The sequence below is a fragment of the Pseudomonas sp. S3_A03 genome (genome assembly GCF_054668275.1).
The window spans coordinates 346,029-403,699 of sequence record NZ_CP162753.1 but is presented as its reverse complement, the minus strand read 5'-3'; the positions used below and the strand labels follow the sequence as shown (position 1 = coordinate 403,699).

Genomic DNA, 57,671 nt, shown 5'->3' with positions numbered 1-57,671 from the left:
ATCGAAACTGGCCTGGGCCATGGAGCCGGCCAGTACGCTGTCCACCGCCTGCGCTTCGATGCCGGCGCGCGCCAGCACCTCGCGGCCGACCTTGATGCCCAGGTCGATCGGCGACACTTGCGACAGCGCCCCGCCAAGGTCGACCCAGGGCGTGCGCACCGCGTCGAAAATCGCTACATCGGCAAACGCCGCGTACTGCCCGGCGCCGCTCACGCCTTGGGCTCGGCGCGCAGGATCGTCGGGTCTTCACCGCGATACAACGCCTCGACCTTGGCCGCGCGCCATTGCAGCACTGCGCGCTGGTTGATCGAGCCTTTGTCGGTGATTTCGCCACGGTCGATGGACGCCGGTTCGTCGAGCACGGCAATCCACTCCAGGCGGCTGGCATTGCCGGTGGCTTCGCGGTTGAGGCGCTGCAACCAGTCGCCGAACCACTGGCGCACCGGCGCGCTGGCCAGTACCTCGGCGTCACTGGCATCAACGCTCAAGCCCGCCAGGCGACGGCATTCGTAGGGCCTGGGAAAAACCAGGGCCCCCAGGCATTCACGGTCCGGCGCGGCGATCACCAGGTCCTGCACGTACGGCGAGCCTTCGAGCACCGCGCGATTGCGCAACGGGCCGACGCTGACAAACACCCCGGAAGACAGCTTGAAGTCCTCGGCCATGCGCCCGTCGAACATCAGCCCCAGTTGCGGCCGCTCAGGGTCGGCGAGCTTGATCGCATCGCCCGAACAGTAAAAACCCTGCTCATCGAATACTTCGGCGGTTTGCTCGGGCGCCCGCCAGTAGCCCGGCATGATGTGCGGCCCGCGAAAGCGCCCTTCGAACTTACCGTCCAGCGGCACCAGGCGCACCTCGCACCCCGGTGCCGGCAAACCGATGTAACCGGCCATCGACAATGGCCCGGTGGTGAAGGTGCAGGACGGCGCGGCTTCGGTCATGCCCAGCCCGGCCATCATGCGGATGCGCTCGCCACAGTGCTGCTCGGCCACTCGGTCGAGGCGGTCCCAGACCCGTTGCGAGAGACCGGCGGCCGCAAAAAAGAACAGCTTCATTCGCGCAAAAAGCGCTCGCGCAACTCGGCGTCCTGTTCCAGGGCCGTGACCAGCTCTTCCCAGCCCTTGGGCACGGTCAGGTAGGCGGTGGGCGAAATCTCCTTGAGATTGCGCAGGGTCTCGGCAATGCCCTGGGCGGTGGGTTTGCCATTGTCCAGGTAAAACGTGCCGCCGTTGTAGAGCACGATGCCGACGTTGTGGCTGCCGCCAAAGGTGTGATTCCACGGCAGCCAGTCCACCAGCACCGGCGGTTCCTCGCCAAACACCGGAAACGTCTGCAACAGCATCTGCTGGTTGGCACAGAGCATGCGTTGGGTGGTGACCACCGCCTTGGGCAACTTGGTCGAGCCGGAGGTGAAGAGAAATTTGGCGATGCTGTCCGGCCCGGTGGCGTCAAACGCCGCCTCGGCCTCGGCGCCACCCGGCGTTTGCAGCAGGCTCGCAAAGCTTGCCTGGCTGCGCCCCGACACTTGGCCGCGCACGCAGATCAGCGGGGTGTCGGCCGGCAACACGGCGTCGATCGCGCGCTGGTATGCCAGCGCATCACTGACGAACACCAGCCCCGGCTGCAGCAGGTCGCACACATGCCGCAGCTTGGCGAAATCCTGGGACAACAATGAGTACGCGGGCGACACCGGGCAATAGGGAATACCGGCATACATGGCGCCGAGCGCGAGCTGCAGATGCTCGATATCGTTGCCCGACAGCAGCGCCAACGGCTTGTGCGCCGACAGCCCATAACCCAGCAAACCCTGGGCAATGGCGCGCACGCTGTCGAGCATTTCCCGGTAGCTGACGCGGCGCCACGCGCCGTCGGCCTGGCGTGCGGCGATAAAGGTTTGCTCGGGCCGCACCTGCGCCCAATGCACCAGCCGGTCGAGTAAGCGCGGCGGCAACTCGGCCAGGGGTTCCAGGGAACGCATATGCAGCACGCCCTGTTCTTCAGTGACCTCGACCGGCGCATGGCCGATGGACACCGCGCGGTATCGCGGCGGGTGCTGCTCGGGCTGGGGTTGCGCTCTGAATTCGGAACTCACAAGGATGTCCTCCGTCAAGGCGGGCCAACGCCGCCTTGTTATTGTTAGGTCGCGATGCCTGCTCAGATCGGATAGTGCCGTGGCCCGTTCTGCAAGGTCACCCAGCGCAGTTGCGTAAAGTGTTCAATCGCAGCCTTGCCGCCGAAACTGCCGTAGCCGCTGGACTTGACCCCGCCGAAGGGCATCTGCGCTTCGTCATGCACGGTCGGGCCGTTGATGTGGCAAATGCCCGACTCCACCCGTTGCGCCAGCGCCAGGGCACGCCCGGTGTCGCGGCTGAAGATCGCCGCCGACAGGCCAAATTCGGAGTCATTGGCCAGGCGCAGCAGCGCTTCATCACCCTCACCACGCAGCAGCACCGCCACCGGGCCGAAGGACTCTTCGCGGTACAGGCGCATGTGTTCGGTGACGCCATCGATCAGCGTCGGTTGCAGAATGCTGCCGTCCAGTTGCCCACCCGTCACCAAGCGTGCGCCTTTGCTCAGCGCGTCGTCGATCAGCGCCTTGATGCGCGTTCCGGCGCTGGCATCCACCAGGGAACCCAGCACAGAATCCGGCGCAGCGGGATCGCCCGCGTGCAGGGTCGCGACCTTGGCCGCCAGCTTGGCGACAAACGCATCAGCGACCTTGGCGTCGACAATCAGGCGTTCGGTGGACATGCAGATCTGCCCCTGATTGAAATAGGCGCCAAAGGCCGCCGCCGCTACCGCCGCATCCAGGTCAGCGTCGTCGAGCACCAGCAACGGCGCTTTACCGCCCAGTTCCAGCAACGCCGGCTTGAGGTGACGTGCCGCTAGCTCGCCGACAATCCGTCCGACATGGGTGGAGCCGGTGAAGTTGACCCGCCGCACCGCCGGGTTGGCGATCAGCCGTTCGACGATGGCGGCGGCATCCGCCGGGGCATTGCTGATCACATTGACCACGCCATCGCCAAGGCCGGCGTCTTGCAACACCTGGCCGATCAGACGGTGCACCGCCGGGCTCAACTCCGACGCCTTGAGCACCACGGTGTTGCCGCAGGCCAGCGGCATGGCGATGGCGCGGGTGGCGAGGATGACCGGGGCATTCCACGGCGCGATGCCCAGCACCACGCCGCACGGCTGACGCAAGGCCATGGCGAAACTGCCGGGCACATCGGAGGGGATCACGTCGCCCGTGATCTGGGTGGTCATCGACGCGGCTTCGCGCAGGATGTTGGCCGCCAGGCGCACGTTAAAGCCATACCAGTTGGCCATGGCGCCGGTCTCGCCGGCAGCGGCGATAAATTCGGCGCTGCGCGCCTGCAAGTGTTCGGCGGCAATGAGCAAACGCGTGCGGCGCTCGTTGGGCGCCAGCGCCGCCCATGTGGGGAACGCGGCCTGGGCAGCGGCCACGGCGGCGTCGGCGTCGTCCAGGGTGGCGGCGGCCACCCGCGAGACCACGTCACCGGTCACCGGGTTGCGACGCTCAAAGGTTCGACCGTCGCGGGCAGGGCACGACTGGCCGCCAATCAGTAGGGGCACGTCCAGCATGGTGATTCCTCTTTATTATCTTTATCGGGAATACGTTCAGCTTCGGTCACAGCAGCGCGGCCCGAGGGCCGCGTGTCTCAGCGTTTATACGCCTGCAGGCCAGGCTTGATGCTCTTGTCGTCGAGGAACTGCTTCATACCCTGCTCGCGACCGCCCTCGGTGTCGAGCAAGCGCGACTGATCGAGCTTGGCGTAGAGGTAATCCTCGTTCTGCTCCCAGGTCAGTTCGCGGCAACGTTTGAAGCCATGTTTGGCCGCACGCAGCACCACCGGGTTTTTCTCCAGCAGGTTACGCGCCAGCTCAATGGTGACTTCGCGCAGCTGGGCCAGCGGTACGCTCTCGTTGACCAGGCCCATTTCGGCGGCTTTGCGCCCGTCGAAGGTCTTGCCGGTCATGATGTAGTACAGCGACTGGCGATGGCCCACGGTGTCGGCCATGGCCTTGCTTACCAGGTTGCCCGGCGGGATGCCCCAGTTGATTTCCGAGAGGCCGAAGGTGGCTTCGTCGGCGCAGATCGCCAGGTCGCATGCCACCAGCGGGCTGAAGCCGCCACCGAAGCACCAGCCATTGACCATGGCGATGGTCGGCTTGGCGTACATGCGCAGCAACTTCCATTGCCATTGCGAGGCTTCGCGGCGGATTTTTTCCTGGAGGATTTCCGGGCCGGCGTCCACTTCGCGAAAGTATTCCTTGAGGTCCATGCCCGCGGTCCAGGCTTCACCGGCGCCGGTCAGCACCAGAACACCGGCGGCCGGGTCCTGCTCGAGGGTCTCCAGCACGTCGATCATTTCCCGGTTGAGGGTCGGGCTCATGGCGTTGCGTTTTTCCGGACGATTGAGAATGACCCAGGCAATGCCTTCCTCGATCTCGACTTTGACGGTGGTCCAACGGCCTTCGTAATTGCTCATGGCGGTACGCTCTTGTTCTGGTGTGAAGATGATTCGAAATTAAACCGCAAATATAGTTATGTCAATTAACTATTAATCCAGATAACCACTATTTTTCGCGCCGGCACCCAGGTTTTTTCGGGCGGCGTAAAAAGCCGGCATAGCCATTGCTCGCCAACCCCGGCAAACTAGATAGCCTTCTTAACCGCCACCTTCTGAGGACTGCACTGCCCATGGCCAAGCCTTCCAACATCGCCGCCAGCCAGGCCCTACCCGACCACGACGAGGGGCGGCCGCCGCTGGATTCAGCCCTGGACGATCTGATCGGTTATGCCATGCGCCGCGCCCAGCTCAAGCTGTTCCAGAACCTGATCAGCCGGCTGGCGGACCACGACCTGCGCCCCGCGCAGTTCTCGGCCCTGGCGATCATCGAGCAAAACCCAGGGCTGATGCAGGCCGACCTGGCGCGCGCCCTGGCCATCGAGCCGCCCCAGGTGGTGCCGTTGCTGAACAAACTGGAAAGCCGCGCCCTCGCCGTGCGCGTGCGTTGCAAACCGGACAAGCGCTCCTACGGGATCTTCCTCAGCAAACCCGGTGAAGCGCTGCTCAAGCAACTCAAGGACATCGCCACGCAAAGCGACCTGGACGCCACCGCAGCCCTGGACGTCGAGGAACGTGCAGAGCTGCTGCGCTTGCTCAAGAAGGTCTACCAGGACGGATGACCTACCACAGCGCCACGGTGTAGAGCACCAGGAAGCGGGTCTGGTTTTCATCGCGAAACGCCGCGCCACCAGGGAAGTCGTTACGGTAGATCGACTTGCGCGCCATCAGCCCGAGGTTTTTCAGCGGGCCACTCTGGATCACGTAGCCCAGTTCCATCTGGAACTCGCGCTCCTTGCGCTCCTCGGCATTGAAGGCTGCCAGCTCAATGTTGTCACCCCGCACATAGCGCAGCCGGGTCTTCAGGCCCGGCACGCCCGACGCGGCGAAATCATAGTCATAGATGGCCTGCCAGGTGCGCTCCTTGGCGTTGAGAAAGTCCGAACTCATGGTCAGTTCGCTCATGCCCATCAATTCGGTGCCGGAGATATAGGGCGTGGCCGTCTCCCCACTGGAATGCATGTAGCCCAGGCTGACCCGGTGGCCGCCCAGGCGGTAGCCGAACAGCGCCGAGAGGTTGCGGTTGTCGACCTTGCCGGCCTTGGCGCTGCCGTCCTCGCGGCTGAAGAAACTGCGCAGGTCGCTGGTGAACACGCCATCGCCCACCGGCAGGTTATGCAGCAACGCCAGGGTGTCCTGCTGGTACAGGTCCGCCACTTCGGCGTGGTACGCGCGCAGGCTGAGGTCCTTGTTGACCTGGTAATCGCCGCCCACATACGCCAGGTGCGAGGTGGTGGCCGTGGCATTGAAACGCCGGTTGGGCGAGGCAATGGTCATGGCCTGGTAGTCGGTGGAGTCGCGCTTGTTGATGCGGTCGATGTAACCGGTGTTAAGCGTCAGGCCGTCGATGTCCTTGGAGCTCAAGGTGGTGCCGCGAAAGGTTTGCGGCAGCAGGCGCGACGGGCTGGCAAACGCGAACGGCAGGAAGATCGACACGTCGCCGGCCTTCACCGTGGTTTGCGCAAACCGCAGTTTGGCCGTCGGCGCCAGGCGCGAATATTCATCGGCGGCACGCTTGTCGCCGGCCGACACCGGCAATAATTCGGTGCCGCTGCGGTCCGGCGACGAGTCCAGCTTGACCCCCATCAACCCACGCACATCCAGGCCAAAGCCCAGCGGGCCAGGGGTATACCCCGATTCCAGGTTGAGGATGAACGCCTGCGCCCATTCCCGCGCGGCGGTCTTGGCGCCGTCGTCCTTGTAGTCACGGTCCAGGTAGTAATTGCGCAGCGTGAGGGTGCCATGGCTGTCGTCGATAAAGCCCGCCGCCCAGGACGGCGCTGGCAGGGCACTCAACATCAGCAACGCGCTGATCAGGCGTGGAGCGCTGTGAGGCACACAGCAGGCGGCCGCAACGGCGCCGGTGGGAAGTTTCGGCATGTTCGATGTCCATTTTTTGTTGTTGTTTTCGGGGCGGCACGCGCTTGGTCCAAGCGGCTTCGCGAATAGAGAATGGAAACAGCAGGCGGCACTCGTCAACAGCCACTGACCGATAATCGAACATTAATAAACGTATCTATTTGGCATTTTCCTACCCGCGCTAATCTCAAACGGCCGGGGTAGACGGCTCTTTTCATGATGACGTGCGCAGATCCGCCGCCCTTCTTTTTATAGTTATATTTGTTATCTTAATTGCCAGCGGCAGGCCAGGCTCGCCACAACAAAAACAACAATGAGGTTTGCCCATGAACAGTCCATCGCGTCGTTCGACGCTGACGATCGCTCTGTGTTTTATCGTTGCGCTGATCGAAGGCTTCGACCTGCAAGCGGCCGGCACCACCGCCGCAGGGTTGCGCCACAGCTTTGCCCTCGACCCGAAAATGCTTGGCTGGGTGTTCAGCGTCGGGATCATCGGCCTGCTGCCGGGCGCGTTCTTTGGCGGCTGGATCGCCGACCGTATCGGCCGCAAGAAAATCCTGGTGATGGCGGTGCTGCTGTTCGGGCTGTTCTCCCTGAGCACCGCGTTTGTCGACAGCTACGGCAGCCTGTTGCTGGTGCGCTTCCTTACCGGCCTGGGCCTGGGTGCTGCGCTGCCCAACCTGATCGCCCTGTGCGCCGAAGCGGTGAGCGAGCGTAACCGTGGCACCGCCATCAGCGTGATGTACTGCGGCGTACCGCTGGGCGGCGCATTGGCGGCGGTGGTGGCGATGTTTTCCAGTGAACACTGGCAAACCACGTTTATCATCGGTGGCCTCGCGCCCTTGCTGGCCGTGCCATTGATGATCCTGCTGCTGCCTGAATCCAGCGCCTTTCGCCAACAGTCGCCCACCACGCCCGGCGCCCGCGCCTCTACCCGCCAGGCCCTGTTCGGCGAAGGTCGCGCGCGCACCACACTGGCGTTGTGGCTCAGTTATTTCTTCACCCTGACCGTGATGTACATGCTGCTCAATTGGCTGCCGTCGTTGTTGCTGGAACAAGGCTTCAGCAAACCCCAGGCGGGCATGGTGCAGATGCTGTTCAATATCGGCGGCGCCCTGGGCTCGCTGCTCGGCGGCGTGCTGCTGGACCGCTGCAATGCGCTCAAGGTGGTGGCGTTCGTATACGTCGGTTTGCTGGGCGCGCTGGCGGGTGTCGGCCTGTCGGTGGGCATCGTGCCCATGGCCATCGCGGGCTTCGCCGCCGGTTTGTTCGTGATGGCCGCGCAACTGGTGCTATACGCCAGCGCCCCGCCCTCCTACCCCACTGCCGTGCGCGCCACGGGTGTCGGGGCGGCCGTGGCCATCGGGCGATTGGGCTCGGTGGCCGGGCCGCTGGCAGCCGGGCAATTACTGGCGGCGGGCGCCGGTACCACCGGCGTGCTGCTGGCGACTTCGCCAGGAGTGGTCATTGCCGCACTCACCATCATCAGCGTGATGGTGCGTACGGCGCCCCTGAACCTGCCCGATACCTCGACCTCTAGAACTGATGCAGCCAGTTGAGCACCAGTTTGTTGCCCTGGGTACGGTTTTGCGCCTGCTGCTCAAAGTAGGCGTTCACTGACAGCACGTTTTCCTTGTTGAACGCGTAGACCAGGCCTGGGCCGATGGCCCAGACCTTTTCGCGACGCCCGCTCACCGCGTCCCCATCAACCTTGGTGTCGGTGATCTGCTTCAACCAGTAGCCGTTCAACCCCACGCTCAGCTGTTGGCTCACGGCGTATTGCAACGTCAGGTTGGCGTGCAACGCCTGGCCGGCCTGGGTGCTGGAGACATCGCCAAAGCCGGCCGCCGGCTCATCGTTCTTGCCATTCCACAGGTACATGAAGCGCCCACTGGCCGACCACGTGGGGTTGAACCAGTAGGTGGCTGCGTAGTACGGGTTGAATGACCAGAAGTTACTGCCGGGGTTGATCGAGCGCTTGCGATCATAGGCGCCCACCGGCACCGAGATGTCGGCCTCGACACGCTGGGTCAGCAGCGGGCTGCCGTCAGCGCGGCTCATGGTCGGCAGTTGCAGGAAAGGCCCGATCACCACATCGCCAAACCCCGCGCGGGAACTGAGCGCAGCATTGTCCAGACCGTCATCGACATCCACATGGGCCAGCGACGTATTGATCAGGGTAAGGCCCGGCATCGCGCCGTTGGCCAGGGGTTGGCCGACGTAAATGATCTGCGTGGTCGGCGCCACCACTTCGACGTCCTGGCGGGGCAGCGCCAGCTTGTTACCGTGGGCATCGTTGAATCGGCTGGCCCGGGAGTACGTCAGGTACTCCTCAAGGTACCAACCGGGCCCGGCGGGTGCCGGCGAGCCATCATAGAAACTGGTGCTGCCCAGGTTAAGTCCTGGCAGGTCGTAGGCGTATGCGGTCGACGACAGCGCGACAAACGTGGTGGCCGCAACCGTCCGCAAGATAGGCTTGAGCATCTTGTATGTCCTGTATTTTTGTTGTTGTTCAAGACCCCCGGCGCGTTGGCTGCGCACCGGGGCTTAACGGGGTGGCAAGGCCTACACGTAGGTGGCCGCCAAGCCGCCATCCACCGGCAGGTTGACGCCGTTGACCCAGCGCGCCGCGTCCGAGCAGAGGAAGGCAATCACCGCCGCCACCTCGTCGGCCATGGCCGGGCGAGTCATGCGCCGGCTGTCCTGGGCCACCCGCTCCGGGCCGAGCATGCTGACGAAGTCACCGAGGATCGGCGTGAACACCGGCCCCGGCGCGACGCAGTTGATGCGCACCCCGTGATCGCGGAACCAGGCCTGGGACTGCGCAAAGCTCCAGACAATCAGCGCCTCCTTGAAGTACTGGTAACAGCTAGCCTGCTCGACCGGATGGTCGTTGAGCCATTGCTGCCCGGCGCGGTAGCTTGCAGTCGCCGCCAACGCCTTGTGCTGCGCCAGCCGTTGCGGCCACTGCGCGCCGAGGACCGAGGCGACATTGACGATGCTGCCGCCCACCGGCAGGCGGGGCAACAACGCTTGGGTGAGATGGCGCAGCCCCAGGTAATTGACCTTGGCCACCGCTTGCACCGGTGCCGTGCCGGGCACGCCGGCAATGTTGCAAAGCGCGTCGACCCGCGCCGGCAGGCGCGTCACCAAGGCATCAATGCTGGCAGGGTCGCCCAGGTCGGCCTTAAAAAAACCATCCAGGGTCAACTGCGGTTCATGGCGATCGACACCAATGACCGTGGCGCCCTGGAAGCGCGCAAGCCGTGCCAACTCGGCGCCAATGCCTGAGGCGACGCCGGTGACGACCAGGGTTTTGTTGTGCAGGTTCATAGTCAAGCCCTCTTGTTTTTGTATAGGCGTGGGTGCATCAAAACCGCGAGCCGGGGCTCAGAAAGGGTAAGTCGGCGCAGTGTTTTTCACGGTGACCCACTGCCACTGGGTGTACTCGTCCCAGTCGGCCGGCCCGCCGACACTGCCGCCATTGCCGGACGCACCGCGCCCACCGAAGGGGTTGATGCATTCGTCTGCCACGGTCTGGTCGTTGATGTGCAGCAAGCCGACGTCAAGCCGCTCGCCGATGGCCATGGCACGCCCCACCGACGGCGAGATGATGCCGGCCGAGAGGCCGTATTCCGTGCGGTTGGCCAGCTCGATGGCCTCCTCGTCCGTGGCAAAACTGACCAGCGTGGCCACCGGGCCGAATATTTCATCTTCAAAGGCGCGCATGCCCGGCCGCACGCCGCTGAGCACGGTGGGCTGGTAAAACAACTGGTCGTATTCGCCGCCGGCTTCCAGCCGCGCACCGGCTTGCAGGCTGTCGCTGACGATCTCGTGTACACGCTGCAATTGGCGCGCGTTGATCAACGGGCCGAGCGCGGCTTCACCACGGGCGGCATTGCCCACGGTCAGGGCGCGAGCCTTGTCCACCAGCTTGCGCGTGAAGCTGGCGGCAATCGATTCATGCACCAGGATCAACCCGGTGGCCATGCAGATTTGCCCTTGGTGCAGCCAGGCGCCCCAGGCGGCGTTGCTCGCGGCCAGGTCGAGGTCGGCGTCTTCGAGGATGATCAACGGGTTCTTGCCGCCCAATTCCAGCGCGACTTTTTTCAGGTGTCGTCCGGCCACCTCGGCGACTTTGCGCCCCGCCGCCGTGGAGCCGGTGAACGCGATCATCCGCACATTGGGGTCGCGGCACAGTGCCTCGCCCGCCGGCGCGGCACCGGGCAACACGTGCAGCAGGCCCTTGGGCAGGCCTGCCTCCTCGAACAGCCGGGCGATGAGGAACCCGCCGCTGACCGGGGTTTGCGGGTCCGGCTTGAGCACCACTGCATTGCCCGCGGCCAGGGCCGGCGCCACCGAACGCATCGACAGCACCAACGGGAAGTTGAACGGGGAAATCACCCCGACCACGCCATGGGGTTGGCGCCGCGCATACGACAAGCGTCCCGCCGCACTGGGCAGCACCAGCCCATGGGGTTGGGACAACAGCCCCGCCGCCTGATGCAGCAGCACAATCGCCTCGCGCACTTCGTGTTCGCCCTTGAACAGCGCCGCCCCGGTTTCCCGCGCGACATACAGCGCCAGTTCGGCAAAGGACTGCTGGGCCAGATCGGCCGCCCTGCGAAACACTTCGGCGCGCTCCCGTGGGCCGAGGGCGGCCCATGCCGGTTGGGCCAGGGCCGCGCTGCGGCTGGCAATGGCGACGTCGGCGGGGCTGGCCATGGCGCAACGCATCAAGGGTTCGCCGGTGGCCGGCTCGATAACAGGGACCGCAGCCCCCGAGGCGGGTATCCAAGCGCCGTTGAACAGGCACTCGGACTCAATGGCCCGCTGTAGCAGGTGGGTGGTTTCAGACACTGACATGGCAACTCCGGTTCTTGTAATTGTCATCGTCCGCACAGGGTGCAAACGCCGCCTCAAGCCTTGAGCAAAGGCTGTGCCGTTTGCACGCGCCGGCCGGAGCATCCGCCGGCGAAGGCTCTAGGCCGCGGCCTGCCGCACACTGCCCAGGCACGCCGCGCCCAGCGCCGAGAAAAACCGCAGCCCTGCCACTTGTTCAATTGATAAGGTTATGTTTAATAACTATCTCAGCGGTTACTCATATCGATCATTCGCTTTGCAGGGGCATAACAATGACTAATCCCCACGGCGCTGTGCCTGAACACCCGACGGCCACTGCGCCCTATCATCCGCGTGGCGACAGCCGCCAACTCAGCGACAACAGTTCGCCGACGCCGGCGGAACTGACCGACTGCCTGTTTTTTCGCCCGAAGACGGACGCATCTGGCTCAACGACCAACGCATGCTGCTGCTGCACAGTTCCGCCTTCGGCACCCTGCGCGGGGAGGTCATCGAAAGACTCGGGCTGGAGCAGGCGCGCGGCCTGTTCACACGCACCGGTTACGCCTCGGGCTTGCGCGATGCGCGCCTGATCCGTGAACGCTGGCCCCAGGCCGATGCCGCTGCGGTGTTTCGCGCCGGCACGCACCTGCATACCCTGGAAGGCATGACCAAGGTAGAGCCGCTGCACTTCAAATTCGACGCTGACTCGGGGTTCTATGAAGGCGAGTTTCTGTGGCACCACTCGTGCGAGGCCGACGAACATGTCAGCGCCTATGGCATCGGCCAGGACCCGGTGTGCTGGACGGAAACAGGCTATGCCATCGGTTTCGTCAGCGGCCTCTTCGGGCAAATGGTGATTTTTCGCGAAGTGCAATGCCGTGGCATGGGCCACAGCAGTTGCCGGGTGATCGGCAAGACGGCCGAACAATGGGGCGACGTGGAACAGGACCTGCGCTACCTGAATGTATCCCAACCCATCACCAGCCCCGCCGTTACCACGCCCACCCCACCGCTCAATGAGGGCAGCAGGCTTGATGCGCCCCCACCGCTGATTGGCGCCAGCGCCGCCTTCAACGCCGCGACCCAAGCCCTGCAACGTGTCGCGCTGACCCCGGCGACGGTACTGATCAGCGGTGAGTCCGGCGTGGGCAAGGAGATGTTTGCGCGCCAGTTGCACCAACTCAGCGCCCGCCGCGACAACCCATTCGTGGCCCTCAATTGCGCGGCCATCCCCGACAACCTGATCGAGGCCGAACTCTTCGGTGTGGAGCGCGGCGCGTATACCGGCGCCACGCATTCGCGTCCCGGGCGTTTCGAGCGCGCCCAGGGCGGTACGTTGTTCCTGGATGAAATCACCAGCCTCAGCCTGGCCGGGCAAAGCAAACTGCTGCGGGCCTTGCAGGAACGCGAGATCGAACGCGTCGGCGGCGTGCGCGGCATCAAGGTAGACGTGCGGGTGGTGGCCGCCACCAATATTGATCTGCGTAAAGCGGTGGCGGACGGCACGTTTCGCGAAGACCTGTTCTACCGGCTGAATGTCTACCCCATCGCCCTGCCGCCACTGCGCGAACGCCGGGATGACATCCCCCTGTTGATTAATGCGTTCCTCACACGGTTCTGCCAGGAATATGCACGCACGCCCGCAGGCTTGACCATGCGCGCCCTGAAAGTCCTGCTGCGCTACGACTTCGCGGGCAATGTGCGCGAACTGCAAAACCTGATCGAGCGCGGCTTGATCGCCAGCGATGAGGGCCAAGCCATCGACTTGGTGCACCTGTTTCGCAACGAAGCCCTGCCCGCCGCTGCGTACAGCCTGGACGATCACGGCAGCCTGTCGAACAGCGGCCCGGTTGCGTGCCCCGCACTGCTGGACACCCTTGGCCAACTGGACCAGGGGTTTTCCATCGAAGGCCTTGAATCTCGCCTGATCAACGAAGCCCTGCAACGCAACGCCGGCAACCTGGCCGCCGCCGCCCGGCTGGTGGGGCTGAGCCGCGCCCAATTTGCCTACCGTTTGAAGAAACATCAGCGCCAAACCCGCTGAGTTTGCGCAGGCAAGCGCGCTGCCCGGCAATCAGTGCTTTAAAAGCTTTACCCATTTAAGTATTTTGCTGGGGTAACGGGCGACCAGCGCCCTCTTTTTCCTCGTGACAAGGACCTCCCGTGAGCGGACTGCGTGAACGTCAGAAAGCCGAACGACGGCAAGCCATCAGCCAGGCAGCCATCGAACTGTTCGAGCGCCAGGGTTTCCAGAACACCACCATCGAACAGATCGCCAGCCAGGCCGGCGTGTCGCCGCCCACGGTGTTCAAGTACTTCGGCAACAAGCAGGAAATCATCCTCGAAATCCTGCACAACGCCGACCAGCGCGCCATCAGCGACACCCGCAGCCTGATCCAGGACATCCAGGACCCGGTCGATGCGATGTGCCATTTGGAGCGGCTGTTGACCGGTTACGCCTTGGAGGTCATGCACCCCAGCCTCTGGCGCGAACTGCTGCCGCTGATCCTGTTCGGTGGCAGCAATGAATTGCCCGCAGGCTACAGGGCCATGAACGATGCGCTCAGGGCCGAAATCAGCCAATTGCTCCGGGAATTGCAGCAAGCCGGCAAACTGCGCCCGCAACTGGATGTGGAACTGGCCGCGTTCCTGTTGAACGACTACTCACACCTGCAACTGTTCAGGCTGGTCAACCAGGAACAGCCGGATATCGAGGCGCACTCCTTGCAGGTCAGGCGCATCACCGAGTTGCTGTTTTATGGCATGCAGGCCTGATACCGGTAGCGGTAGGTCAGTGACCCATGTACTGACTGACCCATTGCTATCGGGAGCAAGCCCCCTCCTACATGAATCCACCACCCACCCCGTCAGCCGCGCTGCTCAGCGGTTGGTCTTGATGGCGGTCCAGGTACGGTTGCGGATGCGCTCCACCGCGGAGGGCACCGGCTCCAGGGCGAACAGGGTCTTGCGGGCCTCTTGCGGCACGTACATGTTGGGATTGTTGCGAATGCCGGCATCCACCAACGCGGTGGCGTCCTTGTTCGGGTTGGGGTAGCCGATCTGGTTGCTGATGCGCGCAATCACGTCCGGGCGCAGGATGTAATTGATGAACACGTGGGCCTCGGCAGTGTCGGGCGCATTGGCCGGGATCATCATCACGTCCGACCACATCGGCGCGCCTTCCTTGGGCAGCGCCATCGCGACCTTGACGCCCTTGCCGGCGGCATCGGCCAAGCGCGTGGCCAGGGCCACACCGCCGGACCAGCCCACGCCGATACAGATATCGCCATTGGCCAGGTCCATGCCGTAGCGCGACGAGTTGAAGTAGGTCACGTAGGGCCGGATCTTCATCATCAAGGCCTGGGCCTGGGGGTAGTCCTCACGTTTCTGGCTGTTGGGGTCCAGGCCTTTGTAGTGCAGGGCAATCGGCAGGATTTCATTACCGGCATCGAGAAAGCCCACGCCGCAACTGGCGAGCTTGGCGAGGTTTTCTTCCTTGAAAATGATGTCCCAGCTGTTCATCTGCACGTCCGGCCCCAACGCCTTGCGCACTTTGTCGACGTTGTAGCCGATCAGCGTGGTGCCCCACAGGTAGGGCGCGGCATAACGATTGCCGGTGTCGCCCACCACCTCCAGGGATTGCATGAACTGCGGGTCCAGATGCTGCCAGTTCGGCAACTGCCGGCGGTCCAGCGGTTGCACGGCACCGGCCTTGATCAAGTGCCCCAGGTTGGCGGTGCCAGGGAACACCACGTCATATCCCGAGTTGCCCGTCAGCAGCTTGGACTCCATGGTTTCGGCACTGTCGAACACGTCATAAATCGGGCGAATACCGGTTTCTTCCTGGAAGCTCTTGAGTACGTCAGGCGGCAGGTATTCGATCCAGTTGTAGATGCGCACGGTTCGTTCTTCGGCCAGGCAAAAACCGCTGATCAACAGCGAAGCAAGCGTGCCCAGCAAGGTGTTACGCAAAAAACCATTCATGATGAAAACACTCCAGCGCGGCCGCGATGGCTCGCAGCACTTAATAGCGATAGGTGAAATACAGCTCCAACGCACTGAACTTCTGGTCGTTGCCGAATACCTGCCTGGCAGCGGCCAGTGGCTTGACCCAGTTATACGACAGCGACGTATAGAACGACGGCGTGGGCGTCCAGTCGAGGAATATCACGCTCTCGTCGGCAAAGCGCCGGTCACTGACCGCCGCGCCCATGTAGTTTTTTTCATCCAGCCAGAACTGGTAGTGAATCGCGCCGAGGGTCAGGGTTTCGTTGAGGTGGGTCTTGAGCGAGAACTGCTGGACATTTTCGTTGCTGTTGAACAGCAAGTAGTTGCCGACCACGTCACCGACCAGCCACGTGCTCCAATCGACGAAGCCTTTGCTCAGCGGGTCCCAGGCTTTCTGGCGGTTATCGTCCAGGTTGTCGTCCCCGGAAAAACTCGCGTAGCGATAGCCGATCACCGGCGTCAACGGCAACGTGTTGAAGGCATAGTCGGCCTGGCCGTACCAGGCGTTGGCAGCGTAATCGACACCCTCGCCGCTGCCGCGCTCAAGGGCGTATTCGGCATTCAACGTCAATGCCTGAACACCGGGCACCTTGGCATTGAGCGCCCGCAGGTTGTACACCTGCATCCCGTCGCGACGACGCGGCAGCGTGCTGCCTTTGGGCCCCAGGGCGTTGACCTTCATGGCCATGGCGCCCAGCGTAACCTGGTCAGCGAGGTTGTAATCGAGGTTGACGCCGGTCATGCGGAAATCGCCCAGGTCATCATCGGTGCGCAAGGTGAACACCTGCGACTTCAGCGCGCCGTGGGTCCAGGCCAGGATCGCCGAATCCTGGAAGGCCGTGCGCGGGCCCAGCCAGTAGGCGGCGTCCTTGAACTGGTCGAGGTTGCCATCCATGACGATGAACCCCGTACCGATCATGTAGTTCTGGCGCCCGGCGGTGAAGGTCCATTCGCCGGCGCGCACGCCTGCATAGAGTTCTTCGGCGGCGACCTTGCCGTCGGAGCTGCGGGTGAAGCCGCCTGCATCGCCGTCGCCGAAGGTGGTGGCCGCCACCAGGGAACCGCCGGCCAGCAGGCTGAAATCGGGTTGCAACGCATACTCGAGCTTCACCCCCGGCTTTACGTAGAACTCTTGCCAGTTGATCCGGGTGCCGCCATTTTTGCCGTTGCGCCCATCGACACGGCCACTGCCGAAGTTGACGCCACGGGTAGACAACGTCGCGCCGCCCGCCGTGAGATTGACTTCACCCTTGAGGTTACCGTCCTCAAAGGTGTAGCCCGCCCACGCGACATGGGTGGTCAAGGGTAAGCCGAACGCTAAGAGCGCTCGAGAGAAACGCTGGGTGAAAACCATAAGAAGCTCCTGTGGAATTATTGTTGTTACAGGGCAGTCAATGGCGACGCAGCGCGCCGCCAACACCTGGCCAAGCCAGGTGAATAGAACGCAAGACTCTTATTGTTTGGCGTGTATCAGTGGCTCAGGTGGGCGGCGATGCTGCGCAGCATGCGCACGCTGTCGCCATCGAACGGGCTGACCGCCTCGGTCAGCGAGGATTGCTTGACGATCACCACGCCGGACGGTTTGTCGATGAACAGGTATTGGCCGTGGATCCCACCGGCCATCAAGGCCTGGCTGTGGTCGTTGAATACGTACCACTGGCTTCGATAGGACGCACCCGGCGTCCAGCGGGAGAACTCGGTATTTTGCGCGTAGATCGCCGGATCGGCCCCGGCGGCGATACGTGCCACGGTGTGTGGCGAGAGCAGCTCAACCCCTTCATGACGCCCGTCATTGGCCAGCAGACGGCCGAAACGCGCCATGTCTCTCAAGGTCGCGCTGAACCCCGCCCCGGCGACATTGCGCCCCCACGGGTCGGCCATGAAATAGCCGTCGCGCTCGCAACCCAGGCGCTCCCAGATCTGTTCCAGCATCTGGCTGCACGCCTGGCCCGAAGCGCGCTCCATGACCCAGGCCAAGGCCTCGGTGGTCGCGGTCACGTAATGGAAAAAGCCCCCATGAGCGCCGCGCTTTTGCAACGACGGCAGGTACTGATACAAGGACTCGTACCGCGTGTATTGCGCCGGTGCCGGTTGGAAGCCGCAGGCATAGCCGTATTGCGAGCTCTCTGAAGCGGGATCGTCATACACCTCGCTGTAGTCGATGCCCACCGCCATATCAAACAGCTGACGCACCGTGGCATCGCCAAACGCGCTGCCCGCCAATTCAGGCACGTAGTACGCGGCAGGCAAGTGGGGCTTGAGCGCGCCCTGGGTGACCAGTTGCTCACCCAGGGTACCGATCAGCGACTTGGTCACCGAGAACATGATGTGCCGGTCACCTGCGCGCTGGCCATTGAAGTAACGCTCGAACAACACCGTATCGCCCTGCATCACCAAGAAAGCGTCGGTCTGGCTGGCCAGCAAATGATCGATGACACGGATGCTCAACCCGCATTCACTGTCGAAGTACAACGCATCCAGTGCCGTGGGCGCGTCCTTGAGTGGACCGGCAGGCGCCGCGCCGGCCTGCACATCAATGGTGGGGCGCAGGCGCGCCAGGTTGCGAAACCCCCATTGGCTGTAGGGCGAGCGCATCCAGTTGCCCCACGTTACCCGCTGATTCGGCTCTGCCGGGAAGCCCTGCATCAGTAATGGTGCCAAGCGAGGCTCGGCTAAGGATTGCGCAGCCTGGGCATACAGGCTGACGAGTGACGGCGTGATTTTCTGACCCATGGCATAACCCTGGAAATGACTCTGCGTTTGAGCAGATGCGCCGCAATCATTAACCAGGTATTATTCTTTAGTCAATAAATTATTTTACCGACACTCACAACTTTCAGCCTTCGAACAATGCCGTCAGCAGGCCTTCGACGCGTGGCCCAGACGGTGGTAGGCACGGTTGAAATACACCAGCCCCTCGTCGGCGCCGCTCTGGCGAATGGTCTGGATCTGGCAGTAAAAAATACTGTGAGACCCCACCTCGTGTACCTGCACGATACGGCAGTCGAAATTCACCAGCGCTTGGAGCATCACCGGCGCGCCGCTTTCCAGCGTGGTCCACTCGGTGACGGCAAACCGTTCATCCATTGTCAGCGTGCGGTCGGCAAACGCGCCGGACAGGTGCTGATGATCACCACACAAGGTGTTCACGCACACCGAACCGTTACGCTTGAAATGCTCGTTGGAATGCGAGGAACGGTTCATGCACACCAACAGCGTGGGCGGTGAATCGGTCACGCTGCACACCGCCGAGGCGGTAAAGCCGAACCGACCCGCCACGCCGTCGGTGGTGATCACCGACACGGCACCGCCCAGCATGGCCATTGCATTGCGAAAGCTGCCTACGTCTACCATGGTCGTTCCCCTTAGATATCCAGCACGAGTTTTTTGGATTTGGCGCGTGAACAGCACACTAGAATTTGATCATTCCCGGCCTTCTCCTCGTCCGTGAGGTACACGTCCCGATGGTCCGGCTCGCCTTCAAGCACATCGCACAGGCAGGTACCGCACACGCCCTGCTCGCAGGAAATCTCGATCTTGATGCCGACCTGCGCCAGCGCGGCGAGAATGCTCTGCCCTTGCGCCACCTGTACGGTCTTGCCACTGCGGGCGGCCACCACTTCGAAACTGCCGCCCGAGCTGTCCACGTCCACCTGGAAATACTCCCTGTGGATGTGCGCCTCGGTGTAGCCCCGGTCGCGCGCGCCCTGGATCACCCAGTCCATGAAACCGGCGGGGCCGCAGGTGTACAGGTGCACGCCGGCCTCGCCACGGCCCAGCACCTTGGCCAGGTCGAGCTTCTGTTCGGCGCCTTCATCATCGAAGTGAGTGAACACCTGCGCAGCAAACGGCGCGCCGGCCAACTCTGCGAGAAAGGCACTGCGGCCGCGCTCACGCCCGCAGTAATGCAGTTCGAATGACTTGCCGGCCGCGTGCAGGGCGTAGGCCATGGCGATCATCGGCGTGATGCCTATGCCGCCGCCCAGCAGCAGCGAACGCCGCGCCTGCGCCGCCAGCGGGAACAGGTTGCGCGGTGTGCTGATCTGCACTTCGCGGCCTTCGAACAGAGTGTCGTGCACCCCCACCGAACCGCCGCGCGAGGCCGGGTCTTTGAGCACGCCCAGGCGATACAGGCTCGGGTCGGCGGGGTCGCTGCACAGCGAATACTGGCGCACCAGCCCCGGGCCGATATGGATGTCGACATGCGCACCGGCATCGAACAGCGGCAGCGGCGCGCCGTCACGACGGGTCAGGTCCAGGACGACAACGCCGTCCCCTTGCAGCTCGCGCTTGCGCACGACTACGTCCAACAGTTGTTCAGTCATGGCCGTTATTCCATGGAGTTCGCAAAGGCCGCCGTGGCGGCCGTTATCAGTCAGCGCATGAACAGGCCGCCATTCACGTCCCAGGTGGCCCCGGTGGTGAAATAGGCTTCGGGCCGTGCCAACTGCACAATCAGGTCACCCAGAAAATCCGCATCGCCAAGACGCTGCACCGGAATATTGGCCAGCAGGCCCGGCAGGCGTTCGGGCGGGATCGCCGCGCGCACCGCCGCCGACTCGATCGGCCCCGGAGCGATCGCGTTCACGGTCACCCCGCGCGCGGCAAATTCCTTGGCGAAGATCTTGGTCAACGTGACGATGCCGCCCTTGCTCGCGGCGTAATGCGCGCCGGTCGCGGTACCGCCGTTCTGCCCGGCCAGGGACGCCATGTTGATGATGCGTCCGTAGCCGGCCTCGGCCATGTACGCGCCCAACACCTGGCAGCCGAGGAACACGCTGCGCAGGTTCAGGCCCACCACGGCGTCGAACTCCTCGGGGCTGATCTGCAGCAACGGCGTGGTCTTGGTCACCGCGGCGTTATTGACCACCACGTGCAGCGTGCCGAAGCGCACCAGCACCTGGTCCAGGGCCGCTTCGAAATCGGCCTTGCTGCCGGCGTCCAGTTGCAACGCAAGCGTGCGCTCTGCGCCGGGGTCCAACTGCCTGGCGCAGGCTTGTGCGGCCTCAAGGTTGAGATCGCTGATTACCACCGAGTACCCGGCCCGCAGCAGGCTGGCACAGAAATGCTGCCCCAGGCCCTGCCCCGCGCCCGTCACCAACGCAATCTGGTTCATGTCGGCGCGCCTCAGAGGATGTAGCCGATACCAGCGAGGGCATCGTCACTGTTAATCAGGCTGACCACCTTGCGGTGGATCTTGAAACCGCTGTCGCTGCGGATCAGGTCGTAGGTCAGGTCGGCGCTGTAGAATTTCAGGCTTTCCTTGCGAAACTCGCGCACGTTCTGCGCACAGCGCACGCTGACCTGGTTGCCGTCGTCGGCCAGCACGCGGAACCGCGATTGCAGGCGCACCGTGCGCGGTTGCGGGCTGGTGGAGATCGACTCGCCGCCGGTCAGGCGCTGCACCCGCAGCTCACGCATGGCGTGGTCGTCGTAGGCGTAGTTAAGGCTGTTCTCGAAGTCGGTTTCCTTCGGGTTGATCGGAATGATGTAGGTGCCCTTTTCGGTCCACATCTTCAACCAGCCGTCGTATTCACCGTGGTCGAGCATGTCGCCTTCCTGCCAGATGAAAGCGGTGACTTCTTGCAGTAATTGCAGGTTCATAAGGTTCTCCACAGGTCAGGCCGACATCATCTTCTTCCACTGCTGGTACCCGGCGCGCATGCCGGTCTCGGCACTCACGTCGGACACTCGCCCGTCCTCACTGGCCTGCTCGCCGGGCAGGCCGCGATTGAGCATGATCCACAGGTCTTCACCGGCGCCGGCGCCTTTTTGAACCCGTTCCCAGGCTTCGGAGTCGTCGGGAGTGCCGAAGCCCATCGGGCCCTGGAAGTGCTCGTGCAGGCGCAGGCGGTAACGGTTGGCCACGGCCGGGCCGCCGTCCATGGTGATCACCGCGTGGTGGATTTCGGTCTCGGTCACCGAGATCGGTTGCAGTACACGAAAGAACGCCATCGAACAGGCGACGTTGGGAAACAGGTTGAGGTTGAAGCCAGTACCACCGACCGCACGCACGATCCGGCGGACTTGTTGCTCGTCGATGCCTTCGTCGCGCAGCTCGGCCGCCAGCCCTTCGAAACGCTCGGGGATCGGTTTGTCCAGGTCGGCCTCGAGGTCGATCAGGTCGGGAATCATCACCATCACGCTGTGGCCGTTGCCCAGGTCTTCGACGTAGCCGGGACCTTTGACGAAGTCGAACAGCGCCATGGTCTGTTCGTCCACCGATGACAAAAAGCTCTTGTGCACCAACGGGAAGTGGTAGGCGTCGGTGGTGTTTTCCAGTTGGATCTTCCAGTTGCCGGGGAAGCGGAAGCGGTGTTCGCCCGGCACCTTGATGCCGTAGCCGGCGCCCTGTTTCATGAACAGGTCCATCCATTTTTTCGCCGCGCCAAGGTAGTCTTCCAGCGGCTCGATATCGTCCTTGAACGTGGCGAAAATCATGCCGGCATAGCTTTCGGTGCGCAGGCTGACCAGCGGCAGCTCGGCCTTGTCGATGCAGTCGCCGTAGCTTTCCGGGTGCGGAATGCCGCGCAGCGATCCATCCAGTGCGTAGCCCCAGCCGTGGTAGGGGCAGACGAAGCTGTTGGTCTTGCCCTTCTTGTGTTCGCACACCGTGGCGCCACGGTGGCGACAGCGATTGAGCAGCACACGTACGTCTTTCTTGCGATCACGCACCACAATCACCGGCTGCTTGCCGACGTAGGTGGTCTTGTAGCTGCCGTTGTCGGGTATCTCGCTGTCGTGGGCGACCCAGATCCAGGTGCTGTAGAAAATCTTCTCAAGCTCGGCGTCGAACAGTTGCGCGTCGGTGTACATCGAGGTGTGGACGCGGTCGGCCTGCACCAGGTCGGCGGGGTCTACGGCGAGGTTTACAGCGGGAATCAACTTGCTCATGGAAGTGTCCTCGTCGGCATCAAGTACGCTGGATGATCAGCTCGCGCCCAACCCGGGCTTCAACCTTGGTGTAGCGCCACAACTTGTAGGGCCGTCGCCCACCGGCGTGCTGCGAAACAGGTTGCACGCGGTATGCACGGTCTCGATGTCCGGCACGTCGGCCAGCAGGTAGGTGGTCCAGGGGAAGCCATCGGACGGCCCGACCATGCTCTGGTCGTCATCCATGTTGCCCAGCACCTTGACCCCAGCGAGGTCGTGGATACCGTTCCACATGGCGCTGAACGCTGCCCACACCTGCAATTGCTCATCGCGCGGGGCGTCGAAAAAGTTCTGGTTGATGCCCATGCAGAACAGCACGCGCAAGGTCTTTTTATCGCTCATTTTTTTGTTCTCGACGGTTAGAGGTAGCCAGGCAGAGGCTGTTTGCCGAAGAACATGGCTCCGGCGTTCTGATAGGTGATGTCGCCCATGAAGGCGTGCTGGGTGACCACTTGGGCATCGTTGACGCAGCGCGCCAGCGGGCTGTCGTTGTACACACCGCTCATGCCCGAGAGCATTTGCGCGGTACGCGCCACGTCAGCGGCGACGCGGGTGGCATGGGTCGACGACAGCCGCAACAGGTTGGTCGCGGCCACGGGGACCGCGTCGCCGGCCAGCACGTAGTCCCAGGCGCGGTCGATGGATTCGTAGAAAAACGCACGCGCGGCGCGCAGTTCGGCTTCGGCGCGGGCAATGTCGACCTGGGCCAGTGGCCGATCGGCAATCGCCGGGGCGCCGGTGACCGACACGCGACCGCTGGCCATGTCCGCCAGCGCATCGAGTGCCGCACGCGCCACACCCAGGCCGACCACCGAGAGCACCTGGGTGGCGAATGACAGCGATGGGTAGCGGAAAAACGCCTCGTCCAGATTCGGCAGGCCACCGCGCACGAACGTCCATTGCTCGTCGACCCGCACGTTGTCGGCGACCAGATCATGGCTGCCGGTGCCGAGCAGGCCGACGGTGTCCCAGGTCTGCTCGACGCGAATCGCGCTGCGCGGCATCACCGCAATGCGCGGTAGGCCGAAGGTATCGCCACTTTTCGGGGCGATGCCGACACCGACGATGTCCGCGCCCAGGGAGCCGCTGGAGTACTTCCAACGGCCATTGACCACAAAGCCGCCCGCGACCGTTTCAGCCGGTTGCGGCGGGAAGATGCCGCCGGCGAACACCACGTCAGGGCCGTCGGCATACACCTGGGCAATGCTGGCGGGCGGCAGTGCCGCGAGGTAGACCGGGCTCATGCCGAAACTGGCGACCCAGCCAGCAGATCCATCAGCCTGGGCAATACGCTCGATCAGTTGGCAGAACTCGGCCGGCGAACACTCCAGGCCACCAAAGCGCTTGGGCACCAGCGCCCGGTAGACACCGTGATGCTTGAAGGCTTCGATCACATCCGGCGAGATATGGCGCTGGCGGTCGAATTCACCGGTACGGGCCCGTTCACGCACATCGACGAGCAACGCTTCGAAAGCGGGGCCACTGGCAAGCGGACTCACCGCACCCACCGCTGGTTTTTTTAGCGAATGCATACATTTACTCCGTTGTCAGGAACGGTATTGGGCTGGGCAGGAAATCAGGGTCGAGATGGGGCGAGACGCGCAACGAGCGGGATGGATCGGCATAGTGATTACCTTTGTTTTTGTGGGTGCCGTTGGCGGTGAATCTGGTCCTTAATACGTGAATTGTCAATTGATTTATCATGCTAAACAACACCACTAATCACGTAATTAAAAGCGGGAATTACTGGAACAAACAACTATATCTATTTGTTTTTAATCAATAAAAAACACACAAAACACCCCCGTATAAAACCTGAAACCCGCGAAAAATTATTTATTTTTTACACACAAAAATATGGGAGCGGGCTTTCTCCCGAAGGCGGTGTATCACGTCAACATGAGTCGACTGATACACCGCCTTCGCGAGCAAGCCCGCTCCCACAGGGGGTCTGCGTTGTTTTGGGGTACGGGGTTATGCGTCAGCGCTTGAGGGCACCGGTAGCTCGGCGTCGCTGTTCCATGCCTGCACCGGGCGGCCGAACAGGTTTTCGGTCTGGAAATGCGCCATGCGCCAGTGCCCATCTTCCTCGGCGAAGCGCACCGTCAGGCGCGCCGCATTGAGATGGGAGGCACCGCTGGCGAAGGTCGACGTCTGCAACATCACCCAACTGCCGATGACCGCATCGTCGCGCACCTCGATCAGCTCACTGGTGAGGAAGTGCACGTTGAGGGCAAAGTGTGCCGGAGTTTTCATGTAGCCGGCGAACATTGCCGCAATGGCCTCGCGCCCACGGTAGCCACCAAAACTCTTGGCGTACCTGGCGCCCTTGCCCTCCCACACCGCGTCCCGGGTGAACAGGCCGGCCAGCTCATCGAGCGGGGTGTGGGCGTCGAGGGCATCACACAACACCATGTAGCGGTTCATGCAGGCGCGGGCGCTGTCCTGGGTTTCAAAACGGCGCAGGCGTTGTTCCAGATCGGCGCGTGGGGCGGCTGTGTTCATGTCAATCCTCCTGCCCGGCGTAAAGGCGTTCAAGCAAGCGCCCGGCGATGGCCAGCAGTTGTTCATCGGCGCCCTTGGCCCCGACCAGTTGCAAGCCGACCGGCAGGCCCTCGGCACTGGCCAGCGGAATGCTCAGCGCCGGGTGCCCCGACAGGTTGAACGGGCGCACGAAGGCGGTCATGCCCAGCACCGCCTGGGTGTCGCCCGCCTCGGCCAGGGTCAGGGGTAAGTCCGGCATAGTCGGCAGCACCAGCACGTCGACCAACTGCAAGGCGGCGTCGACTTCGGCACTGAACTGCACGCGCACCTGCTCGGCCTGCGCCAGTGCCGCAGCCGTGGTGTGGCCGGCGGCGGCCAGGCGCGCGGCGATATCGGCGCCCACTTTGCCGGTTGCCAGCAAGTGCCCGCAGGCATCGAAGGTCTCGCGGTTGATCACCACCATGCCGGCCTCATAAGCCGCCTGGAGGCTGGGCAGTGCAAGGGTTTGGCCCGGCAACCGGCTGCCGGCGATGGCCGCGTCGATCACGCGCTGTACGGCTGCACTCGCCTGCACGGCCACGATGCCCAGGCGCGGCGAAGCCGGCGCCGAGACAGGTTTGAAGGTGACGTCGATGGCTTGCATGGCGGTAACCAGCATCGGCAGGCTCGCGGCAAACGGGCCAACGCAATCGAGGCTGCTGTGCGCCGGCATCACCCCGCGCCGGCTGACCCGCCCGAACGTTGGTTTAAAACCGAACACGCCACAGCAACACGCCGGGATGCGCACCGAACCGCCTGTGTCGGTCCCCAGGGAAAAATCCGCCAACCCGGCCGCCACGGCCGCCGCCGAACCACTGGAGGAACCACCCGGAATACGCCCAGGGAAACGCGGGTTCGGCGCGGTGCCGGTCCAGTGATTGATGCCCGTGGTGCCGAACGCCAGTTCATGCAGGCTGGTCTTCGCCACTATGCGGCAGCCTTGGTCCAGCAGCGCCTGTACCACATCGGCGTGGGCGGCTGCCGGTGCGGCATCTGCCAGGGCCTGGCTGGATGCGCGGGTCGGCGAGCCGGCGATATCGATGGTGTCCTTGACCATGACGGTCGGCCCATCGCCGCCAAGGGAAAGCTGTTCAATCACCAGGGTCATGTCACGTCACCTTCAGTGCAAAATGCGCAATCAGGGCGCCCGATGCGCCCTTTGCTTTTTTCACACTCACCGAATATTACGTGAATTGTCAATTATATTTCCGCGCACAATGGCGTCTGTAGGGCGGTCAAAACCCGTGTCGGATTCACGAGAAAAGTCTATGATTGCTCGCCTCCTTCGACATGAGCAGACCATGAGCCCACCCAAGAAACACGCAGGCCGCTACGACCCCGGCAGTGAAGACTTTCACAAGGAAGATTTCCCGTTCTACTGGCTCGCCATGGTGCATGGCCGCTACAGCCAGTACATGGAAAAGGCCCTGAAAAAAATCGGCCTGGACATCCCGCGCTGGCGGGTGCTGTTCATCCTCAAGGAGAACGGCCAGTCGAGTATTTCGGAAATTTCCACGCATGCTATCGCCAAGCTGTCGACCATCACCAAGACGGTTTACCGCATGAAGGAAGACGGCCTGGTGGATACCGCACCGTGCGAGGACGACGGCCGGGTCACCCAGGTGCGCATCACCGCGCAGGGGCGCGAGGCGATTGAACGCATCCAGGCGGCCACCGGTGACGTGTTCAAGCGCAGTTTCACCGGCATGACCGAAGCGCAGATCCAGCGCCTGAACCGCATGCTCGAAACGGTGTTCGATAACCTCGGCGAACCCTAGGCCGGCGCGGCACTGCCTGTCAGGCATAACCAAGTTCCAGGCGGGCTCGCACAAGCCGGCAAACGCGCATCCGTTTTTAATGCAAAGGTCTTTCGAGCGCGCTTCGGGCGCGACGAACCTTTCATTGGAGCGCCGCCATGCACATTGCCTTACTGCCTTCAGTCGTTGCCTTCCTGGGCCGCGACCACTCCAACTTCATCGACGGCGCCGCGCACACCAGCGCGTCCACCCAGCGCATCGGCGTGGTCGACCCCGGCACCGGCGAAACAATCGCCCATCTGCGCGACGCCCAGGCCGAAGACGTAAACCTGGCCGTCAACAATGCGAACGCAGCCTTCAAGGGCGCGTGGGCGCAGGTCACGCCCTACCAGCGCGGTGTCCTGCTCAACCGCCTGGCCGACCTGATCGAGGCCCATGGCGAAGAACTGGCGCAGTTGGAAACCCTGAGTTCCGGCAAGTCGATCAACCTGTCGCGCCATATCGAAGTGGGCCAGAGCGCGGTGTTCCTGCGTTATTTCGCCGGCTGGGCGACCAAGATCGGCGGCCAGACCATGAGCCCCTCGTTTCCCAGCCTGGACGGCGAGCAGTACAGCGCCTATACCCTGCGCGAACCGGTAGGCGTGGTAGCGGCCATCGTGCCGTGGAATTTCTCGCTGATGATCGGCGTGTGGAAACTCGGCGCCGCGCTGACCACCGGCTGTACCGTGGTGCTCAAACCCAGCGAGTACACCCCGCTGTCCCTGTTGCGCCTGGCGGAACTGGCAATCGAGGCCGGGATTCCGGCGGGCGTGATCAATGTGGTCAATGGCCGTGGCCAGGTCGGCCAACAGTTGATCGAACACCCTGGCGTGCGCAAGGTGTCGTTCACCGGCTCGGTACCCACCGGTATCGCCGTGGGCAAGGCCGCCATGGCCGCCGACCTGACCCGTGTCACCCTGGAACTGGGCGGCAAGAACGCCGCCGCGCTGCTGGCCGACGCCAATGTGGATGACGCCGTGGCGCGCTTCGTGCAGTCAGCCTATGTGCATCAGGGCCAGGTGTGTGCATCGCCCGAGCGTTTGTTCGTGCACCGCTCTCTCATCGGGCACGTCACCCAGAAAATGGTCGCGACGTTGTCGCAGCTGGTCATCGGTTCGCCCCTGGATGAACATGCCCAGTTCGGCCCGCTGTCGAACAAGGCGCACCTGGACAAGATCCTCGGCTTTTTCGACCGAGCCCTGCAAGGCAACCAGGTGGTATACGGCGCGCGCGCCGTGGACCGCGCCGGCTACTACGTGGAGCCGACGCTGATCGTGGCCACCGGCAGGGACGACCCGCTGCTGCACGAGGAAACCTTCGGCCCGGTGGTGTGTGTGCTTGCGTTCGACGACGAAGAGGAACTGGTCGAACTGATGAACGACAGCCCGTTCGGCCTTACGGCGAGTATCTGGACCAACGACTTGTCCAAGGCCCTGCGCCTGATCCCGCAAATCGAAGCGGGCACGGTGTGGGTCAACATGCATACGTTTGTCGACCCCAGTGTGCCGTTTGGCGGCGTGAAGGCTTCGGGCATTGGTCGTGAATTCGGCAGTGCGTTTATCGATGATTACACTGAGCTGAAATCGGTGATTATTCGTTACTGAGATGGGTGGGGGTGCTTGTTTGCGTGGCGGCCTTAGGGCCGACCAGGTTCTTTGGGTGTGAGTACATATCCGTTGCTGCGGTCACGGCGGCTATGGGTTCCGCCCTTACGGCGGGTCACTTTTGGAAAAGAGCCCCAAAAGTAACCAAAAGGGCTCTTGCCCCAACACTCGGCACCTCGCTTAGGCTCGGTGTGCCCGAACGTAGGCTTGAATACGTGGGCCGCCGCCACGCGCCATCCATGGCGCGGGGCGGCTAACCCGGCGTCCTGCCGGGTTACCCACGGATTCAAGCCTGCGTTCGGCCAGCGTGTTTAACGGGGCGCCTAAGATCAAAAGCAAAAGCAAAAGCCAGATCAAAAGATTGCTGACTTCGTCAGCGGCTGAGGAAGTAGAAGCGGCACCGCGTACGCTTCACTGATCAGGTCGGCTCTAAGGCCGCCTCGCTTTGTTTTTGATCTGGAGCGCCCCGTTAACCACGCTGGCCGGAATTCGACAGTGATTTGGGGGGTAAACCGGCAGGGATGCCGGTTTAGCCGCCCCGCGCCATGGATGGCGCGTGGCGGCGGCCCCCCAAATCACTGTCGGATTACGGGCACACCGAGCCTAGGCGAGGTGCCGAGTGGTGGGGCAAGAGCCTTTTGGTTACTTTTGGGCTCTTTCCAAAAGTGACCCGCCGTAAGGGCGGAACCCATAGCCGCCGTGACCGCAGCAACGGATATGCACACACTAAACCCCAAAAAAAGCGTTCACCCCGAAGCCCCCAGCAACCCAGCCTCAGTACCCACGATGTCTATAACTGCTCGGTGTCAGCCCCGTCTGCCTCTTGAACGCCTTGGAAAAATGCGCCGAATCGGCAAACCCCCAGTAGCTGCCAATATCAGTGATCGAACGATGCGCGCAAACGGGGTCGCGCAGGTCTTGCGCGGCCTTCGACAACCGCTCCCGCAGGATGTAGCGGCAGACACTGTCGCCACTTGCCTCAAACAACCTGTAGAGCTGACGGCTGGAGATGCCCAGCTCTTCGGCCAGCAACGCCGGAGACAGCCGGGGTGATTCAAGCCGTTGCTGAATGAGCGATTGCACCTCATGCAACTGCCATCCCGGCGAGTGGTCGCTCGCACGGTACTCCAGCACCGAGGCCAGCAAGGCCACCAGCGCCCTTGGCACACCCTCGCCATCCTGCGCGCACGACCACTGCGCCAGCTCGCCCGCAGCGAGCTGACGGACCAGCGTGCCCAGCAGTTGGCCGCACACCCCGGTGGTCGACAGCTTGCCGAAGCGGTTGCGGTCCAGGCCCTTGAGCAACTCGCTCGGCAGCGGAATCGACACATGGGCGAACAACCCCATGGGGGTCATTTTCACCGCGCCGCAAAAGTCCAGCAAAGCCAGGTCACCCGCGCGCAGGTCAAGCACCTTGTCGCCCAGCTCGATACTCATCGAGCCCTGCTGCTGCAACACCAGAAAACACCGCGCCGATGAGTCGCGCCCGCTTGAGCCGGCGGCCTTGGCAATCACACTGGCATTGCTGCGAATATGGGCGACCGCCGTGGTGCCCACCAGCGTCTGTTGCATGTCGCCGATGAACAGGCTCTGGCAATGGTCATAGCGCGTATCGAAACGGCCACAGGCCGCGTGCACACGTTCGTTCCACGCCGACAACGCTTGACCGCGCATGGGTATTCCCCTTGTTACTCGCTCACACCCCGGACATAACGGCGCTGCCCGCAGCCTGGGTACGCTGGAATGCCAGTTGGGCTCTCAACACCGCCGCACCATAGATGGCCAGCACCGCCACCGAACAGGCACCCGAGAACACCAACACCGCCGAGTAGCCGAATGCCTCGATCAGAAACCCACCGATGGCCGGCCCGAACGCCGCGCCGAGGGACAGGCAGAGTGCGCCCAGCGCGACGAGCTTGCCCGAGAGGTCGAACTCGGCCATGACGCCAAAGGTATAGGCCAGCACGAAGCCGATCGAAAACAGAAAACAGATCACGCCTATCACGTAGCTCGTCAGGGAAGCGAACTGCGCCAGTGCCACCAGGCCCAGCAACTCTGCAAGGATAACCACGGCCACCGGCATGAAACGCCCCACCTTCAGGCCGATCGCCGACGCGATGAAGCCACCGCCCGCATTGATCAAAAACCCCAGCGCCAGCACCATGCCGATGGTGTCGGAAGCCAGGCCGGTCTTTTTGCCCATGAGCTCGAGGAACGCCCATACCGACATAATGCCGGTCAGGAACACCAGGCTGGCCACCAGGCTCAACCACACGATGCTGCGACTCTCGGCGCTGGCAATCCGCACCTGGGCACCGGCCGCATCCCGTTGCCGCTCGCTGCGACGTGGCACCCAGGGCAGCGGCAGGATCCCCATCACCACCATGGCAATCGCGATGGTGATCAACATACCTTCAAACCCCCACACCGGCGCCACCGCCACCGGCAGCACGATGAGCAGCAAGGCGCCCGGCACGGTCTCGATACCCAGCTTGAAACCAAACGCACGTTCGGGCTGCGAGCTGTCACCGAAAATCGTCATCGCCAGGGCATACAAGGCACCTGTGCCGGCGCCCGCCAGGGCCATGATCACCAGCAGCGCTTGATAGGACGGGTTGCGCAGCACAAACAGGATCGCCCCCACCACCAGCGCCGACGACAACGCCGAAATGACCCGCCAACTGAGCCGGTGAATCCACAGCAAAGACGCCAGCCCGAACGCGCCAAACCCCAGGTTCATGGCCATCGCCAGGTTGCCCAGTTGGTGCTCGCCAAGCCCAAAACGCTCGGCAAACGCGCCAAACAGCAAGGGCAGCACGTTCAACAACAGCGCACCTGCGCCCGAGACCAGCCCTGCACACACATAGACGGAGGTTTTATCGATCGGATTTATTTTTGTAGTTTTCATTCCAATATCCTGGTTTTTTTAACAGCGGCTCACGTTTGCTCGACAACATCCTGCACCGCGACCGCGCGGGCAGGCATACGCAGGCTGACTGCATAGGCAACAAGGCAACCCAGCCCACAACATCCCACCACCAGGCACATCGGCCAGGCGCTGCCATCAGCCAAGTGGCTGACCCACAGGCTGGCCAGCGCTCCAATAGCGAATTGCACCGAAACCCCCAAGGCCACGCTTGCACCGGCCTGGCGCGGGAACAGCGCCATCAGGCTGGCCGTGCAATTGGCGCCGAGCAAGCCGGTCACACCCATATAGAGCACCATGCAACCCACGATGCTCGCCAGCCCGCCCCAGCCGGTAAACCCCACGATCAGCAGCGCCAGCCCTGCCCCGCACGCCAGCATGGCGCCCACCCCGAGCATGCGTTGCGGCCCATAACGGCCCACCCAGCGTGCGTTGATAAAGGTCACCAGGATGATGCCGAGGATATTCAGGGCGAACAGCGCGCTGAACATGCGTGGCGACACCCCGAAGTACACGACATACACAAACGGCGAGGCGGTGATAAAGGCGAACATGCCGCCGAACGCCAATGACATGCACAAGATCAGCGCCACCGCCCTGGGTTGCCGGGCAATGGCCAGGTAAGCCGCGAACGCCGCCTGCACCGACGCCCCCCGCTCCTGCGGCGGCAGGCTTTCTTTCAAGGTCACCGCAACCAGCAACAGGCACAGGCTGGACAGGATGAACAAGGCCGCGAAGATCGTGCGCCAGCCTTGGATCAATACCAGCCAGGTGCCGATCATCGGCGCGACCAGTGTCGCCATCATGGTCAGCACGTGCATCCACGACAGCACTTTGGCCGCCTGCACCAGGCCCACCAGGTCCCTGGCGACCGTGCGGGCCAGCACCAACGCACCCGCCCCGCCCAACGCCTGGACAAAGCGCCAGGCAATCAACTGCTCGACGCTGCCGGCAAACAGGCAACCCAGGGTCGCCACGACATACAACGCCAGGCTGCCCAACAACAGCGGACGACGGCCATAACGGTCCGACAACGGGCCGTAGCACAACATGCCCAGGCACAACCCGGCGAGAAAGGCGCTGATGGTGTGTTGCACCTGCGCGGTGCTGGTCGACAGGTCCTCGGCGATCTGCGGGAAGCTGGGCAGGTAAGTATCAATCGAAAACGGCCCGAAGGCCGTCAGCGATGACAACAGTGCGATCAGGCGTGCTTGCGTCTTCATTGACCCGCAATCGCAAGGCTATCCAGGAACTCGATGACCAGCCGGTTGAAGATTTCGCCCTGGTCGTCATGCACATAGTGACTGGCATCCGCCACCTGCGCCGTGCGCACCCACGCATTGCTGTCACGCAGGGCTTGCAGCGTCGCCGCCGGCAGAAAGTCCGAGCGCATACCGCGAATGAACAAGGTCGGGCAATCCAGGGCGCGTACCGCCGGCCACAGGTCGGTCGGCTCAATGCTCAGGCGCGCCTCGGCGATACCTTGTTGGTCGTGGCGCCAGGTAATCGCGCCCGCGCTTTCCTTCATCGAATGCGCCAGCCGCGACGTCAGGCCCGCTGCCGACAAGCCCGGCCGCGACGCCTGCCAGAAGGCGCGGGCGGCGTCCCAAGTGTCGAAACGCAACGGGGTCTGGGCCATCTCGCGACGAATGCGCGCCGCACCGTCGCCCTGGCTTGAGGAACCGGGCCCGATGTCTTCGATGATCAGGCCAATCAAGCGCCCCGGATGCTGGCGTGCATACTCCAGCGCGTTGGCGCCCCCCAGCGAGTGCCCCAACAACACGAAGCGCTGCAAGCCGACATGGGCGACGAAGTCCTCCAGGTCGTGCACATAGGATTGGGTGTGGTAGCTGGCGGCCGGCGCCCAGTCACTCAGCCCGCGACCGCGCTGGTCCAGGGCATAGATGCAATAGCCATCGCCCAGTGCATCGACCAGTGACTCCCAGGTCTGGGCGTACGCGCGCAAGCCGTGCAGCAAGACCAAAGGCACGCCGCTCGGGTTGCCCCAGCGCAGCACATGCAGGTTCAGGCCTGAACGATTGGTGAAAAAACGGCTGTCCGGGTGCATAGGGTGGCTCCGCTAATCCGGGTAAAAGCGAGGGGCGTGGGGGGTGGACCTCGTTAGAAACGCTCAAACCGATAGGGGCTCGGGTCGATGATCGGGGTATGCCCGCTGACGATATCGGCGGCCAAATGGCCTGCCGCCGGCGAGGTGCCGAAGCCGTGCCCGGAGAAACCGGTGGCCACGGTCAGGCCGGGGATTTGCGCAACCGGCCCGATCACCGGGTTGGAGTCCGGCGTCACATCGATCGTGCCCGCCCAGGCCTCGGCTATCCGCGCTTGCTCGAACACCGGCCAGGCGGCCTTGAGGTTGTTCATCGCATCGTTATTGAGCCGGGGGTTGGCCGCCGGGTCCTGTACGCGCACGCGTTCGAACGGGCTGACACTGTCAGCCGACCAGCGCCGCGCAAGTGCCAGGTCGTTAAAGAAATATTTGCCCAGCGACACGTTCAACACACTGCGCTGCGCGCGAAATTGCGGCATGTATTGCTTGGCCAGCAACAGGTGATCGAGGGTCAGGAACGCGTCCAGCTTGCCGCGCTGGGTAATGATGAAGCCGCCATCCTTGTGCTTGCGAAAGGAAAAGTCCGGCGCGCCCACGGCAATTTCGGTGGGGCCCTGCATCGGATGGGTGCGCAACACCGAACAGGTCAAGGCCAGGGTCGGCAACGACACCCCCAGGTTACCCAGGAAGCGCCGCGACCACATGCCGCCGGCGAGTAACACCTGGTCGCAACGAATCTCGCCTTTTTCGGTGACCACGCCACTGACCTTGCCGGCCGACATCTGCAGCGTACGCACCGCGCACTGTTCGATGATCACCACGCCCAGCGCCATGGCGGCCTTGGCGATCGCGCTGCTGGCCAGGGTCGGTTCGGCACGCGCATCGGACGGCGTGTAGATCCCGCCGGCCCAGGCCCCCTCGCCGCCCGGCACCAGCGCTTCGATCTCGCGCTTGCTCAGCAACCGCGAGTCAAGCGACAACTGCTCGACCGATTTAAGCCAGCCTTCATGCATTGCCATTTGCGCCTCGTTATGGGCGACAAACATGATGCCTTCCTGGCGGTAGCCCACGTCCGCACCGACCCGCTCGGGCATTTGCGCCCACAAGCGGTCAGCGGCCAGGGCCAGTGGAATATCGTGCGCGTGGCGGCTGGTCTTGCGCACCCAGCCCAGGTTGCGCGAGGACTGCTCGCCGGCGATACGGCCTTTTTCCAAAACCACCACCGGGATATTGCGTTCGGCCAGTGTCAGTGCAGCGCTCAAGCCGATAATGCCGCCGCCGATGATGACAACGGCGGTGGCGGTGGGAAACTCGGTGGACGTATTCACGGGCGCAATAGTCGGGGCCATGATCAGGACTCGCAAAACAATTGAGGTCGGCCGCGCGAGGGCGCGGCCGCGGGACGGGTTATTGCGCCAGGCGAATCACTTCGACCTGGGCCTTGGAGGCGTTGCGATACGCCGTCACTTCCAGCTCCACCTTGTACACCGTCGAACCCAACGGCGGGCAGGTCACGGTGCTCGCCGGATCGACACCGCGGAATTTCTCGCCGATCAGGCCCATCACCGCCGGCACGTCCTTGGGGTCCTGGATAAATACCCGCGAGCACACCACATCGGCCAGGCTTGCATCGACGGCGGCCAGCGCGGTTTCGATGTTGGCGAACACTTGGTGCGTCTGCTCGAGGATGTCTTCAGGGATCAGTTTGGTCTGCGGGTTGCGCCCGGCGGTATTGGACACATAGATCCAGTTATCCACCACCACCAGGCGCGAATAGCTGGCCTGGTCTTCAAAGGGGGAACCGGTTTTGAGCTTGATGATTTTAGTCATGTCACAGGTCTCGTCAGTGGGGTAAAGGTTGGCTTAGCGCAGGACGGGGGTTTCCCACAGGTTGAGCTTCACGCCGATGCCTTTTTCCACGGCATTGCGGTACACCACGGTGCCCCAGGCGACGTCTTCCACCGGCATGCCGCCCACCGACATGATGATGATCTCTTCATCGTTGCGACGGCCCTGGGCATCACCGGCGACGATCTTGCCGATGTCTTCAAGCTCTGCGTGCTGCATCTTGCCTTCGGCGATCATGTCCATGAACCGCACACCAATCACCGGCACGCAGTGGTGCGCAGGCTTGGGCAGCTCTTCGAACCAGGCTTCGTAGAGGCCGGTGTTGTCGAGTACCTTGCGCACGTCGGCGCGCTCCATGCCTTCATCCAGCGAGCACGATGCCGGCATCGCCATGAAGCACCCCGGCTTGACCCACTCGCGCTTCACAATTGGGTAGATCGAGGGGTCGCCTGTCTCGCCGGAGCTACAATAAGTAACAAGGTCGGAACCACGCACCACCTCTTCGAGGCTGTCGACCACCTTGATCGTGGTCACCTGCGGGTAAGTGTTTTTCACCCAGGCAATAAAATCGTTCAGGCTTTTCTCGCCACGGCCTTTGATCTTCAAGGTGTCGATGTGCGGGCAAACGGCGATGAATGCGGCGAGCGTGGTCTTGCCCATCACCCCGGGGCCGAGCAGGCCGACTACCTTCGAATCCTTGCGCGCCAGGTGCCGCGCGCCCACGCCGGGGATGGCGCCGGTGCGGTAGGCCGACAGTAGGTTGGCGGACATATGCGCCAGCGGTGCGCCGGTGTCGGGGTCGTTGAGGGTGAACATCAGGATCGAGCGGGGCAGGCCTTTTTCGCGGTTGGCGATATTGGAGCCGTACCATTTGACGCCCGCGGTGCAGAAGCTGCCGCCCAGGTAGGCCGGCATCGCCATCATGCGGCGGTCGGCGGTGGGCTTGGGCATGTTCGGGAACGGCGAATCCTTGGGGAATACCACCATCGCGCCATGGGAATCATTGTTCGGCCCGGCCATGCGATAGTCGCCGCTATAGAGCAGGCCGAACATCTCTTCCATGGTATTCACACAGGCGAGCATATCGGTTACGCCAGCACGGATCATGTCCTGCTCGGACAGGTAGATGAAGTCTATTTTTGTAGTAGTGGACATAGTTATTCTCGGGCTGAAGGTGATATCGCTGCGGTAGGCGCTGCTCCCACGCTATCGAGGTCGAGTATCACGGCGCGTTTTGCGCCGGTATTGTAAATTTCGGACATCAAGGCCCGGCCCGCTCGTCTGAGTTGGCGCGAAAAATGCGTGAATATTCCCGCTTTTAGCCAACCCGAGTCCGCTCATGATCAACCCGAGTACGCCAACGCTGCGGCACCACACCGCGTACGAACAACCCTGGTTCGTGCTCAACTCATCGCGCTATTCGGTCATGCCTTCCCAACACCCGGCGATCTCGCATTTCTACGCCTTCGATGTGGCCCACTCGGCGGACCTGCTGGCGGTGCCGGACGGCTGCGTGGACATCGTGTTCGACTGCGACGCCACGCGCCCCAGCGTGAGGATCCGTGGCACACCGCTGCAAGCGCAACGGGTCGAGCTGCTGCAGGATCACCACTACTTCGGCGTGCGCTTCGCGCCGGGGGTGATTCCAGGCTTCATCAATGTGGTGGCCGAAGACCTGACCGAACAGGAATGGGACCTGCTGGAAGTGTCGGCCTTTGCCCAGCGCATTTTCGAGAGCATCGTGCAGGCCCCACAGCTGCACGAGCAGATGAAATTATTCAGTGACTACCTGGCCCCGCGCCTGATGGGCAGGACCTCAAAGCTCACGGCCATGGTCATTCAACAAGCGCTGGCCCATCGGGGCGACCTGCGCATTCAGCAACTGGAAGACCTGAGTGGCTACACCAGCCGCACGATTCATCGCCAGTTCAGCCAGGACACCGGCGTGTCGCCCAAGACGTTCTGCCGGATCATTCGCTGCCAGGCGGCGCTGGAAACCCTGAACACCCGCAACGACGTATCGTTTTCGGACCTGGCCCTGGACCTGGGTTTTTCCGATCAGTCGCACTTTTTGCGCGACTTCAAGAAGCTGGTCAGCACGACCCCCTGCGACTACCAACGCAAAATGCTGCAGAGCGCCTGCAACGAGCGCATCCGTTTCGCCTGAGCGGCCCCTCCTCCCAGCTCGACGAATATTTATTCGCCTCTCCATCATTTCTCCATAAAACCTTCGCTGAACGTGCATGCTTGCGGTGCATCATCCAACCCGTTGCTGAAAAACCGTGCACCGAACGAGCAGACCATGACTGAATCACTCCCTGCATCACCCGCCCACCAGGCGCTGGTGCTGATCGCCGAAGACGAACCGGAAATCGCCGACATCCTCACGGCCTACCTCAAGCGCGCGGGTTTTCGTACGGCGCATGCGCCGGATGGGCGTCGCGCGCTCGAACTGCATCAGCAGCTCAAACCGGACCTGGTGCTGCTCGATGTGATGATGCCCAAGCTGGACGGCTGGAAGGTGCTGGCAGAGCTGCGCCATCGCGGCAACACGGCGGTGATCATGCTGACCGCGCACGACCAGGATATGGACAAGCTCATGGGCCTGCGCATCGGCGCGGACGACTACGTCGTCAAACCTTTCAACCCGGCGGAAGTCATCGCCAGAACCCAGGCCGTGCTGCGCCGCTGCGGCGAACAGGGCCATGGCGCCGACCGCCGTGTACTGCGCGTCGACGCCTTTGAAATCGACATCGACAGCCATGAGGTGAACGTCCACATCGGCACGCAAAAACAGCCGTTGCACCTGACGGTCACCGAGTTCAAGTTGCTCGCCCAGTTAGCCAAGGCGCCGCGTCGAGTGTTCAGCCGTGCCGAACTGCTGGTGCTCTGCTCGCCGGAAAGCGACAGCCTGGAGCGTACCGTCGACAGCCATATCAGCAAGCTGCGCCGCAAGATCGAAGACCTCGGCCTGCAGGGCGTGCCCGCCAGCATCCGTGGCGTCGGCTACCGGTTCGGGAGCCAGGCATGAACGTGGCCAACAGTCTGAGCCGGCAGATCATCGTGTCGATGTCGGCCGTGGTCCTGTGCGTGATTGCGCTCGCGGTGGTGGGTTCCTATGTGTTCTACGCAGTGCTCTGGACAATCGCGCCACCCACGGAGTTGGAAATGGAAGCGAACGAATGGCTGCCCACAGGCGTGGAATGGGTGTGGATGGGCCTGATCACCTGCGTCAGCCTGGGGGTCGGCGCGGCGGTGGCCGTCAAGTTGTCCAAACGCATTCTGGCGCCGCTCAATTCGGTGGCGGCGAGCCTGCGCAGCCTGGCTGACGGTGACCTGGATGCCCGCGCCGTGGCGCCCGATCTTTCCCTGGTTGAAGCCGCCCTGTTGGTCAATGACTTCAACAGCATGGCCAACCGACTCAAACGCATGGCCGAGGAACAAGCCTTCTGGAACGCTGCCATTGCCCACGAACTGCGCACCCCGCTGACTATCCTGCGCGGCCGTCTGCAGGGGCTGGCCGAGGGCGTTTTCGAGCCGGATACCGCGCAGTTCTACAGCCTCCTGGGCCAGGTCGAGGGCTTGACCCGACTGGTCGAAGACCTTCGCGTGGTGGGCATGAGCGACAACGGCCATTTGGAGCTGGCACTTCAGGAGGTGGAACTGGCCGACGCACTGGAGGCTGAAGCTCGCTTGTTCGAACCCAGCCTGAACGGTGCCGGTTTTGCCTTGCAATTAAACCTGCGCAAGGGCCCCGTGCACTGCGACGCCGATCGCATCCGCCAGGCCTTGCTGGCGCTGCTGGACAATATTCGTCGGCATGCCACGCCGGGCATCGTCAGCATCGAACTGGGCAGTGACGAGCGCGGCCATTTCCTGAGGGTCGCGGATGAGGGCCCGGGGGTCGACGCGGCGTTCGCCGAGCACATTTTCGAGGCGTTCCAGCGCGGCGAACGTTCACGCTCGCGCGCCCAGGGCGGCAGCGGCCTGGGCCTGACCGTAGTACGCGCGATTGCCATCGCCCATGGCGGCGCAGTGACCTGTCGAACCGCGCTCAACAGCGGCACGTTATTTGAACTCAGCTGGCCTGGCGCCGCGCTGTTTAAGACTCAACCCTGACAACTTATCCGTACTAAATCGCACCAAGGTGATGGCATGCATTGCTCTATTGGCCTGTTCAAAAGAGTCAAAAAATACCGCCACTTTGCCTTACTGGACACACACGGACGTTGTATTGCTTTTATGAGTTGCCAAGGGATTCCCGCCAGGGGTGAATGGGTGGAAGTCAACGCAGTCAATGTCGCCTGGCTCGGCCAAACGCTGCCAGGCCGTGGGCACCCGGGCCAACAATAGCCGCATCGTCGATGGCCCGGCTCCGATGTTTAACGTTGTTACTTGGATAACTGTTATGCCTACACAGCATTCAGCTCGGCACTCTATCGACCTTAAACAACTGGAAACGTCATTGACGCTCTATGCGTTTAAGTTGAGAAAGTTGCAACGCGTGTGGATCCCCCTGCAGCAGTACGCGCCGCAATGTGTATTGGCGCTGTGGTTGATCGGCGTGTGCGTTTCATTAGTCACGCTGTCGTATTACCACTGGCTGGTCATTGCCCCGGCTATTGGCCTGTTGATCACGCTGGAAATCATTATCGAGGAAGTCCAGATCGACCTGTTGTTGATGACTGACGAAGCGCGTTATCTGCTCGACGTCACCCGTGACATCTATCACCGCTCGACGCACTCCACAGGTGCCCCATGCCGTCCGTAACGCCGCCGAGGCTGCTCGAAGAACGTAAAAAAACGGGGCTGCAATCGGCCAGCGATTTACGCCGAGCTGATTTTTTAGAAGTGTGAACGCAGCCAAATGTGGGAGGGGGCTTGCCCCCGATGGCGGCCTGACAGGCGACTCGGCACCTCGCTTAGGCTCGGTGTGCCCGGCGTGTTTCGGACGGCGATTCGCCGAACAGCTCACGATAGTGCGTGGCGAAATGGCTCAGGTGGAAAAACCCCATGGCCACAGCAATCTCACCCACGTTTTTCTCGCACGCGGGGGTGGCGATCAACTGTCGCCGGACCGCGTTGAGGCGCAGGTTGCGCAGGTATTCGACCGGCCGCATATCAGTCACGGCCTGGAAGCTGTTCTGCAGGGTCCTGCGACTGACGCGCAGTTGCTCACACAGGTCAAGAATGCTTAACGGCGCATCACCACTGGCAATAAGCAGTTCCTGGCTGCGCCGGACCAGGTAGGCACTCACCGCGAAATTGCCACGTCGGCAACGCACCTCATCGCCGGCGTGGCTGAACAGATCGAGGAACGCACCGAGCAGTTCGTCCTCGAGCATTTTTTCCGACGCCGGGCTGATCGCGTGCGCATGTTCCAAAAAGTGACGAAACAACGGGTGGATGCGCTGGCGAATACGCAACAGTAACGTTTCATCCACGCTGAGCGCCGACACGCTGGTGAGGCGCTTGAGCTGATCATTGGATAATTCCACCGCAGCCAGTTTGGCAAAACGTACGGCGTCGACGTTGAGCGCAAAAAAGTGCGTGCCTTGCGGCGCATGTAACACGAACTCTTCGCCGTCGCGCAGCAACACCACACTTTGCGCATTGACCTGCTGCCCCTGAACCACCGGCGGGCTGCCCAGGGACATGGCCGCGCACAAGCGTCCCTTGGGCGAGCGGCCGTGCTGCACCACGCGCTTGTCCAGCACCTCCTGGAAGATCTGAAAGCGATCGCCGGACAACTGCCACAGCTCGCTGGTCAGGCAACCACGGCCGAGCTGGTCATACACCTGCTGCCAGCCCTGGATCGAAACGGCGTGCTGTTGAGAGTCATTGAAGGTGCGGACTTGCGCGAGCATATTCGTCGTTCCTCGGCGGCCGGTTGCGTGGCTTGGGCCTGAAGGGGGCTTTGTCATCCCTGACGGCAGCTGGCGTTTACGCGGACGCGATGCCCGCGTGAAAAACCAAAGCCAGTTCCGTGCCAAGCATGTGCAGACGATACGTGCCCGGCTGAATATCCAGCGGTGCCAGCAGCGCACCGGACAGCACAACCTGCCCGGCCTCAACGCCCTGCCCGGCTGCCAACAGGCGCCGCACCAGCCAACACAGGTTCAACAGCGGGCTGTCTTCACGCTGCTGAGTGTCGCCGCTCCCCAATGGCGCACCGTCGTGTTCCAGGCGATAGGGCACGCAGCCATGCAGTGCCGGATCGAACGGCGTACGCGGGCCAACGCAATACAGCCCGGCGGCGGCGTTATCGGCAAGGAAGGCACCAAGCCCGAAACGCCAGCCCTGCCAGCGGCAGTCGGCGATCTCGAACGCCGGCGCCACTTCGGCCACGGCCGCCAGAATCGCCTCGTCGCTGTAGGCGCCCGGCGCCAGCGTGCGCCCGAATACCAGCGCCAGTTCGATCTCGAGCTTAGGCTGGATCAGCCGCGTAAACGGCACCGTGCTGCCCGGTTCAACTTCCATCGCAGGTGTAAGGGCGCCATACACCGGTTCATCCAGGCCAAAACGCGCTTGCGCCGCACGGCCGGCGAGGGCCACTTTCCAGCCACTCACACGCTCGCCCGCCGCCTGGCGGCGCGCCACGCCCTGATGCAGCAGCGCGTAGCCCTGCTGCCGGTCCAGCGCCTCTAGCGCAAGGGGTGCGAGCGCCCGAGCGCGGCGCCCGGCCTGGTGCAATTGTTCAAGCAGGTCATGGTCGTGGCTCATGACAGTTGCTCCGCCAGTTTGCGCAGCACGCCATCCAGGCGTTCAGGGGTGGTGATGGCGGCGACAAAGCGGTCCGGACGCACCACGACGATGCAGTCGCGCACCTTGGAGAACCATTCGCCCAGGCGGTTATCCACGTCCTCCACGCTCAGGGCGTCGGTGGCCGTCAACGGCTGGTTGCGCCCCACACCGCTGCGCGACCGGTTGACTTGAATGAACCGCGTGCCCCAACGCGCCCAATACTCGGCCATGGGTTGGCTGAGCTGGTCACGCGGGTTCACCCGGTAGCCAAGCACGGCATAGCCACTGCCCAGCATCTCGTCCAGGCGGCGGCGCTGGCCCTGGGCGTCTTCGATGTTCGGCTGGATGAACAACTGGCCCACCAAGTCGTCTTCACGCAGCTCGGCGCGCTCGTGATAAACCAGGCCCTTGGTGATGGTGGCCTTGGGTTTGAACTTGAACTCCAGCAAGTGCGAGCGCAGGTTGTCGACGCTATTCACCGCCTGGAACAACCAGTCGCGCACGCCGGCCATCAGCGGGTTGGTCAGGCCCAGTACCGCCCCCATGTTGTCGGCCAGCGCCACCAGCTCGGTGGCGTGGCCACGGCGTTCCTGGTCGTAGCTGGCCAGAATCGACGGCGCCGCGCGGCCCTGAATGATCGCCGCCAGTTTCCAGGCCACGTTGGCCACGTCGCGAAGGCCGGAGTTGAGGCCCTGCCCGGCCCAGGGTGGCGAAATGTGCGCCGCATCACCCACCAGTGCCACTCGCCCTTGGACAAACCGCGCCGCGACCCGCGAATGGTGGGTATAGGCACGAATGCGGATGATATTGAGCTGGTCGACAGCGTCGCCGATATGCCCATGGATCAGTTGGCGAATCGTCGCCTCTTCGCACATTTTGGCTTCGTCTTCGCCCTCCATCAGCATGAATTCCCAGCGCCGCTGCTGATAAGGCAGGTAGATGCACACAAACGGCCGCTGCGGATCGGCATGCAGCGCGGTATAGGGCGCATCCAGGGTGTCGTTGGCCGTATCGACCACCACCCATTTGCGCGGATGGGTCAGCCCGAGCAGCTCGATACCCAGTTGTTTGCGCACGGTGGAACGGCCACCGTCGGCGCCGATCACGTAGTCGGCCTGCAGTGCATAGACCTCGCCAGCGGCGTCGCGTACCTGCAGGGTCACGCCGTGCTCGTCCTGCTCCAGCTCAAGCAGTTCATGGCCCTGGCGCAATTGGACACTGGCATGCTGCCCGAGCCGTTCGCGCAAGGTGCCTTCGAGCAGCTGCTGCATGAAAATATTGCGCATCGGCCAGCCGTACTGCGCGGCACTTGGCTTGACCTCGGCGAAACACACGCCGCGCGCGTTGTAATAGCGCAGCGGTACATCGTAAATCATGTCGCGCACCGCCAGCTCGGCAATGCCGATGCCCTGCAGCACGCGCAACGCCTCGTCGTCCATGCCCACCGCACGCGGGTAAGGCAGGATGCCGTCGGCCAGCTCAAGGACGACGCAGTCGATACCGTACATGCCCATAAAGTGCGCGGCCGTGATCCCGTTGGGGCCACCGCCCACGATGACAACCTGGGTTTTCTCCTGCTTCATCGCTATTCACCGCTTTCTTGTTGTGGTTTTTGTTCCAGCATCGCTCAAGCACGGGCGCGTATCAGTGCAGCCCGTCGATACCTTTTACATCCTCGGCGCGCAGGCCGCCCAGCCGCGCATGCAAACGCCCGCGCGTGGCGAAGGCCCAGATCACCACCACCTCATCCGGCGACGGGCCGTCACCGAAGGTCAGGGAAATACTGTCGTAATGCGAGCGCACGTACAGCGCGTCTTTATGGGCCAGCGGCACGTCCATGGTGGTGCCGGGGCCGCCACGCTTGCCGGTGGACGGCACCCACGACTTGCCGCCGCCCAGCGCCACGCGAATCGGATCGGCCGCCGGGTTGGTCAGGAACGCGTTGCCGTGCTCGTACTCGCCCGCGCTGCCCACCAGGATCGCCTTGCCATAACTGACAATCGGCTGCGCGCCGGCCAGGGCCTGGATGCGTCGACCAAACTCTTCGCCCAGCAGCGGCGACGGCTCGACCAATTGCCCGAGGTCTTCGCTGTAGCGTCCGGCATAGGGGTTGGCGATCACGGCGGCCACGGCGTATTTGAACAACGGCTCGCCATCGGCCAGTTGGCCGGTCTCATTGGCCAGGGTTTCTTCAACGAAGCTGTACCATTTGCGGATGTGATAGCTGGCGAAATTTGCGCTTTTCATGCTGTTTACCTTTGTTCAAATAGGGTCGAGGGGGTCGAGCGTGTAGTTGCGACTCGGCGCGCCGGCCGCCTTGAAGCGAGCCTTGCCGCGCGCATCGTCGTGCTCGGTCTCAAGGAAGAATTCCATGCGGTTGCAATCGGGGTCGTTGAAGTACAGGCCATGGCCGATTTCGTGGTCGGTGATCTTCACCACCTCCACGCCCTTTTTCAGCAACATGCCGTAGAGCTGGCGCAAGGTGGTCATGTCACCGGCGATTTCCAACCCGTAGTGCTGCAGCCCCAGCCCGCCCTGGTGAGCGCCGGGTTCTGCGCGAATCAACGCGATGTCGTGATGCTTGGTGCCAAACGCCATCATCACCCAGCTCTCGCCACGGGCGCTTTCATGCATGCCCAGGATGTCGGCGTACCAGCGCGCCGACACATCAGGATCACTCACCCATAGCGATAAGTGAGTGCGAAGGATTTCGACTTTCATCGCTCGCTACCTCAATGCTGTTTGACGATGGATTGGTGCCCGGCCTTGATCTGCGCCACCGCGGGCGTCCAGAGCACATCGGCGATTTCACTGAACTCGCGCCAGTGTTTCTGCCAGCCGTCACCGCCATTGTCGGAGGTGAACAGGTGACCGTACTTGGTACCGGCGACGATTTGCCGAGGGTTGGCCGGGTTGAACGCCAGCGCCCACACACACGAGTTAGGCTGTTGCGGCAGCGGCAGCACTTGCCAACTGAGCGCGGCGTCACGCGACACCAGCACCTTGCTGGTGGTGCCGGGGGTGCCGTCGGAAATGCTCAGGTACACGGTGTCTTGCGAGCCCGGCGGTGCGTTCATCGCACGCAGGTAATACAGGCCGAAGGCTTCACGGCCGATGATGCCGGTCCAGGTCAGCCCCTCGTCGAGGCTGCGATAGACCGCGTTGACGCACACCACCACGATGACTTTCTGGCCATGGTTGGGCAGCACGACGATGTTGTGAACGTCCGAGTTGAAGTCCCACAGCAGGCGGTCATCGACGCGGGTCCAGCTGTCGCCACCGTCGCGGGAATGGAACAGCCCACCCTCCTCCAGGCCGAACCACAGCTGGTTGCGGTCGCAGGGGTCATAGGCGAAGGCCAGCAAACGCGGACGACTGACGCCATCGCAGAATTCAGGAATCTCCACCGGCGCGCGGTCCCAGCTTGCGCCGCCGTCCAGGGTGCGCCACAGCACCGCGCGCGAGGGCGCCCCGGTGCCGACGAAAATCCGCCGGGCATCCTGCGGGTCCACCGCCACCTTCCACACGGTCTGGCCGTTGAACGGCGAGTCGACCTGTTGCCAGCGCCCACCGGTGTCATGGCTGACGCACAAACCGATATCGGTGCCGGCATAGATCACCTCCGGCGTGCCGGGGTGCAGGCTCAGCGAACGGGTGATCGCGTCGAATTCCAGGTCTTGCCCCAGGCCCAGGCGATGCCAGGTCTTGCCGTCGTCGGCGCTGCGGATAACCGCCTGGCCGACGGTGGCGACTAACAGGGTTCCGTTACTCATCGCAGTTGCTCCTCAGATGAAGATGCCACGGGTCAGGCCGCCGTCGATGCCGATGGATTCGCCGGTCACCGCGCCCGCCTTGGGGGATGCGAGGAAGCCGATCAGCCAGCCCATTTCGATCGGCGCCAGCGTGCGGCGGATCGGCGTGGCGTCGATATAGCCCTGTTCGACCTGCTCCGGGGTCTTGCCCTGCTTGATCCCTTCGCGCTCGTACAGCTCACGGATGTGCGGGGTGTCCACGACGCCGGGGTGGATCAGGTTGACCGTAATGCCGCTGGCGCCCAACTGGTCGGACAGGGTCTTGGTCATGTGCGCGATGGCCAGGTTGCGCATGCCCGACAGCACTTTGCTGCTGCGCCCGGTGAGGCCACCGATATTGATGATGCGCCCGAAGCCGGCGGCCTTCATGTGTGGGGTCACGGCCTTGGCGCAACGGAAATAGCCGATCACCTTGGTATTGAGGTCCGACAGCAGTTCGTCGTCGCCGGCATGTTCGATGTCATTGCGCACCACGCCGGATGGCGCCGCCGCACCGTTGACCAGAATGTCGATGCGCCCGAAGTGCTTGTGCGCCGCTTCGACCATGTCCGACACGGCCTTCATGTCATTGGTGTCGCAGAACAGCGGCAGCACTTCATTGCCGGTCTGTGCGCTGATCTCTTCGGCGGCCTGGGTCAGGAACGCCATGCGCCGTGCGCAGATCACCACCTTGCAGCCTTCCTCGGACAGAAAACGTGCGACTTCCTTGCCGATGCCCATCCCACCGCCGGTGACGATGGCCACGCGGCCTTTCAATTCCAGATCCATAGCAACTACCTCGTAGTGATGATTCAGTTCAGGCCAGATCGACGAATACGCTTTTGGTCTCGGTATAAGCGTCGATCACGTTCTTGCCCATTTCCCGGCCCCAGCCGGATTGCTTGTAGCCACCGAACGGCGAAGCCGCATCGACGACGTTCCAACAGTTGACCCACACCGAACCGGCCTTGAGCTGCGCCGCCAGGCGGTGCGCCGAGCGCAGGTCGCGGGTCCACAGGCCGGCGGCCAGGCCGTACGGCGAATCGTTGGCGCGCAGTACCAGTTCGTCGACTTCGGTCCAGCTCATCACGGTGAGCACCGGGCCGAAGATTTCTTCGCGGGCCACGCAGGCGCGCTCGGCACGGTCGAGAAAGACGCTGGGCTCAATGAAATGACCGCGCTCCAGGTGCGCCGGACGCTCGCCGCCGCAGATCAGTTCGGCGCCCTCTTCCCGACCACGCTGCAGGTAGCCCTTGACCGTCTCCAGTTGGCGCCCCGATACCAGCGGGCCCATGCTGCTCGCCGGGTCCAGGCCGTTGCCGAGCACATGCGCGGCGGCATGGCGTTGCAGCTCTTCAAGCACCTGGTCGAGCACGCTGGCGTGTACATACAGACGCGAAGCGGCGGTGCACACCTGGCCCTGGTTGTAGAAAATGCCATCGGCGGCACCCTTGGCGGCACGCACGATGTCGGCGTCGGGCAAGATGATGTTGGGCGACTTGCCCCCCAGCTCCAGCGAGACCTTTTTCATGTTGCGCGTGGCCGCCTGGGCGATCAGCCGGCCGACCTGGGTGGAGCCGGTGAAGGCGATCTTGTCCACATCCGCATGCTGCGCCAACGGCGCGCCGGTTTCGGCGCCCAGGCCGGTGATCAGGTTGACCACGCCCGCCGGAAACCCCGCGGCCTCGATCAACTGCACCAGCCGGATCGCCACCAGCGGCGTCTGCTCCGCCGGCTTGAGCACCGCCACGCAGCCGGTCGCCAGCGCCGGGCCGAGCTTCCACACGCACATGTTCAGCGGGAAATTCCACGGCACGATCAAGGCACATACGCCCACCGGCTCGCGCAGGGTGTAGTTGAGCATCGGCGCGCCGCTGGCCGGCGAAACCGGTAAGGTGCTGCCTTCGATCTTGGTCGGCCAGCCGGCGAAGTAACGAATGATGGTGGCGGCGCTGGCCGCTTCACCGCGAGCGGTGGCGATGGTCTTGCCGTTCTCCAGGGTGATCAGTTGGGCCAGCTCCTCGCGGTGCTGGTCGATAAGGTCCGCCAGGCGAAACAGCAACAGACCGCGCTGGGCCGGCGACTGCATGGCCCAGGTGCCGGTAAAGGCGGCGCGGGCGGCCGCGACGGCGGCATCCACGTCGCGCTCGTCGCTCTGCGCAACCTCCGTCAGGGTCTCCTGGGTAGCCGGGTTTTCCACGGCAAATCGACGACCGCCGGCGGCGTCCTGCCAGGTTCCGCCGATGAACAGGCGACCGGGTTGCGCCAGGAACGCGCGCACTTGGGGTAACACATCAAGCTGCTTCATCATCGACTCCTTCACAGTGCCATTTCGATCAGGCAAGGCCCCGCATCGGCGGCGGCGTTGGCCAGTGCGCGTTGCAGTTCGGCGTTGGTGTGTACGGTGCAGGACGGCACGCCGTAGCCTTTGGCCAGGGCTTTCCAATCGATGCGCGGACGGTCGAGCACGGTCAGCTTGAGGGCCTGGGGGTCGAGTTCGGTCATGCCGAAACGGCGCAATTCGTTTTGCAGGATCGCGTAGCGGTGGTTGGCGGCGATCAGGATCACCACCGGCAATTGCTCGCGGGCGATGCTCCACAGGGTTTGGATCGTGTACTGCGCGCTGCCGTCCGATTGCAGGCAGAACACCCGATTGCCACGCTCGGCCAGCGCGGCGCCGAAGCCCACCGGAATGCCCTGGCCGATTGCGCCGCCGGTGTTGGTCATGACCCGATGCCGTTTGGCGCGCGCCGAGGCGGTAAAAAACGGATAGCCGCAGGTGCCGCCCTCCACCGAGACAATGCAGTCGTCCGGCAGCGCGGCGGCCAAAAGCTGGCCGACCGACTGCGCGCTCAACGCCGCTTCGCCCGGCGGCAGCTGGATGTCCTGCGGCGTGGGCACATAGGCCGGGGCATCCAGCGCATCGGCCAGCGCGGTCAGCGCCCCGGCCACGTCGTCGCCGACCTCGGCCAGCGACAACAGGCGCTCACGCTCGGCCAGCCGCGACGGGATACCTTCATAACCGAAGTAACTGATGGGCTCGGGTACACCGGCACACACCACTTTGTCGTATTGCTCAAGGATTTCGATGGCCACTTCCGGGAAATACGGCAGGCGATCCAGGTCGGGCAAACCGCCGCCGCGGTAGCTCAGGCGCGGGAACGTTTCGGCGAACAGCCGCACGCCGGGCAGTTGCGCCAGGCGCCCCGCCGCTTCCAGCCCGGCCACCGACAAGCCATGGTCACCGACGATGAACACCAGGCGCTGGCCATCGCGCACCGCCTGAGCCACGGCTTCAATGCGGTCGCCGGCAAAGCGCCGCACCGGCGCCCGCAGTGGGCTGAACCGGCCGGTGTGGGTCACGGCGTTGGCTTGCAGGTCCATCGGCAAAATCAAGCTGGCAATCTGGCCCTTGGCTTGCCAAGCGGCACGCATGGCTTCTTGCAGGTCTTCGCCGACTCCCGAGGCGGTGCGCGAGGTGCGCACCCAACTGGACACGCTGCCGGCCAGGGCCTGGATATCGCTGGCCAGGGGCGGATCGTAATTGACGTGCCACGAGGCGTGATCACCGATCACATTGACGATGGGCGTGTTGGCGCGCCGTGCGTTGTGCAGGTTGGCGATGCCATTGGCAAAGCCCGGGCCCAGGTGCGTGAGGGTCATCGCCGGTTTGCCGGCGATACGGCCATAGCCGTCCGCGGCGCCGGTGCACACCCCTTCGAACAACGACAACACCGGTTTAAGGGCCGGCGCGCTGGCCATGGCCGCCACCAGTGGAATCTCGGTGGTTCCCGGGTTGGCGAAGCAGTACTCGATACCGCTTGCCGCCGCCGCATTCACTATCAGTTGCGCGCCATTCATGCTCTGCCCTCTCGCTTGAGCGTTTTATGTGGTGAGATTTATCACATACAAAAACACACCAAACAAGCATTTTTTATTAGTTTGTCTCTTATTTTGAGATTTATGAATATTTAATGCCTGTCGAAATTGCATTTATCGCGAGCTGATGTAATGTGGCGCAACCCCGCAGGCCGTCTGTGGACGCGGGCTTGGATCTGCGCTGTTTTCGCCTATAGTGCTTAGCCGCGTGCCACCCCCCCTTTCTAGGAACGAAATGAGCAGCCTGAGCAAATTGCTGAGTGTCCTGGACCTGTTCGGTCCAGCGACGTTGAGGATCGACCCGGACACCATCGCCGAACGCATGGGCCTGTCGCGCGCCACGGCGTATCGCTACGTCAAGGATCTGTGCGACGCCGGCCTGCTGACCCGTGTGGATGCCGGCAGCTATGGCCTGGGGCCGCGTGTGATCGAACTGGACTGGATGATGCGCCAGTACGACCCTATCCTGCTGGCGGGGCGCGAGCTGATGCACGAGCTGTCGGCGCAGACTGGCCTGGCGGTGTTCGCCAGCGTTTTTTATGACGGGCGCATCATCAATACCTACATCGCCGAACCCACCGATACCTACCACTTCTCCTTCGGGCGCGGGCACCCGTTGCCGTTTTTTCGCGGGGCGCAATCCAAGGTATTGATCGCCTTTCAGAAGGGCCGACGCCTGCAACGCCTGTTCGACGAACACATGGCCGGCGACCCGGACAGCCCCTACGACTGGGCAAGCTTCGCCAAGGCCACGAAAAAGATCCGCAAGGATGGCTATTGCCTGACCCACGACGAACTCAACCTGGGCCTGACCGGCATCGCCGCGCCGATCATCCAGCCGGATATCGACGAGGTGATCGGCAGCCTGTCCGCCGTCGGCAGCACCCAGAGCTTCAAGTTGCTGCGCCAGGAAACCGTGATCGAAATGGTGATGGACACCACGCGGCGCATCGCCGAGAACATGCGCAATCACCCCCGCACCGCCGCGCCCTGAAACGCGACGGTGATGGCGGGTCAGAACGGTACGGCGACGGTCAGTTGGCTGTACAGGTTGGTGCCGTTGCCGACGGCCTGGTTGCCGCCGCTGGTGGCGTCTTCCTTGGGTTTGTAGAGGCCGATCAGCGGCGTGATGATCAAGTGCGGGTTGACCGCCCACTCGGCATACAGGTCCAGCTCCTGCGCATTGAGGTTCAGCGCATTGCTTTTGCGCACCGTGTCGAAGTCGAAGTACAGCGCGCCCAGCGTCAGGTTTTCCAGCGGCATGGCCTTGAGGCTCACATGCTGGATGCGCGTGTTGCTGTTGAACGGCCCGGCATAGTTGCCGGCCACTTCACCCTGCAACCAGGTGCCGTAGCCGGTGCTCAGGCCGGTGAACAGCGAATCCCACTTTTGTGAATAACGGGCATAGCGATAGGTGACCTTCGGCGTCCAGGCGACATCGGCGAAGGTGTAGCCGGCTTCGCCGTACCAGGCTTTTTCGGGCCCGCTGTCCTTGTCCTGCCAGGCATATTCGAACGCCAGGTTCACGTTCGGCAGGCCGGCGTCGCCTTCACCGCGCACACTGTAGACGTTCATGCCCTTGCGCTGGCGCTGAAAATCGCTGGCCCAGCGCTCGTTCACATCGATGCCATGCACCCAGGTCAACCCCAGGGTGCCGGGCTTGGTGGTGTAATCCAGCGTGCCGGCGGCCACTTCGCTTTCAGCCTGGGCGCGGTTGTCGGATTTAAGCCACAGCAGGCTGCCGTGCAGGCCGTCTTTGCCGCCCAGGCGCAGGAACGCGGTTTGATCGAAGGCATGCCGCGCGGCCAGGTAATACGCACCGCCACGGTTCATCGCGCCATCGGCCGGGCCCTTGCCCAGGTTCGGGCCGTCATCGTTGATCAAAAAGCCACTGCCGAGCTTGACCACCTGGCGCCCACCGGAAATCTCCACGCCGTCCTGGCCCAGGGCCGGAAACAGATCTCCGGAGCGCCACCCCAAGTAGGCGTCTTCGATCTTGGTGGTGCGTTCGCTGCCGAGGGTATTGCCGGCCGGGTCGCCATCGCCCCAGGTGGCGGAACTGACCAACGCAAAGGCGCCATAGGCAGTACCGTTACCGGCCAGGGACTGGTCGCCGCTCACGCCATACTTGATGAAGCCTTCGCGCCAGGTAGAACCGCCCGCCGTGCCGTCGTAGTTTTTGCGGCTGTTGAACATGCCGAATACGGCGGTCATGTCGGCGTTGAGATGACGGCTTTCATCGCTGTACAGCTCGTAGGCCTGGACCTGGCTGATGGCACCGAGCGACAAGGCGCAAGCCAATGTGCCGCCCAGCATTGAAGTGGATGGATACCGCATGATCGAAGCTCCTCAGGGTGCGCCTTTAAAGGCTGTCTTAGCTATTGGCATGAGAGCGGCGCAGCTTTGCTGCGCCAGGTGGGCAAGGCTTACTCGGCCGCGCGCTTATTGACGAACAGCAGCTGTTGACCGGTGAATTCGAGCAACCCTTCCAGGCCGAACTCGACGCCGAAACCAGACATTTTGCTGCCGCCGAACGGGGTATTGGGCTGGATGCGCGCGTGGCAGTTGACCCACGCCACACCGCTTTCCAAACGGCTGGCCAGCGCCTGGGCCTGCGCCACATCCGGGCCCCATACCGAGCCGCCCAAGCCCATGTCGCCGGCGTTGGCGCGGCTCAGTACGTCTTCGACGTCGCGGTAGGCGATCAGCGGCAAGACCGGCCCGAACTGCTCTTCATCGACCAGGCGCTGGCCGTCGGTCACATCGGCGACCAGCGTGGGCGGGTAAAAGAAGCCTGGGTGATCCAGGCGCGCGCCGCCGCACAACACGCGCGCGCCTTGGGCCCGCGCATCGTCGACCAATGCCTCGACCAGCTTGAGTTGATCCAGGTTCTGCACCGGGCCGAAGTTGACGCCGGGCTCCAAGCCATCGCCCACCACTTGGCGCCCCGCGATCAGCGTCAATGCATCGGCAAATGCCTGGTACTGGGATTCGTGGATATACAAACGCTTGAGCGCCGCGCAGGTCTGGCCCATGTTGAGAAACGCCGCCTGGAATATCTCCTCGGCCACCTCAACCGGCGTGCCGGGCAGGACGATGGCGGCGTCGTTGCCGCCCAGTTCCAGGGTGAGGCGCTTGAGGTTACTGGCGGCGCCGCGCATGACGCTCTGGCCGGTGGCGGTAGAACCGGTGAAGACGATTTTCTGGATACCCGGGTGCGACGTTATCGCACTGCCGAACCCCTGCTCGCCAGTCACGCAGTTGATCACCCCCTTGGGCACATGCCGCGCAATGATGTCGACCAGGCGCAGGGTACTCAGCGGCGTCAGGCTCGACGGTTTGCTGATCACGCAGTTACCGGCCCTCAGCGCCGGCATGATGTGCCACACGGCGATCATGAACGGCCAGTTCCACGGTGTGATGGAGGCCACCACCCCCAGGGGCTTGCGGTGCAGCTCGACGCGCTGGGTCGGGGTTTCTTCCACCAGCTCGACGTCGATCTGTTGCCCGGCGGCGTAGCGGGTCCAGGCGGCGCCCCCCATGACTTCGGAAAATGCCAGCTCCAGCGGTTTACCTTGCTCAAGCACGATCAGCCGGGCCAATGCGTCGGCATTTTGCTCAATATCATCGGCAATCGCCATGAGGCGCTCGCAACGCAGCGCATGGGTACTCAGGCGCCAGGTTTTGAACGCGGCCTGAGCGGCGTCTACCGCCGCGTCCAGTTGCGCCAGCGAACCGGCCGGGCACTGCGCGAAGGCTGTGCCGGTGGCTGGATTGATCACATCAAACTGCCCGTTTTCACCGGCAACCTGAACCCCGTTGATAAGCATTGTGTAGTGCTGCATGTGGACGCTTCCTTTAACGCAGACGAGCTTTGGCGTGCGACGCAAAATAAGTCGCAGTGGGTGTGTCGGAACGTGCTTTAGAGCTTGTGGCTACCCAGGGCCAGGAACCGCTGCGGCGCAACCTTGCGCAGGCGCGCGGCCAGGTAGATGCCGGCCAACAAGGCCGCCGGAATGACCGCACACAGGCTGTAGGACAACAGTTGGCTGGCACCGGTCAGCACATCGAAATGCACCACCGCCAACACCAGCACCATCAGCAAGGCCAGGCAGGAGAAAATCGGCAGGATGCGTCCACGCCAGATCCCGACTTTGAGCTCGGGATGCCGATGGAAGTACACGCACACCGCGACCGAGGTCATCGCCATCAGCAGGATCACGCACAGGGTGGCCAGGTTGGAGAACCAGGCGAACAGTTGCAGGATCGGGTCGGCGTCCATCGCCGCGAAAATCAGCACGACCACCGCGGCGATCAGGCTTTGCAACGCCGAGCCCATGTGTGGGCTCTGGTGCACACGGTGGGTGGTGCCCAGCAGGCTGTGCAGCAAGCCGTCACGCCCGATGGCGTAGAAGTAACGCGCCGCGGCGTTATGAAACGCGAGCAGCCCGGCGTAGATGCTGACCATGAACAGCACGCGGATAACCTGGGTCAGGTGCGGCCCGACAAAGTGGTCGGACATGCCGTAGATAAACGTGGTCGGGTCCTGCAGGGCTTGCAGCATCGGCACGATCTTGTCCGCGCCCACGCCCACCACCATCGCCCACACCGACAGCGCATAAAACCCGCCGATCAGCAGCACCGAGCTGTAGGTTGCGATTGGAATCGTGCGCTGCGGGTCTTTCGCCTCTTCACCATAAATGGTGGTGGCCTCAAAGCCGATGAAGGCGGCAAAGCAGAACAGCAGGCCGATTGACGGCGTGCCGCTGAACACGTGCTGGCTGCTGAAGGAATCAAGGTTGACCCCGCTGTCGCCACCGGTCTTGAGAATGGCGAAATCCAGGGTGAGGATCGCCAGGTATTCAGCGATCACCACCACCGACAACACCCGCGCCGACAGGTCGATCTTGCGGTAGCCGAGAATCGCAATGCTGACCATCGCCAGCAGCGAATAGGACCACCAGGGCAACACCAGGCCGAAGACACTCTCCATGGTGCCGCTGACCACACCGCCGAACATGCCGTACAGGGCGATCTGCAAAATGTTGTAGGCGAACATCGCCAGCACCGCCGCCGAGCCGCCGGCCAGGCCGCCCAGGCCACGCGAGGTGAAGGCGTAGAAACCACCGGCGTTGGTGACGTGCCGCGCCATGGTGGTGTAACCCACCGAAAACGCCATCAGCACCGCCAGGGCCAGCAACAGCAACGCCGGGGTGCCGGCGCCGTTCCCTAGCATGATGCCGATCGGGAATCCGCCGGCAATCACACTGAGCGGACTCGCCGCCGAAATCACAAAAAAGATGATGAAGCCGACACCCAGGGCGCCACGCTTGAGCTCCGTAGAGCCATTGACCGGCATAGTTACACTCATGTTATTGACCTTATTGTATGAGGCAGTCGCTGTGGGGTGGCGCCGACTCAGGCTCTATCGGTGCCGGGTAGCGCTTTTATTCTTGAGGTTGCACGCTGGATTCGATCCTATGCCCGCCTACGGAACCCTCGCTATCCCAAATCGGTAACATCGCCGCCAGCGCCCCAAAACAGGTCACCCGCCGCGACACTCCACGCCGATTTGGGATAGTCGCGCGCAGCTGCTGGCCTGCATGCTAGGTTCAGGCCCCCTCTGCCCGGCTGTCGGCCAGTGGCACCAACCGCCAGTCGGCCCGTGGCAAACGCCTGTGCGCAAAACGCGGCGCCGGCCGATGCACTGACAAACCAATAAGAAATCGGTGGCCCAGGCCAACCGATGATCGTTCAACACGCTGTTCACCCGTGAGATAGCCCAATGTTCGACACCCTCTCCATTCGCTTGAAAATCGTGCTGCTCTCGGGCTTGTGCCTGCTGGGCGTGATCAGCCTGATCGTCGGCATGAACCTCTACCAGAGTAGCCAGAACAACCGGTTGATCAGCACCTCAAGCAGCCGGATGCTCACGGACAGTGGCGAGAACCTGCTGCAGGCCAAGGCCGCCGAGCAGGCCAGCAACCTGCAACAGGTGTTCGGCAGCAGCCTGCAGACCATCAGCGCCTTTGCCGACCAGGCGAGCCACCTGCGCGACATGGCCGCCCAGCGCGGGTTGGCCGCCACGACCTTGCGTGAAGAACTCAACCAGGCGCTCAAGACCACGTTCGACCACAACCCGCAGGTACTGGGGCTTTGGCTGGTCTACGAACCGAATGCGCTGGACGGCAGGGACGCCGAATTCGCCAACGACGCCGCACGTGCCTCCAACGAAAACGGACGCTTTGCCAGCGCCTGGAACCGGGGCGCCGGCCAACCGATGAATATCCTGATACCCGAAGCCGATTTGCAGAAAACCGAACTGAGCATCAGCGGCACGCCTTACAACAGTTGGTACACCTGCCCGCGAGACACCGGGCGTACCTGCCTGATGGCGCCCTACGCCGACACGCAGGCCGGGCAGGTGCAACTGATGACCACCTTGTCCATGCCCTTGATCGTGGATGGCAAGGTGGTCGGCACGCTCGGCGTGGACCTTGCGCTCGGCGCCCTGCAAGCGGCCGCGAGCGATGCCCAGCGCGCACTGTTCAACGGTTCGGGGCGCATGCTGATTGTGTCCGACAGCGGGGTGCTTGCCGCCTACAGCAGCGACGCCAGCCAGATCGGCAAACCCATCAGCGCGCCGTTGGCGCAGGAAGGCCAGGCGGTGCTCAGCGCCCTGGCGCAAAAGCCGGTCGTGATGGCCCAGGATCAATCGATTCGCGCGGTCTACCCTGTCGCGCCGATCCTGCAGGCGGCGCCCTGGGGCGTGGTCATTGACCTGCCCAGGGAGGTCTTGCTGGCCGACTCGGTGAAACTGCAAGCCTTGCTTGACCAGACCCAGACCCGCGACACCCTGGAGTCGCTGCTGGTGGCCATCGGCGCCGGGCTGCTGGGCCTGCTGTTGATCGGGTTCACCGCCTCCGGCGTGACGCGCCCGATCAACAGCGTCGCGCAGATGCTCAAGGCGATTGCCAGCGGCGACGGCGACCTGACTCAACGGCTCAATTACCGCAAAAAGGACGAACTGGGCGAACTGGTGCAGTGGTTCAACCGCTTTCTCGACAAGCTGCAACCCACCATTGCGCAGATCAAGCAGAGCATCACCGATGCACGCGGCACCGCCGACCAGTCTTCGGAAATCGCACGGCAGACCAGTGAAGGCATGCAGGTGCAGTTTCGCGAGATCGACCAGTTGGCAACCGCCTCCAACGAAATGAGCGCCACGGCGCATGAAGTCGCCAGCAGCGCGTCGAACGCCGCCCAGGCGGCCCGGGGTGCCGACCAGGCGTCCAAAGACGGCATTACCCTGATCGAACGCAGTACCCACGACATCAACGCCCTGGCCAATGAAGTCAGCAAGGCCGTGACCGAAGTCGAGGCGCTGGCGGTCAACAGCGAGCAGATCGGCTCGGTGCTGGAGGTGATCCGCAGCATTGCCGAACAAACCAACCTGCTGGCACTCAACGCCGCAATCGAGGCCGCACGCGCCGGAGAAAGCGGGCGCGGTTTTGCGGTGGTGGCCGATGAAGTGCGCAACCTGGCCAAGCGCACCCAGGATTCGGTGGAGGAAATCCGCCTGGTGATCGAACGCATCCAGACCGGCACGCGTGGCGTGGTGGCCACCATGCATTCAAGCCATGCACAGGCCCAGAGCAATGCCAGGCAGATTCACCAGGCCGTGCAAGCGCTTGGCAAAATCAGCGAGGCGGTGACGGTCATCAGCGATATGAACCTGCAGATCGCCAGCGCGGCGGAGGAACAAAGTGCGGTGGCCGAGGAGGTCAATCGCAATGTCTCGACTATTCGCGGGGTGACCGAAACGCTGACCGAACAGGCGGCCGAATCGGCGCAGGTCAGCAGCCAGCTCAATGCGCGGGCCAATCATCAAATGCAGTTGATGGACCAGTTCCGCGCCTAGGCGGCGGCCGGTATCGCTACAGCGGCGCCAGGCCATTGATGCGCCATGGCGGGCGGGTGTTCAGGCGCGCGCGCAGGCAGGGATGGCGGCACGCGCGGTTTGCGAGGGCAACTCGGCGAACAGGGCGTGGTACTCCTCGGCAAAATGGCTGAGGTGATAGAAGCCCCATTGGGCGGCGGCATCGCCGACCGAGAGACGGGACGCCGCGGTCGACATCAAGGCGCGGCGCACACCGTTGAGCCGCACCGAGCGCAGGTAGTTCAGCGGCGTCGTCTCGGC

The 57,671-nt window shown here is 63.2% G+C and carries 48 protein-coding genes and 4 pseudogenes (2 of these 52 cut by a window edge); 12 read left to right on the top strand and 40 right to left on the bottom strand.

What is annotated here, in order from left to right; translation table 11 throughout:
• From AB4O25_RS01870 to AB4O25_RS01855, 4 genes and pseudogenes are all read right to left on the bottom strand, one after another.
• Positions 1-213: pseudogene (locus AB4O25_RS01870) on the bottom strand (thiolase family protein) (it extends 1,030 nt beyond the left edge of the window).
• Positions 210-2,092, bottom strand: a pseudogene (locus AB4O25_RS01865) (feruloyl-CoA synthase). Before AB4O25_RS01865 ends, AB4O25_RS01870 begins: the two co-directional pseudogenes overlap by 4 nt.
• 62 nt (positions 2,093-2,154) lie before the next feature.
• Positions 2,155-3,603: an aldehyde dehydrogenase gene (locus AB4O25_RS01860; protein WP_065878558.1), complete on the bottom strand. Its 1,449-nt coding sequence runs from the start codon at positions 3,601-3,603 to the stop codon at positions 2,155-2,157.
• 77 nt (positions 3,604-3,680) lie between these two features.
• Positions 3,681-4,511 (bottom strand): p-hydroxycinnamoyl CoA hydratase/lyase, encoded by an 831-nt coding sequence (locus tag AB4O25_RS01855; RefSeq protein WP_017528275.1) that lies wholly within the window; start codon positions 4,509-4,511, stop codon positions 3,681-3,683.
• Positions 4,512-4,723: 212 nt separating this feature from the next.
• Between AB4O25_RS01855 and AB4O25_RS01850 the strand changes: the two genes are divergently transcribed.
• Positions 4,724-5,212: a MarR family winged helix-turn-helix transcriptional regulator gene (locus AB4O25_RS01850; RefSeq protein WP_068932200.1), complete on the top strand. Its 489-nt coding sequence runs from the start codon at positions 4,724-4,726 to the stop codon at positions 5,210-5,212.
• A gap of 1 nt (position 5,213) precedes the next feature.
• On the opposite strand, the gene AB4O25_RS01845 is transcribed toward AB4O25_RS01850, so the two are convergent.
• Positions 5,214-6,530 carry an OprD family porin gene (locus AB4O25_RS01845; RefSeq protein WP_017528273.1) on the bottom strand — a complete coding sequence of 439 codons (1,317 nt, stop codon included), beginning with the start codon at positions 6,528-6,530 and terminating at the stop codon, positions 5,214-5,216.
• A gap of 305 nt (positions 6,531-6,835) precedes the next feature.
• Here AB4O25_RS01845 and mhpT point away from each other — a divergent pair, with 305 nt between their 5' ends.
• The gene (gene mhpT / locus AB4O25_RS01840) at positions 6,836-8,068 is read left to right on the top strand and encodes a 3-(3-hydroxy-phenyl)propionate transporter MhpT (RefSeq protein WP_460150378.1); all 1,233 of its coding nucleotides are present in this window, start codon (positions 6,836-6,838) and stop codon (positions 8,066-8,068) included.
• Here the strand turns inward: mhpT and AB4O25_RS01835 are convergent.
• The 3 genes from AB4O25_RS01835 to AB4O25_RS01825 form a co-directional block, all read right to left on the bottom strand.
• The gene (locus AB4O25_RS01835; RefSeq protein ID WP_065878564.1) at positions 8,046-8,993 is read right to left on the bottom strand and encodes a SphA family protein; all 948 of its coding nucleotides are present in this window, start codon (positions 8,991-8,993) and stop codon (positions 8,046-8,048) included. The genes mhpT and AB4O25_RS01835 overlap by 23 nt on opposite strands.
• Before the next feature lie 81 nt (positions 8,994-9,074).
• Positions 9,075-9,842, bottom strand: coding sequence for a coniferyl-alcohol dehydrogenase (locus AB4O25_RS01830; RefSeq protein ID WP_017528270.1), 768 nt, complete (start codon positions 9,840-9,842; stop codon positions 9,075-9,077).
• A gap of 57 nt (positions 9,843-9,899) precedes the next feature.
• Entirely contained in the window at positions 9,900-11,375 is a 1,476-nt protein-coding gene (locus tag AB4O25_RS01825) for a benzaldehyde dehydrogenase (protein WP_017528269.1), read from the bottom strand.
• 269 nt (positions 11,376-11,644) lie between these two features.
• Here AB4O25_RS01825 and AB4O25_RS01820 point away from each other — a divergent pair.
• Both AB4O25_RS01820 and AB4O25_RS01815 read left to right on the top strand, forming a co-directional pair.
• Positions 11,645-13,398 (top strand): annotated as a pseudogene (locus tag AB4O25_RS01820) (sigma 54-interacting transcriptional regulator).
• A gap of 119 nt (positions 13,399-13,517) precedes the next feature.
• Positions 13,518-14,129, top strand: coding sequence for a TetR/AcrR family transcriptional regulator (locus AB4O25_RS01815; RefSeq protein WP_017528267.1), 612 nt, complete (start codon positions 13,518-13,520; stop codon positions 14,127-14,129).
• A gap of 105 nt (positions 14,130-14,234) precedes the next feature.
• On the opposite strand, the gene AB4O25_RS01810 is transcribed toward AB4O25_RS01815, so the two are convergent.
• The 12 genes and pseudogenes from AB4O25_RS01810 to AB4O25_RS01755 form a co-directional block, all read right to left on the bottom strand.
• On the bottom strand, positions 14,235-15,338 hold the full coding sequence (locus tag AB4O25_RS01810; RefSeq protein ID WP_017528266.1) for a polyamine ABC transporter substrate-binding protein: 1,104 nt from the start codon (positions 15,336-15,338) through the stop codon (positions 14,235-14,237).
• Between the two features lie 40 nt (positions 15,339-15,378).
• A complete protein-coding gene (locus AB4O25_RS01805; protein ID WP_460150376.1) occupies positions 15,379-16,716 on the bottom strand; it encodes an alginate export family protein in 1,338 nt (445 codons plus the stop codon).
• 116 nt (positions 16,717-16,832) lie between these two features.
• Positions 16,833-18,095 (bottom strand): serine hydrolase domain-containing protein, encoded by a 1,263-nt coding sequence (locus AB4O25_RS01800; RefSeq protein WP_017528264.1) that lies wholly within the window; start codon positions 18,093-18,095, stop codon positions 16,833-16,835.
• Positions 18,096-18,218: 123 nt separating this feature from the next.
• On the bottom strand, positions 18,219-18,716 hold the full coding sequence (locus tag AB4O25_RS01795; protein WP_017528263.1) for a flavin reductase: 498 nt from the start codon (positions 18,714-18,716) through the stop codon (positions 18,219-18,221).
• Between the two features lie 11 nt (positions 18,717-18,727).
• Complete coding sequence (locus AB4O25_RS01790; RefSeq protein ID WP_017528262.1) at positions 18,728-19,687, bottom strand: PDR/VanB family oxidoreductase; 960 nt, start codon at positions 19,685-19,687, stop codon at positions 18,728-18,730.
• Between the two features lie 50 nt (positions 19,688-19,737).
• Positions 19,738-20,478 carry an SDR family NAD(P)-dependent oxidoreductase gene (locus tag AB4O25_RS01785; RefSeq protein WP_017528261.1) on the bottom strand — a complete coding sequence of 247 codons (741 nt, stop codon included), beginning with the start codon at positions 20,476-20,478 and terminating at the stop codon, positions 19,738-19,740.
• 11 nt (positions 20,479-20,489) lie between these two features.
• Positions 20,490-20,966, bottom strand: a complete 477-nt coding sequence (locus AB4O25_RS01780) for an aromatic-ring-hydroxylating dioxygenase subunit beta (protein WP_017528260.1) — start codon at positions 20,964-20,966, stop codon at positions 20,490-20,492.
• A gap of 15 nt (positions 20,967-20,981) precedes the next feature.
• Complete coding sequence (locus tag AB4O25_RS01775; protein ID WP_223497240.1) at positions 20,982-22,256, bottom strand: aromatic ring-hydroxylating oxygenase subunit alpha; 1,275 nt, start codon at positions 22,254-22,256, stop codon at positions 20,982-20,984.
• A gap of 19 nt (positions 22,257-22,275) precedes the next feature.
• Positions 22,276-22,637, bottom strand: a pseudogene (locus AB4O25_RS01770) (IacB protein).
• Positions 22,638-22,654: 17 nt separating this feature from the next.
• Entirely contained in the window at positions 22,655-23,827 is a 1,173-nt protein-coding gene (gene iacA, locus AB4O25_RS01765; protein WP_065878576.1) for an indole-3-acetate monooxygenase, read from the bottom strand.
• Between the two features lie 442 nt (positions 23,828-24,269).
• Complete coding sequence (locus AB4O25_RS01760) at positions 24,270-24,800, bottom strand: nuclear transport factor 2 family protein (RefSeq protein ID WP_017528256.1); 531 nt, start codon at positions 24,798-24,800, stop codon at positions 24,270-24,272.
• A 1-nt stretch (position 24,801) separates the two neighbouring features.
• Entirely contained in the window at positions 24,802-25,926 is a 1,125-nt protein-coding gene (locus tag AB4O25_RS01755) for an amidase (protein WP_017528255.1), read from the bottom strand.
• 193 nt (positions 25,927-26,119) lie between these two features.
• Between AB4O25_RS01755 and AB4O25_RS01750 the strand changes: the two genes are divergently transcribed.
• Positions 26,120-26,596, top strand: coding sequence for a MarR family winged helix-turn-helix transcriptional regulator (locus AB4O25_RS01750; RefSeq protein WP_017528254.1), 477 nt, complete (start codon positions 26,120-26,122; stop codon positions 26,594-26,596).
• Positions 26,597-26,733: 137 nt separating this feature from the next.
• On the top strand, positions 26,734-28,218 hold the full coding sequence (locus AB4O25_RS01745; RefSeq protein ID WP_065878580.1) for an aldehyde dehydrogenase family protein: 1,485 nt from the start codon (positions 26,734-26,736) through the stop codon (positions 28,216-28,218).
• Between the two features lie 774 nt (positions 28,219-28,992).
• Here AB4O25_RS01745 and feaR read toward each other — a convergent pair.
• The 7 genes from feaR to AB4O25_RS01710 are packed head-to-tail and all read right to left on the bottom strand — an operon-like array spanning position 28,993 to position 36,212.
• Positions 28,993-29,892 (bottom strand): transcriptional regulator FeaR, encoded by a 900-nt coding sequence (gene feaR / locus AB4O25_RS01740; RefSeq protein WP_065878584.1) that lies wholly within the window; start codon positions 29,890-29,892, stop codon positions 28,993-28,995.
• Between the two features lie 22 nt (positions 29,893-29,914).
• Positions 29,915-31,126, bottom strand: a complete 1,212-nt coding sequence (locus AB4O25_RS01735; RefSeq protein ID WP_460150373.1) for an MFS transporter — start codon at positions 31,124-31,126, stop codon at positions 29,915-29,917.
• A 29-nt stretch (positions 31,127-31,155) separates the two neighbouring features.
• The gene (locus AB4O25_RS01730; protein WP_065878588.1) at positions 31,156-32,367 is read right to left on the bottom strand and encodes a multidrug effflux MFS transporter; all 1,212 of its coding nucleotides are present in this window, start codon (positions 32,365-32,367) and stop codon (positions 31,156-31,158) included.
• Entirely contained in the window at positions 32,364-33,212 is an 849-nt protein-coding gene (locus AB4O25_RS01725; protein WP_017526992.1) for an alpha/beta fold hydrolase, read from the bottom strand. Before AB4O25_RS01725 ends, AB4O25_RS01730 begins: the two co-directional genes overlap by 4 nt.
• A gap of 53 nt (positions 33,213-33,265) precedes the next feature.
• Positions 33,266-34,558: an NAD(P)/FAD-dependent oxidoreductase gene (locus AB4O25_RS01720; RefSeq protein WP_137220207.1), complete on the bottom strand. Its 1,293-nt coding sequence runs from the start codon at positions 34,556-34,558 to the stop codon at positions 33,266-33,268.
• Between the two features lie 58 nt (positions 34,559-34,616).
• Positions 34,617-35,039, bottom strand: coding sequence for a RidA family protein (locus AB4O25_RS01715; RefSeq protein WP_017526990.1), 423 nt, complete (start codon positions 35,037-35,039; stop codon positions 34,617-34,619).
• A gap of 33 nt (positions 35,040-35,072) precedes the next feature.
• On the bottom strand, positions 35,073-36,212 hold the full coding sequence (locus tag AB4O25_RS01710) for a tyramine oxidase subunit B (RefSeq protein ID WP_065878590.1): 1,140 nt from the start codon (positions 36,210-36,212) through the stop codon (positions 35,073-35,075).
• 184 nt (positions 36,213-36,396) lie between these two features.
• Between AB4O25_RS01710 and AB4O25_RS01705 the strand changes: the two genes are divergently transcribed.
• From AB4O25_RS01705 to AB4O25_RS01690, 4 genes are all read left to right on the top strand, one after another.
• On the top strand, positions 36,397-37,224 hold the full coding sequence (locus tag AB4O25_RS01705) for a helix-turn-helix domain-containing protein (protein WP_460150371.1): 828 nt from the start codon (positions 36,397-36,399) through the stop codon (positions 37,222-37,224).
• A 135-nt stretch (positions 37,225-37,359) separates the two neighbouring features.
• Positions 37,360-38,088 (top strand): response regulator, encoded by a 729-nt coding sequence (locus AB4O25_RS01700; RefSeq protein WP_017526986.1) that lies wholly within the window; start codon positions 37,360-37,362, stop codon positions 38,086-38,088.
• On the top strand, positions 38,085-39,176 hold the full coding sequence (locus tag AB4O25_RS01695; RefSeq protein ID WP_460150369.1) for an ATP-binding protein: 1,092 nt from the start codon (positions 38,085-38,087) through the stop codon (positions 39,174-39,176). Before AB4O25_RS01700 ends, AB4O25_RS01695 begins: the two co-directional genes overlap by 4 nt.
• Positions 39,177-39,465: 289 nt before the next feature.
• Positions 39,466-39,828: a hypothetical protein gene (locus AB4O25_RS01690; protein WP_026067202.1), complete on the top strand. Its 363-nt coding sequence runs from the start codon at positions 39,466-39,468 to the stop codon at positions 39,826-39,828.
• A gap of 151 nt (positions 39,829-39,979) precedes the next feature.
• Here AB4O25_RS01690 and AB4O25_RS01685 read toward each other — a convergent pair whose 3' ends face one another.
• The 9 genes from AB4O25_RS01685 to AB4O25_RS01645 form a co-directional block, all read right to left on the bottom strand.
• Complete coding sequence (locus AB4O25_RS01685) at positions 39,980-40,924, bottom strand: helix-turn-helix domain-containing protein (RefSeq protein WP_017526983.1); 945 nt, start codon at positions 40,922-40,924, stop codon at positions 39,980-39,982.
• 76 nt (positions 40,925-41,000) lie between these two features.
• A complete protein-coding gene (locus AB4O25_RS01680; protein ID WP_017526982.1) occupies positions 41,001-41,780 on the bottom strand; it encodes a 2-keto-4-pentenoate hydratase in 780 nt (259 codons plus the stop codon).
• On the bottom strand, positions 41,777-43,384 hold the full coding sequence (locus AB4O25_RS01675; protein ID WP_460150368.1) for a bifunctional 3-(3-hydroxy-phenyl)propionate/3-hydroxycinnamic acid hydroxylase: 1,608 nt from the start codon (positions 43,382-43,384) through the stop codon (positions 41,777-41,779). Before AB4O25_RS01675 ends, AB4O25_RS01680 begins: the two co-directional genes overlap by 4 nt.
• A gap of 61 nt (positions 43,385-43,445) precedes the next feature.
• Positions 43,446-44,048 (bottom strand): amino acid synthesis family protein, encoded by a 603-nt coding sequence (locus AB4O25_RS01670; protein WP_460069187.1) that lies wholly within the window; start codon positions 44,046-44,048, stop codon positions 43,446-43,448.
• Positions 44,049-44,063: 15 nt separating this feature from the next.
• The gene (locus AB4O25_RS01665; protein ID WP_017526979.1) at positions 44,064-44,522 is read right to left on the bottom strand and encodes a VOC family protein; all 459 of its coding nucleotides are present in this window, start codon (positions 44,520-44,522) and stop codon (positions 44,064-44,066) included.
• Between the two features lie 11 nt (positions 44,523-44,533).
• Complete coding sequence (locus AB4O25_RS01660; RefSeq protein ID WP_017526978.1) at positions 44,534-45,574, bottom strand: VPS10 domain-containing protein; 1,041 nt, start codon at positions 45,572-45,574, stop codon at positions 44,534-44,536.
• Positions 45,575-45,586: 12 nt separating this feature from the next.
• Positions 45,587-46,381 (bottom strand): SDR family NAD(P)-dependent oxidoreductase, encoded by a 795-nt coding sequence (locus AB4O25_RS01655; protein WP_017526977.1) that lies wholly within the window; start codon positions 46,379-46,381, stop codon positions 45,587-45,589.
• Between the two features lie 28 nt (positions 46,382-46,409).
• Complete coding sequence (locus AB4O25_RS01650) at positions 46,410-47,900, bottom strand: aldehyde dehydrogenase family protein (protein ID WP_065878596.1); 1,491 nt, start codon at positions 47,898-47,900, stop codon at positions 46,410-46,412.
• An 11-nt stretch (positions 47,901-47,911) separates the two neighbouring features.
• Positions 47,912-49,453 (bottom strand): acetolactate synthase large subunit, encoded by a 1,542-nt coding sequence (locus AB4O25_RS01645; RefSeq protein WP_017526975.1) that lies wholly within the window; start codon positions 49,451-49,453, stop codon positions 47,912-47,914.
• Positions 49,454-49,706: 253 nt separating this feature from the next.
• On the opposite strand from AB4O25_RS01645, the gene AB4O25_RS01640 reads away from it, so the two are divergent.
• Positions 49,707-50,465, top strand: coding sequence for an IclR family transcriptional regulator (locus tag AB4O25_RS01640; protein ID WP_017526974.1), 759 nt, complete (start codon positions 49,707-49,709; stop codon positions 50,463-50,465).
• A 20-nt stretch (positions 50,466-50,485) separates the two neighbouring features.
• On the opposite strand, the gene AB4O25_RS01635 is transcribed toward AB4O25_RS01640, so the two are convergent.
• The 3 genes from AB4O25_RS01635 to AB4O25_RS01625 form a co-directional block, all read right to left on the bottom strand.
• Entirely contained in the window at positions 50,486-51,808 is a 1,323-nt protein-coding gene (locus AB4O25_RS01635) for an alginate export family protein (RefSeq protein WP_050553985.1), read from the bottom strand.
• A gap of 89 nt (positions 51,809-51,897) precedes the next feature.
• Positions 51,898-53,316 (bottom strand): aldehyde dehydrogenase family protein, encoded by a 1,419-nt coding sequence (locus AB4O25_RS01630; RefSeq protein ID WP_065878597.1) that lies wholly within the window; start codon positions 53,314-53,316, stop codon positions 51,898-51,900.
• Positions 53,317-53,393: 77 nt separating this feature from the next.
• Positions 53,394-54,842: an APC family permease gene (locus AB4O25_RS01625; RefSeq protein ID WP_217856327.1), complete on the bottom strand. Its 1,449-nt coding sequence runs from the start codon at positions 54,840-54,842 to the stop codon at positions 53,394-53,396.
• A 414-nt stretch (positions 54,843-55,256) separates the two neighbouring features.
• Here AB4O25_RS01625 and AB4O25_RS01620 point away from each other — a divergent pair, with 414 nt between their 5' ends.
• Positions 55,257-57,392, top strand: coding sequence for a methyl-accepting chemotaxis protein (locus tag AB4O25_RS01620; protein ID WP_460150364.1), 2,136 nt, complete (start codon positions 55,257-55,259; stop codon positions 57,390-57,392).
• 60 nt (positions 57,393-57,452) lie between these two features.
• On the opposite strand, the gene AB4O25_RS01615 is transcribed toward AB4O25_RS01620, so the two are convergent.
• Positions 57,453-57,671, bottom strand: the final stretch of a protein-coding gene (locus AB4O25_RS01615) for a helix-turn-helix domain-containing protein (RefSeq protein ID WP_068936452.1). The gene runs 744 nt beyond the window's last position; the window shows 219 of its 963 coding nt (coding positions 745-963); the start codon falls outside the window, past its right edge; the stop codon is at positions 57,453-57,455.

Bases quoted from the DNA above. Each gene is read 5' to 3' on its own strand.
- AB4O25_RS01860 (WP_065878558.1), bottom strand. From the start codon at position 3,603: ATGCTGGACGTGCCCCTACTGATTGGCGGCCAGTCGTGCCCTGCCCGC.
- AB4O25_RS01855 (WP_017528275.1), bottom strand. From the start codon at position 4,511: ATGAGCAATTACGAAGGCCGTTGGACCACCGTCAAAGTCGAGATCGAG.
- AB4O25_RS01850 (WP_068932200.1), top strand. From the start codon at position 4,724: ATGGCCAAGCCTTCCAACATCGCCGCCAGCCAGGCCCTACCCGACCAC.
- AB4O25_RS01845 (WP_017528273.1), bottom strand. From the start codon at position 6,530: ATGCCGAAACTTCCCACCGGCGCCGTTGCGGCCGCCTGCTGTGTGCCT.
- mhpT (WP_460150378.1), top strand. From the start codon at position 6,836: ATGAACAGTCCATCGCGTCGTTCGACGCTGACGATCGCTCTGTGTTTT.
- AB4O25_RS01835 (WP_065878564.1), bottom strand. From the start codon at position 8,993: ATGCTCAAGCCTATCTTGCGGACGGTTGCGGCCACCACGTTTGTCGCG.
- AB4O25_RS01830 (WP_017528270.1), bottom strand. From the start codon at position 9,842: ATGAACCTGCACAACAAAACCCTGGTCGTCACCGGCGTCGCCTCAGGC.
- AB4O25_RS01825 (WP_017528269.1), bottom strand. From the start codon at position 11,375: ATGTCAGTGTCTGAAACCACCCACCTGCTACAGCGGGCCATTGAGTCC.
- AB4O25_RS01810 (WP_017528266.1), bottom strand. From the start codon at position 15,338: ATGAATGGTTTTTTGCGTAACACCTTGCTGGGCACGCTTGCTTCGCTG.
- AB4O25_RS01805 (WP_460150376.1), bottom strand. From the start codon at position 16,716: ATGGTTTTCACCCAGCGTTTCTCTCGAGCGCTCTTAGCGTTCGGCTTA.
- AB4O25_RS01800 (WP_017528264.1), bottom strand. From the start codon at position 18,095: ATGGGTCAGAAAATCACGCCGTCACTCGTCAGCCTGTATGCCCAGGCT.
- AB4O25_RS01795 (WP_017528263.1), bottom strand. From the start codon at position 18,716: ATGGTAGACGTAGGCAGCTTTCGCAATGCAATGGCCATGCTGGGCGGT.
- AB4O25_RS01790 (WP_017528262.1), bottom strand. From the start codon at position 19,687: ATGACTGAACAACTGTTGGACGTAGTCGTGCGCAAGCGCGAGCTGCAA.
- AB4O25_RS01785 (WP_017528261.1), bottom strand. From the start codon at position 20,478: ATGAACCAGATTGCGTTGGTGACGGGCGCGGGGCAGGGCCTGGGGCAG.
- AB4O25_RS01780 (WP_017528260.1), bottom strand. From the start codon at position 20,966: ATGAACCTGCAATTACTGCAAGAAGTCACCGCTTTCATCTGGCAGGAA.
- AB4O25_RS01775 (WP_223497240.1), bottom strand. From the start codon at position 22,256: ATGAGCAAGTTGATTCCCGCTGTAAACCTCGCCGTAGACCCCGCCGAC.
- iacA (WP_065878576.1), bottom strand. From the start codon at position 23,827: ATGCATTCGCTAAAAAAACCAGCGGTGGGTGCGGTGAGTCCGCTTGCC.
- AB4O25_RS01760 (WP_017528256.1), bottom strand. From the start codon at position 24,800: ATGAACACAGCCGCCCCACGCGCCGATCTGGAACAACGCCTGCGCCGT.
- AB4O25_RS01755 (WP_017528255.1), bottom strand. From the start codon at position 25,926: ATGACCCTGGTGATTGAACAGCTTTCCCTTGGCGGCGATGGGCCGACC.
- AB4O25_RS01750 (WP_017528254.1), top strand. From the start codon at position 26,120: ATGAGCCCACCCAAGAAACACGCAGGCCGCTACGACCCCGGCAGTGAA.
- AB4O25_RS01745 (WP_065878580.1), top strand. From the start codon at position 26,734: ATGCACATTGCCTTACTGCCTTCAGTCGTTGCCTTCCTGGGCCGCGAC.
- feaR (WP_065878584.1), bottom strand. From the start codon at position 29,892: ATGCGCGGTCAAGCGTTGTCGGCGTGGAACGAACGTGTGCACGCGGCC.
- AB4O25_RS01735 (WP_460150373.1), bottom strand. From the start codon at position 31,126: ATGAAAACTACAAAAATAAATCCGATCGATAAAACCTCCGTCTATGTG.
- AB4O25_RS01730 (WP_065878588.1), bottom strand. From the start codon at position 32,367: ATGAAGACGCAAGCACGCCTGATCGCACTGTTGTCATCGCTGACGGCC.
- AB4O25_RS01725 (WP_017526992.1), bottom strand. From the start codon at position 33,212: ATGCACCCGGACAGCCGTTTTTTCACCAATCGTTCAGGCCTGAACCTG.
- AB4O25_RS01720 (WP_137220207.1), bottom strand. From the start codon at position 34,558: ATGGCCCCGACTATTGCGCCCGTGAATACGTCCACCGAGTTTCCCACC.
- AB4O25_RS01715 (WP_017526990.1), bottom strand. From the start codon at position 35,039: ATGACTAAAATCATCAAGCTCAAAACCGGTTCCCCCTTTGAAGACCAG.
- AB4O25_RS01710 (WP_065878590.1), bottom strand. From the start codon at position 36,212: ATGTCCACTACTACAAAAATAGACTTCATCTACCTGTCCGAGCAGGAC.
- AB4O25_RS01705 (WP_460150371.1), top strand. From the start codon at position 36,397: ATGATCAACCCGAGTACGCCAACGCTGCGGCACCACACCGCGTACGAA.
- AB4O25_RS01700 (WP_017526986.1), top strand. From the start codon at position 37,360: ATGACTGAATCACTCCCTGCATCACCCGCCCACCAGGCGCTGGTGCTG.
- AB4O25_RS01695 (WP_460150369.1), top strand. From the start codon at position 38,085: ATGAACGTGGCCAACAGTCTGAGCCGGCAGATCATCGTGTCGATGTCG.
- AB4O25_RS01690 (WP_026067202.1), top strand. From the start codon at position 39,466: ATGCCTACACAGCATTCAGCTCGGCACTCTATCGACCTTAAACAACTG.
- AB4O25_RS01685 (WP_017526983.1), bottom strand. From the start codon at position 40,924: ATGCTCGCGCAAGTCCGCACCTTCAATGACTCTCAACAGCACGCCGTT.
- AB4O25_RS01680 (WP_017526982.1), bottom strand. From the start codon at position 41,780: ATGAGCCACGACCATGACCTGCTTGAACAATTGCACCAGGCCGGGCGC.
- AB4O25_RS01675 (WP_460150368.1), bottom strand. From the start codon at position 43,384: ATGAAGCAGGAGAAAACCCAGGTTGTCATCGTGGGCGGTGGCCCCAAC.
- AB4O25_RS01670 (WP_460069187.1), bottom strand. From the start codon at position 44,048: ATGAAAAGCGCAAATTTCGCCAGCTATCACATCCGCAAATGGTACAGC.
- AB4O25_RS01665 (WP_017526979.1), bottom strand. From the start codon at position 44,522: ATGAAAGTCGAAATCCTTCGCACTCACTTATCGCTATGGGTGAGTGAT.
- AB4O25_RS01660 (WP_017526978.1), bottom strand. From the start codon at position 45,574: ATGAGTAACGGAACCCTGTTAGTCGCCACCGTCGGCCAGGCGGTTATC.
- AB4O25_RS01655 (WP_017526977.1), bottom strand. From the start codon at position 46,381: ATGGATCTGGAATTGAAAGGCCGCGTGGCCATCGTCACCGGCGGTGGG.
- AB4O25_RS01650 (WP_065878596.1), bottom strand. From the start codon at position 47,900: ATGAAGCAGCTTGATGTGTTACCCCAAGTGCGCGCGTTCCTGGCGCAA.
- AB4O25_RS01645 (WP_017526975.1), bottom strand. From the start codon at position 49,453: ATGAATGGCGCGCAACTGATAGTGAATGCGGCGGCGGCAAGCGGTATC.
- AB4O25_RS01640 (WP_017526974.1), top strand. From the start codon at position 49,707: ATGAGCAGCCTGAGCAAATTGCTGAGTGTCCTGGACCTGTTCGGTCCA.
- AB4O25_RS01635 (WP_050553985.1), bottom strand. From the start codon at position 51,808: ATGCGGTATCCATCCACTTCAATGCTGGGCGGCACATTGGCTTGCGCC.
- AB4O25_RS01630 (WP_065878597.1), bottom strand. From the start codon at position 53,316: ATGCAGCACTACACAATGCTTATCAACGGGGTTCAGGTTGCCGGTGAA.
- AB4O25_RS01625 (WP_217856327.1), bottom strand. From the start codon at position 54,842: ATGAGTGTAACTATGCCGGTCAATGGCTCTACGGAGCTCAAGCGTGGC.
- AB4O25_RS01620 (WP_460150364.1), top strand. From the start codon at position 55,257: ATGTTCGACACCCTCTCCATTCGCTTGAAAATCGTGCTGCTCTCGGGC.